The following is a 57,671-nucleotide window of genomic DNA, read 5'->3' as shown; positions in this document are numbered from 1 at the left end:
CTGGAATGTCCGGAAAAGCATCGGGGCCATCGGACTCGGTGAAGCGATAGGGCTCGTCGGGCAGCACCGCGATATCCACCCCCTCCGTCAGCTCCGCCTCGGTAAGCCGGGGATAGCGGGCCGCGCGATCGGCATGCACCAGTCGTAGGCCGAGGCGGCGGGCGAGATCGCCGGTGAAGGTGTCCCGGCCGACCACCATCCACGGGTTGCGCCAGATCGGGATGACGGCGGTGCGTTCCGTCGCGGGTGGTGCTGGAGCCCACGCGGATTCGGCCGCGACGAGCCAAGGCGGGACACCGGCTCCGAGCGCCTCCGTGCAGAGCCGAGCGAGCGAGACCATGGCCTCCTCGACAGTTTCGATCCTGGTGACCCACACCGGGATGCCCGCCGCGCGGAGGCGTTCGACGTCGATGCGGCGGTTCTCCTCCTTGTTGCACAGCACCAGGTCGGGGGCCAGCTCGATGATGCGTCGTACGTTCGGGTTCTTGGTGCCGCGGACGCGTTCGACGTCCAGTTCGGCTGGGTGGGTGCACCACTGTGTTGCCGCGACAAGGACTTCCGGGCAGGTCAGCGCAACGGTCTCGGTCAGCGAAGGAACCAGAGACACCACCCGGCGCGGGGGTGTGCGAATGTCCACGGGTGTGCCGAGGTCGTCGCACGGTGTCCCCTTCCACCCGGGCGGATCACGATCGGTCATGCCATCACCCGCCCGGCCGGCTCACGCAGGTCATCCGGCGGCACCGCGGGCAACATGGCACCCACTCCGAGCGCCGGCAGAGCGAGACTCTGCGCGCTCTGCCAGGCGTCGGTGCATCCCATTCGGTCTGAAGCGTTACTGCTGTAGGACGGACAGAGCGTTGCCCGCGGGGTCGGTGAACCAGGCGATCAAGGGACCGCCTCCGCGGTGAATGCCTTTCTCGTCCTGTTCGGCGAATTCGTAACGTTCGAAGCGCACATTGCGGCGGATGAGCTCGTCGACGGCCGCCTCGATGTCTGGGACCGGAAAGTTCAATATCGTGAATGTCGCCGGGCTGTGGTCCGGTTTCGGGTACACCAGCACCGTGCCCCCGCCGCCGAGGTGCAGGTGAAGCATCCCGTTCTCCTCGGAGACCCGCATTCCCAACGTCTCCGCGTAGAACGCCCTGGCCGCCTCGATATCGTCCACCGAGAACCCACTGAACGCCCTGCTGTCAGCAAACATCACTTGCCCGTCTCGGTCATCGCAGCCCGGTGCTGCGGGCTCAGTTGAATGAGTTGAACATAGTTTCCATCAGGGTCGATCGCAGTCGCGAACAGACTGCCGTCGCGGTCGTCGAGCTCGGCCAGCCACCGCCCGCCAAGGTCATCGATGCGACCCGCTACCGCCCGGGCATCGTCCACATCGACGTTCAGGACCACTCGCCCCGGCTCCGGGTTCGAGCCCCCGACGTCGTCCCGGCTGTCGATCAGCACAGAGAAGCCACCGAAGTCCAAGACATCGTAGCCGGGCTCGCCGGGCGTGCGGTCGACCTTCAGCGCGAATACCGCGGCATACCAGTCACGCAGGCGGGTCGGGTCGGTGCTGGACAACAACAGGCTGCCGATTGTGGGCGTAGTCATATCGGAAGGACGACACGAGACCGACAAACTCATCGGTGCGGCTGGTACCGAGCCGACTCCGTACGACTGGAACAGCACCCGAATGGGACAGGCCGAGCAAACAGACCGTCGGCCTTCCGTTCACTCGCCGGCAGATGCGGACCTACGGCCGAACATCCGATCAGCGGCATTACCGCGCGGAGCTACTGACCCGACGTGCGCTCACCGTCGTCGAGCGCGCGGCCGCACTGCGTCAATTGTTTCCGTCGAGGACCTCGCGCAGAGTCCGGGCGAAGGCCTCGGGCTGGCCCGCGTACCCGAACTCGCCGCCGAGGAAGCCGCCGTGGTGGCTCGGGAACACGGTCACCTGCTGACCGAGCAGCGCAGCGGCGGCCACCGACGTGCGTCCGGTGAACGTGCCCTGGGACTCCTCGCCCACGGCGATCACAACACGGGTCGGCGCCGCGGCCAGCGCGGCGACGTCCGGGCGATAGCTGCTGACCGCCCAGGACCGGTCGGAGAGCAGCGGGTCGTCCCGTGAACCGTCGTCCTCGGCCGGCATCCCGAACAGGGCGGGATCCGCCGCGGGCTGGGCAAAGTAGTCGTCGGTGAACTCACCTTGCCATGAGGTCATCGCGATGAAGGCCGCCATGCCGGCACCGGACCCCTTGGCCTCGTATGCTTCACGAACGCCGGCGCGGGCGCGCTCGGCAGCCGCGGCGTCGGGGAGCACCGGAATGAGCGGCGGCTCGTGTGCCACCAGCGTGGTCACGTCGTTCGGGTAGGCCGCCACGAGCGCGAGCGCGGTGACCGCGCCGCCGCTGCTGGCGAACATCTCGACCGGGCCAACGCCGAGCGCCGCGATAACGGCATGCACATCGTCGGCCTGGACCGTCGGCGAATGGTCGACCCGGCCGTCTTTGCGGATGCTGCGGCCGAGGCCGCGCGGGTCGTAGGTGACCACGGTGCGATCGGGGAAATACGACGCCAACGCGCCGAAGCCGCTGGCATCCATGGGCTGGGCGATCATGAACAGCGGTGGGCGTCCCTCAGCGGGCAGCAGGCCGTGGACGTCGTAGGCGATGTCGACCTGGGCGGTCTCGAGCATGTGTGTCGTCATGTCACTGTCGACGTCTGCCGGGCCGAGAACTCATCGGACCCTATGCTCAGCAGCAGATTCGAGTCATTCACAACGGCGCTTGAAGATCCGGCGGGCTGGGCCGAGTCAGGATGCGGTTGGGTCGTCGAAGTAGTGGCCGATGATCTGGCACCCGTGCGGATAGCGTGCTCCATTTGATCGCGTCGCATCAGCCCGCGAGGTTCAGTACATCGGCGCGCTCGTCTTGCGGGAGCAGCCCACCCATCGGGGAAACCTCGCTTCTAGACATCGGAGGCAGGCAGACCGGGATAATCGCTGAGGTGAGTGCAGAGGTCGTGAGCTTGGTTGTTGCTCTCGCAATCCGAGCAGGTCAGGGAAGACCGAAGGCCAGCAGGACATTGCCCGGCATCCCGGTGGTGATCTGTCGGCCGTAACCGGAATTGGTGAACAGCATCCCGTTCGCGACGACGGCGCCATGGCCGTTGATACCGCCGCCGACGCCTGGCACCCCGTTCACGGTGTGGAAGTGCCGTGCCGTGTTGTATTCCCAGACGATGGCACCGGTCTCGGCGGAGAAGGCGCGCATCTTGCCGTCCAGACTGCCCTCGTAGACCAGGCCGGGTGTCGACGAGACGGCGTTAGGCATGGCGAGCTGGCACAGCGGAAGCATTGGTATCGGCGGTGGATCGAACAGGCAACCATGGGCGGGATTCGGCGTGCTCCAGATGACCTCGCCGGTCGCCGGGTGCAACGCGAAAAGTGTGCCCGGCGTGCCCTGATAAGTGGCAACGTACAGGCGGTGGCCGTCATAGCTGGCACCCCACTGGATACCTTGCAGCGACTCCGAGCCCGGGATGGGCAGCACCGGTACCGGCGTGTTCAATCTGGTCTGCCAGACGATCTCGCCGGTGGCGGCGTCGAGCAGGTGGTAGACACCGCTCTTCTGCCCCGCGCCGACGACCAAGCGGTCACCTATCTCGAAAATGTTCGGCTGCGAACCGAAGTCGAAATCGTGGCCGGGATCGGGGCAGTTGCCACCCGGCGGCGGGTACGCGCAGCGGCCGTTCCAGGGGGCTTCCCCGGGAGTCATCCGGCGGACCCACCGGGCGGTTCCGGTGTCGATGTCCAGCGCGCCAATCGCTTCCGCACCCTCGGGATAACCGGTGTAGGGGTTGCCCGCGGTGTAGTACAGCGTGCGCGACTCCGGGTGGATCGTGGGTGACGACCAGACCGGCGCACCGCTGGGGGCAAACGGCGGCGACCCAGTGGGGGTCGGCTCTGGTGGCGGGATCGTGTAGTGCTGCCATTGCACGTTGCCGGTCACGGCGTCGAGCGCCACAACACTTCCCCGGAAGGTGCAACACGGGTAGAGGTCGCTGGTGGCGGTACCCAGCTCTTGACTGGACACACCGACATAGACCTGACCGTCGAACACGAGGGGCGAACCGGTGATGATCGCGTAACGATGGTTGTCCAGTTGGCGGACCCAGCGCTGGGCACCGGTCTGTGCATCGAGGGCCCACATTCTGGCCGAGTTGTCGCCGAAGTAGACCGTTCCATCGACGACCGCAGGCCCGTTGCGCAGCCCGTACGTCGGGAGGTTTCCGCCGAGGGGTGTCTCGGCTTGGAACGACCACCGGGTCGCACCGGTGTACGCGTCCAGCGCATAAAACGTCCCGTTGCGGCCACCGACGTAAACGGTTCCGTCCACGACCGCCGGCTGGCTGGAAGCGGCGATCGAGTCGGGGAACGCGAACGCCCACTTCAGCTGCAACGAGGACACTGTGGCCGGCGTGAGGGCGGTCTCGTGTGGATTATGCCGGGAACCGGCAAGGTCGAACTGCCACATCGGCCAATCACCGTCGTTGCCAACATGTTTCGCGGCGCTCCCGACGCTGGAGTTCGGCAATAGCAGGACAGCCGCGGCCATAAGGATCGGTAAACGCAGGAATGATATCTTCCGCAGTCCGAACGCCCAAGCCGCGAGAATCATTGCCAGAGTCTTTCGTTCATGGTGATGAAAGCTAAGTTTCCCGCTCCTGAGGCCGGGGAATTTCGAATTGTCGAAAATGTTATCTGCATCCGGGAAGTTCGGGCCGCCGGTGGGGTGTCGTGGGCCAGTCGCGTCGGTCGAGAACAGCTGCGCGCAAGGGGTATCCGCGTGCGCGCTCGCAGCCCGTCCCTGATTGGCCCAATCAACGCCAGAGTCGGCTACGACGCCATCGCCACGATCACCACTACCGCTTCAGCACGCATTGGGAGCTATCAATCAGGCGGAGGCAGATCGGTTGCCGTCATTGGTCCACTCGGCGAACGACACTTCACCCACGACCTGAGGTTCGACCCAGACGCTCGGCGCGACCCAGGGGTGGGGTTGCGGGGGCGATGCGGAGGGCGCCTTGGTTGAGGTCGAGCATTAGCGCCCCGGGGGTTGTTTGCAGCTGGCTGCGTAACTGGTCGGGTATGTAGTCCATGGTGGCAATCCGGTTGCGGTAGTTGAGGAAACTGTGGCATCCGATGGCCTTGACTCCTGCCCGGCGGACGCTGGTAACAGCGTCAGTCAATGTCCACAAAGCGTTTTCGGCGGGCTGGATGATGTCGATAGCGTCGAGATGTCGTGACCGGATTCGTTCAGGGAAGAACTTCGCTGCGAAGTGGCGGTAGAGCACATACTCCGAAGCACCGGTCCATTTGGCATGTTCTATCGTCACCAGGAATGCCTCCCAGAACGGTCGCTCGTGCTGATCCTCGACTCGACGCATCAGGTCCGCAAGGACTTGTCTGTCGAACACCATGTGATGCTGCATCCCGCTGTAGGGGTCGACCGGCCGCCACCCGGCAAGCAGCCGGCTCGCTGCGGTGATCGCGGAGTGGCGGGCGGGGATCGCGTGCTGGCGGGTGTCGAGGCGCCATTGCAGCGGATAGCCGAGTGCCAGATACGATCTGCCATCGTCTTCGACGAACACGACATCGTCGACGAGCGCGTAGTCCGCGTCGAGCACCAGGAGGTGCTGGACCGTACTCGGCAGGATGCGGAAGCAGTTCAGTTTGATCAGCTGCTGGAAATACCAGGACGAATTGTGGTGATCGCCGCCCGCTGTGCACAGGGTCGCCTCGATGGCGGCCGGTGTCGGCGAGACCGCTTCCTCATCGATCCACTGCACCACGTGCTCGGTCCGCACCTGTGCGCGGAGTCGCGCGGACCCGACGATATTCACCGATCGGATCGGATTACGGCAGTGTGCCCTCAGCCCGGTGATACAGGCGTCGAGGCTGGGTAGGTCCTTGGCTGCTACCGGGATCATGACGTCGATTGCCGGTAGGCGCGCAGTTTCGGTGGCCACGTTCATACTCCCCGTAGGCTGATCGTCGCCGGTAACCATAGCCAGGGTTCGTGGAATTGCTGATGCTGCCGAACTGTCACGTCGTACAAGCGCCTGGCGACCGCGACGACCCGATCCGGAGGGTCGGGAGGCCAGGCCCGGCGTCTATCCACCGCAGCCGATTTGACGGGCTACTTGCGTCGGCACGCCGTTGCGGTTCACGCAATCGAGAGCGGAGCCGACATCGATCACACGCCAGTGCAAGTGCCCGTCCTGCTCGACATAGTGAAACAGGTACATGCTCGGCTGGGTTCACCGTCCGGCACGCTCCGTGCCGTGTACTGGGACTCCGGGCCTGTGATGTGCATCGTGGCCCGCATGTGAGTGCATTGCGAGATGCGAGCAAGACACCCGGCGAATCGTGTTCACGCGATGTCTGAGCTGATTGGCCTACTCAGGTCCCGTAGTGCGTCGTCGTATTGGTTGCGGTCGAACCGGAATGGACTGAATGCGCCATAGTCGCGTGTTGGGCGATAGGGCTGTTCGAAGCGATCCCAGATCACAAGGTCGTCGGTGACAGTGATCTCGGCCAGGAGTGGCCAGCAGCCCCACTCACCGCATTCACACACGAGCACGGGTGTCTTCGATCCCGTTGCCATGGTGGACCTTCCGTGGAAGTGGTCGTCCATCCGCAGGGACCGAGAGTGCGCCGGGATGAGGCCGCCGTATGCCCCACCCGCGGGCTGCATACCTGCGTCGAGCTCGAATCTGTCGATCAGATCGGTGAGTGGCACACCGTCGATACCTGGGATGACCCGGTCACGTCGCACGATCGGAAGGATTCCGGCGAGGAGCCAGCGGCGTGGGCGGGGGAACTGGACTTGTATGTCGAACTGAATCTTATTGATGGCCATAGTGAAATCCGGTCTCGCCGGTGGATCGGTGCGTGGCTGCGGCTTCGTGCAGCTCGTCGATGACGATGCGGGCGGGGTAGTAGTCGTGCGGGTATCGGTTTCGGTAGTAGTAGCAGTGCCAGTAGCTGGCGACACGTTGGCTGGTCAGGTGGAGGAACTCGGGGTTGGTGGCGGCGAACCGTCCGTAAGCCTCGTGCTGGGCAGGGTCGACTGTGACCACATTGGGGAGTCCCTGCTGGATGTCGATGACGATCTCGATCACGTATTCGCCGACAAGCTTGACGACGAAGGGGACGATCCACGGGTCGGCGGCATCGATGATGTGGTTGAGGTGGCGCTGGCGGACGTAGCCGTTCCAATGGCGGCTGTAGAGGCAGTGCAGGATCTTGGTCTGAGTCGGAGACAGCTGGGCTGAGATGTCGCTGGCTGGTTCGGGGTTGCACAGGCGGTACGGGAGGGTGAGGTGCTCGCCTTGTACCCAGACGGAGCAGCCGTTCCGAATCAGCGGCAAGCGGTCTGGTGGCAGGGTCTGCGCGACGACACGCACGTCGGCGGCGAGGGCTCCCGGGAATGCGGCGAGAAGCACGAGTTCGAGCGCGGTGTCCATGCGTCCGATGAGTGCGGTCAGGTCGGCGCGGAGTTGGTCGTCGGGTTCGATCGCGGCAGCAGCGGTTACCCAGCCGCGGACGTCGGCCGGTAGGTCGTTGCCGAACCGTGTTTCCACTGCCGTCAAGCCTGCGCGGCGCAGTGGTAAGGCGTAGCCGCTCAGCGCGGCGCGCATCAACGGCAAGGCGGTGTTCCGCGCGCCGCGGGCTATCTTCGACACCACCATCTCGAGGATGTGGTCAGCGGCGAACCCATGTCCCCGGCGTTGACCGCTAGGTCCTGGTCCACAAGCGATTTCATCCAGTGGCAGCAGTTGCTGCGCGAGGTCGGCCAGGGTGGCGATGGCGATGCCGTCGTCGGGTGACCTCATCGGACCATTCGGTGCGCGCGAGCAGCGCCGAGTAATTCCTAGCCAGACGGGCGACCTCGTCGGATGGCCAATCCAGTTCCGGGGGTGGATCTTTCAGCAACCTCGCGATGGTTTGCACGCTACGGATGTGGGTGATGGTCGGAGTCGTGGTCGCGAGCAACTCGGCGAATCGAACCAGCACCGGTAGCGCATCGGAGTAGTGCCGAGGCCACGGTCCTGGGCCGCGCAAGGCGCTGAGGCTGAGTACGTGAACAAGAAGAGTGGTCTGGTCATCGGTATTGTCGGAAACCAGCCACTTGCCGGGGATCACCGGCAGGGGCGCACGGCGCCCTTTCCATAAGAGAAGATCACTGCGCCACCATATACGGGCACCCGCTCCGCCTGCAATATCCGCTCGAACAGGTGCAGACTCGCCTAGCCTGGTGATTCGATCTGACTCGACAGGCCCTTACTTTCGAACGAACGCGCACTCAACTCGGCTACTTAAGACTGGTGTCAGGGCTTGATCCCGGCCAGGATCGAGTTCCAGGTGCTCGGTGGGAGGCTCCCTAATCGGCTGCCCCCGGTCTTGTTTTGGTGTGGCTCGCTAATGGCTTGCCTCCCACCGGGTGCCGTGCAGGGAGTGCTGGCCGCGTGCTTCTGGCCGGTGCCGTCCCAGGGCACGGCAACGTCGCGGCGTCTACCGCCAGGAGTTGATCCACCCGAGTGCGCGTTCGGCCGCGGGTTTGTAGGTGTCCGGAACGGCGGGTAAGCGTTCAGCGATCACAGCCGGGGCGACAAGCCCCGCATCGAGCAGTGCGGCCACGAAGTTCTGGTCCTTCTCGCGGAAGGCGCACAGCTTCGCCACGCACAGATCTTCCTTGTCCAGGCACCAACCGGTGAACTGGGGCTTGCCTGACGGTGCGGCCGTATTGGCGTTCTGTACCTTGACAAGTCGGCTTCGCCACCCGTCCGGCAGTGCGGAGGTCGTCATGTCGACACCGTCGATGCTGTAACCATGCAGGTCCTCGAACGGTGAGAACTCGCCGGCCACACCTTCGATGAGGTCCGCCAGTCGCGCGGTCTCGGCGTTGTCGTCTGCGATCGGGAGGATATCGACCTCCAGCGACATCGTGGCATCCGCGGGAAGCCGGGCTTCGTCGAAGGTGCCGAGGATCGATTGGGAACCGACCACGATCACCTCGGGTCGGTTGATGATCTGGCACGCCGTGCGGATAGCGTGCTCCATTTGATCGCGTCGCATCAGCCCGCGAGGCCCAGTACATCGGCGCGCTCGTCTTGCGGGAGCAGCCCACCCATCGGGGAAACCTCGCGCATCTCGATCGAATCGCGGTCGAGACCGGTGAGGACACGGTGGAGTCCTAGCACGTCACGGTGCTCGATCAGCGACTGCCAGCGATCGAGATTGCGCACATGCGGCTGGCCGGACACCCCATCACGAAGCCGCTGCAGATTGCGCTCGATGCGTGGCAGCCACAACTCGAGGCGCGATCGGGTCACGTGCATCGAAAGTCGGCTGTGCAACTGCCATGAGCGGCGCTCGGAGCGGGTCAACTCGGGGACGACGGGGCGCCGCACGACCTCGAGGCGGTAACCCATGCAGGACAGCAACCGATCGAGCTGCTCATCGCTGAGATTCAGCTTGCCGGACAGGGCCTGGCTGATACTGGACTGGCGGACGCCACTCACCCGCGACAGCTGGGACTGGGTGGTGCCCGTTTTGCGCATCACCTCGCGCAGCACATCACTCCGGCTAGACATAGCCCAATTATAGCGTGCGACGCTATAGACGGGCTTCCACTTCTCGACCTCCTCCGTTCCCCGCGTCGTCCGACCCGCCCAGCCACCCTGGACAAACGTCCCGGAATCGGGATTACCGGAGTGCGCCGTGCTGCGCTTCGTCACCCAACCACCGCAGCGCCTCGAGCAAGAATTGCCCAAGTGTCGTCCCCGCACACACGCGGGAATCATCCGAGCGCCCGTACTCGCCGCAGCCACGGGTCTTGCTCCCAGCCGGGCAGCGGCTTCAACTCCACCGCCGTCGCCGACCAGGCTGTGGCGCTGCGCGCAAAGGCGGTCTGGTTCCAGCTGGGCGTCATAGACGAGGCCGCCTACGACAGGACTCGTGAGGCTGGACCGCTGATGGTGATAAACCGCTCCCCGGGACGGGAGATCCCCCGGCTGGGGCTAGGCTGATCGTCCACGCTTGACCCCAATACCGTTCAGTTAAGGGTTTTGAATGGTGATCCGAGGTTCGTAGGTGGGTTGTGGCCATAGGCGTGGTGAGAGCGTTTGGCTGCCCATTTGAGGACTGTGCGTTTGACCACTCGCGGGTTGGCACGGGGTTTGCGTGCGGGGTTCAGGCGTTGCAGGAGTTTCCCGATGCCGCGTTGCCATAGCACGGTGGCGGCGTCACGGTCATGAGGGGGAAATGCGCTGTGCGACAGTGATCTTCGGCTGATTCGCAGGGCTGCTACGAAAGGATAGCCGGTCCGAGTCGTGCCCGGATTGGGTGGCAGCGGGTGCGGATCGCGTAGTGGCAGCACAGATGCCCCAGATTTCTTGTTGAACCAGCTCAGGAGATTTCGAGCGCAGCACCGCGCGTGGCCCGCGCTGGTGGGATTTGAGTTCGTCGAAGGTGTTCTCAATTTCCCAGCGCTGCGAATACGCCGTCGCCAGGACTGTCGCGTCGGCCTGTTGCGGGTCCAGGATCGTGGTCAGGAGTCGGTGACGGCGGATGCGCTGACGCTCGATATCGGTCATCGACCGGCTCAGATACGACCCATCCGGAAGCTGCTGCACCACATGCAGTTTCAATCCTGACTGCACCCGCCACGACAGGTCGGCGCCGGTGGCGGCGGCTTCACGCTAGAACTCGTGGCTGAAGAACCCGCGGTCGGCGGTGACAAGCATCCCCGGCTCCAGCGTTGCCAGCAGCGGACGGGCCAGGTCGCGTTCGTCATTGGTGACCGCGCCGATCTCGGCGTCGTTGCCAGGAGTGTCGGGCACGTCGAACTGCACCCCGTCCACAGCCATCACTCGCAGCCCGGCCAGCCACGCTCCCGGCGTGCCCTGCCCTGCCCTGCCAACGGCATGGCGATCCGCCGATACAACTCCCGCACCGGTTCTTCTCCCAGGCGGGCGCGTGCCTTGCACAGCGCCGGCGAGGTCGGCACATGCCAGCCATCGTCCCACGAACGCAGCAACCGCAGCCCGTCAACAAGTTTGCGCATCACCTCCTCGTAGGCGTCATCGAAGAACAACGTCATCGCCAACACGAAATACACAACCACCCGCGCCCGGAGCAGCCGCCGGCGCTTCTCCACCCTGCCGGTCGCGACAAGCACCTCGTCGACCAGATCCCGGCTCACCACCCGCGTGAGCACGCCCAACCCGATCCGATCCGTCAGCCGCCCTGCCACCACCTGCGCCACGAACCGGCACCATGCCAGGAAACCAGCTGCTGCACAGCAACTCTCGCGACAGGACCGGACACCACCGCGTCATACCATTCGACCGGCGCAAACACCGTAAATTAATGGCATTTGCACCAAACGCGGGGCGATTCAACTTTGAGAAGCTGACATCCGACCCTCATCTGTCGACTGTGCGGCGCTATGCCCTAGCTGTCGGCGCGAAGATCACTCATCAAGTGGAGCCGGTTGAGCTGCATCCCTTCCTTCGATCGGAGCCGCCCGACGACGAAGCCAACCTGGACGTAACCGTGGCGTGGTCAGATGCGGTCGATGCAGTCGATTGGGGTGTCTCACGTGCGGCAAGGCTCCATCACGTAACCATGGGCAGTGGCCAGAGCGTTCAGGTGGCGGCGGGTGCTACGCGTGGGATGGCCACTGCAACTGCCGTGATCGAGGTTGGTGCTGAGTGAAGCTGACCTTGTGGACGGCGGATTCCGCCCAACCTGATCCCTCTGGCAAGGCGCACGCACTTGGTCTTGGCTGGAGTGTGACAACCACTCCGACTCCTCCAATGGCGTTGGTGGTGTTTGTCGATATCGGGACCGACGAAGAGATCCGTGAAGAGTACTCCCTCAAGGTTCTCCTGGTCGATGACGAGAAGAATCCGGTGAAGCTTGGGCCCGAAGAGAAGCTTGTTCGTTTTCGTGCGCCACTGCAGATGGATAGAGCTCGGGCGCGAGAAGTCAAGGTAGAAGCCGAGCCCGAGTACTCGGCACGAGTTGTTGCCGTCGTGAACATCGCAAACGCGATGCTGCTGAGCCGGGTCGTTATCACTGGATGGTCGGGGTCGAGGGTACGGACGCGGCTGATGTTGCGAGGTTCTTCGTCAAACGCACAGACTCGGATGAAGCCTTAGACACCAGGGCGGTCCCACTCGACGCGTGAGAGAGTCCACCATCGAAATCCGCTGTGATGGGCCCTTGGTTGACGCCTGACCGTCCTGTTCGGCACGGCCGCCGGGAAGAGTCCGGGCCGATCCTCGACTGCCCTCGGGCTTCGTGAGTGGCCCGGCCTTACACGGCATTGCGGTAGGGCAACGGTGCCGTGGCGCTGATCCAGATGCGTCGGAGGAGGAGTTGCTGGTCCCCTTGACCGCAGCGGCCACCACCCCGACAAGAAACACCTTCAGGCGGCACATCTGATGGCGCTCACTGAACTTCCCCACTGACGCTCACCGAAATTCCCCATTTGTCCCGTGTGGCTCCGCCGTGAAGGGCGGGCCTCCTTCGATGCTGGTGGTTACCACACCTGACCGAAGGGGCTCCGAAGGGCCACAACCCCTTCATTATTCGCACAGCACCACGATCTTCTGCCTGACCTACCTCACGCAGCCTCCCGTGTTCGTGGCACACCTTTTTCAGGAACGCAATGTCCTTGTCCTGCTCGATAACTCGCTTCCGCAACAGCAGCAACTCCGCCCTCTCGGCCGGGCTCAACGGCTGCTCACCGTGGACCGCGGCCGCGTCTATCCGGCGGCGTTCATCCTTGACCCATTTCGCGAGCAGGCCCTCGTGCAAACCCAACTCGCGGGTGACCTCGGCGATCGTGCGACCGGAATCGATCACCCGATGCGCCGCCTCGACCCGGTACTCGGCCGTGAACGACCGGCGCTTCCGAGACGATGACATGTCGGACATCCTTCCAGCAGGAACGTGATCCCGCTAATCGGCGTCCACTGGCTTCGAGGGAACCCAGCCGACGGCACGACGGAGCCCTATAGGCGTGAACTTGTCGGACCTGGCCGATAGGTTACGATGCACGGCCCGTATGCGCGTCGGTGCGGCATGTGTACGGCTTTTCTGTCCCGGGCGCTGACTTGATGAGAAGGTGGACTTGATCGACTCCATGACCCCTGCTGCCACCCATGAGCAGAAGATGCTGACCGAGACCGACGCTGGCCCGTTGGTGCATCACCTCGACGAGGGCTACCTCATCGACTTCCTCACCAACGAGCCGGTGAAGGACAACGGTAGAGAGCGGGTGCGGCAGCGGATCTTGCGGGTGCTCTTCCACGAGTATCAGATCGCCCCGGAAAATATGGCGCGCGATTTTCCGGTCAAGGTCGGTTTGGACAGCAGGACCAGAAACAAGAAGATTGATATCGCCGTCTTCGCTCCCGGCACCGAACACACTGAGGCCAACCTGCGCCGTGTGGTCGTGTGCAAGCAGGAGCCCAAGCGCGGCAAGAACGTCGTCAAGCTGCGTGATCTGGACCAGATGAAGTCCGAACAGGCCGAGCTCGAGGCGCTGTTGGGCGCCGAGGACTTCCCCGAGCGGCGCCACGGCATGTGGACCGACAATCTCGACTTCTTCTTCATCGAGAAAGAATCGGGCCGTTTCGGTGCCACCTACCATCAGCGCGCCGACTGGCCGCTGGCCGACGGCACCGTCGGCTCCGGTCAGGTCGCTTCCGCACAGCAGTTGCGTCGTGCCGAGCCGGAGATGCTCAAGGTCACGTTCCAGCGCTGCCACAACTACATTCATGGCAACGAGGGCATGCCGAAGGACGCCGCGTTCTGGCAGTTCCTCTACCTGCTTTTCGCGAAGATGTACGACGAGCGCGCCGCGCGCGACGGCAGCCCCCGGCGCTTCTACACAACGATGACAGAGCCGTACGACGAGCCCGGCCGGGCCGCGATCCGGGCTCGGATCCTCGACCTCTTCGAGGATGTCAAGCAGCAGTACGCCGCCTCTGGGCTCTTTCGCGACCGCGACGAGATCACTCTCTCGGATCGGGCGTTGGCCTTCATTGTCAGCGAGCTGGCGTCCTATGACCTTGGCCGCACCGATATCGATGCCAAGGGACTGGCCTACCAGGAGTTGGTCGGTACGAATCTGCGCGGCGACCGCGGGCAGTACTTCACCCCGCGCCGCGCAGTGAAGCTGATGATCGAGATTCTCGACCCAAAGGAAGACGAGACCGTCCTCGACCCCACGTGCGGCACCGGCGGTTTCCTTCACGCCACCCTGACCCACCTGCACCACAAGATGCAGGACGAGGACGGGACCCTTGGGCTCCCAGACTCGCCCGAACAGAGCGAGCGCTACCGTGACCGGCTGCGCGCCTACGCCGACCGGCACCTCTTCGGCGCCGACTTCGACCCGTTCTTGGTCCGGGCTACGTCAATGAACATCATGACCCTGGCCGACACCCCCGGCAACGTCTTCCACATGGATTCGCTCGCTTTCCCACGGGGACATCTCTCCGGTGTCGCGGAGGCAAGTAAACGGATCCCGCTGGCGAAGGGCAACGCTCCGGGCGTGGTCGACGTGCTGCTGACCAACCCGCCGTTCGGTGCCGATATTCCGGTCAGCGACGAGTCGGTGCTCGGTGACTTCCGCGAAGGCGTGGCGAAGTCGTGGTCGCGCGACAAGGAGACCGGCGAACTGCGTGAGAGCGCGAACCTTCCGGGCTCTCTGGCTCCGGAACAGCTGTTCGTGCAGCGGGCAATCGAGTGGGTCAAGCCCGGCGGGCGGATCGGCATCGTTCTGCCGAACGGCATCCTCTCCAATCCGGGCCCGGCCGACGAGGGCATCCGCCGCTACATCCTGCGGGAGTGCTGGGTCCTGGCCAGCATCGAGCTGCCGGTGGAGGCATTCATCTTCGATGCCAACGTCAACATCCTCACAACGCTGCTCTTCCTCAAACGCAAGACCGACGAAGAGAAGACCGCCGAAGAACTCGGCGACGTGATCTCCTACCCGGTCTTCATGGCAGTCGCGGAGAAGGTCGGCGTCGATCGCCGCGGCAACGATCTCCACAAGCGCGCGCCCAACGGGGACGTCATCACGGAGACCTTCGAAGAGACCGAATACATCACCATCTCCAGCATCCCCCGCACCCGCGTGGTGAAGCGCAGCCGCCCAGTCATCGATAACGACCTGCCGCTAATCGCGAAGAAGTACCGGGAGTTCCGCGCGCACCACCCGATCCCCGGCTTCGACCCGCGCGCCGGTAAGGGAGTCGGAGAGTGAAGGTCACAAGCCTCGACAATCCGGTCAAAGTCGATTGGTTCTTCGAGCAGGGGTGTCGTCTGGACCCGGCTCCGTACCTTTCCGGTGCGCTGGAAGCCCGCAAGCGGCTCGAGGCGCTGCCGAACACGATACGACTCGACAGCGTGACCGCCGGGCACGACGGTGGGATCTTCAACGGCCCGAAGTTCAGCCGGATCTACCTGAACGACCCCGAGCACAGCGTCCCGTTCCTCGGCAGCACCGATATGCTCGAGGCCGACTTCAGCTACCTGCCACGCTTGAGCAAGGGCATTGCTACGAAACTCTCCTATCTCGAGGTCCAGCCGGGGATGTCGCTGATCTCCTGCTCGGGCACCATCGGCCGCATGGCATACGTCCGGCCCGATATGGCCGGATTCTGGTCCTCGCAGCATGTCATCAAGGTGCAGGCCGATCCACACAAGATCCTGTCGGGCTACCTGTATACCTTCCTGCGCAGTCGATTCGGGATCCCGATGATTGTCTCTTCGGCGTACGGCGCGATCATCCAGCACATCGAGCCGCACCATCTCGCCGACCTCCCGGTGCCCCGCTTCGACGCCGGTGCGGAGCAACGCATCCACGACCTCGTCGAGGAAGCTGCTCATCTCCGCGCCGCCTTCCAGGCCGGTCTGAACGCCGCCACCGAGGACTTCTTCCGCAGTGTCGGCTTGCCCGACCTCATCGACCACCGCTGGCACGAACAGGGACCAGACTTGGGGTTCGTCGTCAGCGGCGTCCCTTCGTACACCTTCCGCGCGCTGAACTTCTCGCCGCGCGCTGAGCTTCTGATCCAAAAGCTGAATTCGGTCGAGCACCGCAGTCTTGGACAGATCTGTGGGGACGGTGTACTCAGCCGTGGCATTCGATTCAAGCGGATCGATGCCGACGAGGAGCACGGCGTCCCGCTGATCGGCCAGCGCCAGGCATTCTGGTCACGTCCGGAAGGGCGGCTCATAAGCCGGAGAGCCCTGCCCGCAGAGGTTTTCGCGAACGACGAAGCCATCATGATGGCCGCCCGAGGCACACTTGGCGAACATGAGGTCTATTGCCGCTCGATCATGGTGACTGGAGCATGGCTGAAGAACGCTTACTCGGAGGACTTTCTGCGGATTGAAAGCGGTGACGAGGAGGTCCCGGGTGCGTATATCTTTGCTTTTCTCAGGTCTGAGGTGGCCTTCCGCATTTTCCGGTCACTCAGTACCGGTGGCAAACAGCAGGACATCCACGATGGATTGCGTCGCCAAGTTCCGATCCCGATTGCTCCGGCCGACGATCGTGAGCGTATTGCGGAGACAGTTCGTCGGGCATTTCGCGACCGTTACCGCGCGGATGTGCTAGAAGATGAAGCGCTGGACTTGTTGACGAAAGCGGTTGAGGGGGCGGAGGTCTGATGGCACGGATCGTTCGGATCGGTGAGCCTGCGAACGATCCCGAGCGGCGAGTCATCGCCTACTTGCGCGATCATGGGCCCGACGAGTGGACGGTCCTGCACAACTTCGAGGTGTCCGACGCCCGCGGCAATCTGTTCGAGGTCGACCTTGCCGTAGTGACCGGACACATGGTCTACGTCATCGACGTCAAGGGCACCTTCGGCCGTATCGATGTTCATGGCAGCAGGTGGATGCCAGCCGGGCGCCCGCCGTTTCACAGTCCGTTGCCGAAGCTGCGGGAGAATGCCAAGCGTGTCAAGGCTCTGCTGGAGCAGCACTATCCAGCGCTGACTCGGGTATTCGTGGGCGCAGTCGTTGTGCTTCCGATGAAGGACGCGCGGCTGATCGATCACAACTCCCCGCAGCGGGATGCGGAGGCGACAGTCAACCTTCAGCATCTGATCGCGCTGCTCTCCGACGCCTCCCGAGTGCCTACCGGAGCTTACGCCGTCGATGCCGATATCAGCCGCCACCACAGCAAGATCGTCGAAGCGATCGAAGGGGTGGGCACCGCGCCGTCGGGGCCGCTCCTGTTCGGTAACTGGCAGGTGCTGGATACCCTCAGCGAAACTCAGCACGCCCCCGGCGTCGACGTCGTCGCCGAATACCGTGCCAAGAACGCCAACACCGTTCAAGGCTCCGGCACTGTTCGCCTGGTGGTGCGTCAAGCGGATCTGTACGCCGAGGCCAAGGAGCGGGAAAAGCAGCAGAAGCAGATCGGCGTCGCGTACGAGGCTCTCGGTAAGCTGCCCGCTCATTCCGCTATCGTCGGCGTGCGCGACTTCTTCCCCGATGCCGAGGACCGCGGTTATGTGACGGTTTACGACGATGTACCGGGTTCCGCGTTGCGGATGCATTTGGGGATGGACTCGGCCGAGCCGCTGACCTTCGATCGCAAGTTGCGCATCTTGCAGCAGGTGCTCGACGGGATGGCGCTCATCCAGACCCGTCGGCTCGTCCACCGCGCCTTGAGCCCGGCCACGATCTTGCTCACCAACGACGGACGAGCGATGATCACCGGCTTCGACTACGCCAAGACAGCCCAGCAGCGGGCGCATACCGTCCTGCACGAGGCCCACGCCAGGGCCGACATCGCATACCTGGCTCCCGAGGCGATCGAGAGTCCGGCGAAGATGGGCGCGGAGTCGGATATCTACGCCGTCGGCGTGATCGGATTCGAACTCTTCACCGGGCGCCAGCCGTTCAACTCGATGACCAACCAGGTTCGGGCGCGGGGAGTGCTGCCCGAGCGGGATCTGGTGCAGGCCGATGTGCCGCCACAGCTGCGACATTGGCTGACCCTGCTCTGCGCCACGAATCCAGAAGATCGGCCCGATGCCAAGGAGGCTTTGCGCCGGCTGCAGTTGGCGATCGGGGAGGTACGCCGCCCGAAACGACGCGTCGGAAGCGGTGACGACGGGAATTCTCAGGACTTGCCGTCGAACGCTGTCCGTGAGGCCGACGAGGATCGGCGGCGCGACCCGGAATTCTGGCGGCACCTGGAGCGCGACTACCTCCTGGGCACGAAGTACCTGGTGAAGTCACGGCTGGGCAAACCAGGGGCTTCCGGCGTCGCCTACCGGGTCTATGACTCGATGCGGAATATCGACCGGGTGGTGAAGCTGATACTCAGCGACCCCGCGAATCCGCAGGAGCAGGCTCGCCGTGAGGGCAAGGTCATGGACCGGCTGCGCAGCTCCAGCCACCCTAACGTGGTCGAGATGCTCGACGTCGACCAACTGCCGCCGCCGTATTCGCACCCCTATCTGGTTTTTGAGTACGTCGAAGGCAAGGACCTCGGCGAGGTCATCCGCAGCGGCACGCTGACCGTGTCGGACGTGCTCGGCATCGGTCGTGATGTGGCGGCGGGGCTGGCGCACATTCACTCGCTGGATGTGTGGCACTGCGATATCAAGCCGGGCAACCTGCTGTGGACCGAGGACGGTGTCCGGATCCTCGACTTCGGCATCGCCAAGACCCCCGAGTCCACCCAGGGCCATACCTCCAATACGCCCAGGTACACCCCGCCCGATATCGACCAGGTACCCGCGACGGGCGCCGGTTTTGTCGACCGGGATCTCTATGCGCTCGGCGTGACCCTGTACGAGGCGCTGACCGGCGCGTACCCCTGGCCCGCGAGCACACCACCCCCGGGAATACCGGCCGAAGACCCGCGCACCCGGTTCACGCTGCCGGAGGAGGTACCGGCGAAGCTGGTCAAGACCATCCTGAGGGCGATTGCCCCCGAGCGCGGTGAACGGTTCACCAGCGCCGAGGAGTTTCTCGCAGCGCTCCAAGGGGCCGACGAACCGCCGAAGACAGGCACGGCTGTCGTTTCGGTTCGGGTGAGGAGCGGCGTGGCGGCATCGGTAACTGTGCGCAAGGGATCGGAGCCAGCGACTTCGGGGGAAAACCCGTTCGTTGCCCACCTACAGACCTTCTACAGTCAGAGCCGGCGCAGCAATCGCGGGACCCGCGGGATGGACGCGCACGACTATCGGGTCTACGTACCGACCGCTCTCGACATGGCTCTCGCTCCGGCCGTGTTGAACGGAGCACACGCACTGGTGATCGTCACGGGCAACGCCGGGGACGGTAAGACCGCCTTCCTGGAGCGGCTCACGGCGAACGCTCGGGCCGAGGGCGCGGTCTTCACCGCGGAGCGGCCCAATGGCGCCGAGTTCGAACTGGGCGGTCGTCGTTTCCGCACCAACTTCGACGGCAGCCAGGACGAAGAGGGCATCGCCAGCGACGAGGTCCTCACCGAGTTCTTCACGCCTTTCGAAGGCACCGACGAAATCGGCGCCTTGGACGGCGAGACGCGGTTGATCGCAGTCAACGAGGGCCGCCTGGTCGACTTCCTGTCCCACCACAGCCAGCGGTTCGCGGCGCTCGCCGCAGCGGTCGAGCAAGGGCTTCGTGGCGAGCAGAGTCCGGGTGCGGTCGCCGTGATCAACCTCAACCTCCGGGACGTCACCGTGCGGCCCGCGGACGGTCTCGGCGGAGGTGATGACAGCGACTCCATCCTGGAGCGGATGCTGATTCAGACCAGCACCCCGGACTTCTGGGAAGCCTGTACAGGATGCGCCCTCATCGACTCCTGCTATGCCCGGCGCAATGCGGCGACCATTGCCAACCCGGTGATCGGCCCGCAGGTTCGTGACCGCCTGCGCCGTATCTACGAGATCGCCCAGTTGCGGGGACGGCTGCACATCACTCTCCGGGATCTGCGTTCCGCGCTCGCCTACTCGATCACCTCGGGACGCGATTGCGGCGAAATCCACGAGCTCTACAACGGGTCGGACCGTGCCAAGATTCTGGAAGCGCACTATTTCAACGCTTACCGCGGAGGCGCGGCCGAGGTCGAGCGGGACCGGCTGCTCGTGCAGTTGCGTGAGGTCGATGTCGCCGCGGTGCCGCAGCCAGTACTGGACCGGCGATTGGCGGCCGAAGGGTTGTTGGAACACCAACTGATCACTCCGGGAGACCGGCGCAACCCCGATCGCGCCCTGCTCGATGAGGTCTACGCCGAGATCAACGAGGATCCTGCGAACACAGCGGCAACAACCGACTATGTGGCTGCGGCTCGGCGCTTGATGTACTTCGAGATGCGCGATCCCGATGTGGCGACGAAGATGCTGCCGTACGCCTCGGCCCGGAGCTTCCTGGAGCATCTCGACCGGACTAAGCCCCAGGTCGAGGACGTCTTGCGAGCGTTGAACCGCAACGAGGGAGTGATCTCGCCCGATATCGCCGACGGCGGGCTGGTGATCCGGGTCCGTGACGTCGTCGGCGGCACAGTGCGCAGTCTTCGCCGCTTTCCCAAAGACGGCTTCGCTGTGGGACGGGTCGGCACCGACGCGCACCGGTACCTGGAGACCAGGCCGAGCGCGCTGCGGCTGACCTACACCGACCGGAGTCGTGCTGGGGCCGCGCCGGCGGAACTGCGCATCGGGCTGGACCTGTTCGAACTGCTCGAGCGGTTCCGGCGCGGCTATCAGGCAAGCGTCGACGACAACCAGGGGTATGCGCTGGCCCTGACCGTTTTCAAGAACCAGCTCGCGGCTGTGCCGTATCAAGACGTGCTGCTCACGGTAGATGGTGCGTTGATGCACACCGTGCGCCGAACCGGCGACGGCGTCCTGCACCTGGTCTCGCAGACCGCGGCCATACCGGAGACCGAGGAGTCGGAATGGCGCTAGATAGCAAGGATCGGGCTTTCCGGTGCGACTCGATCAGCCGGATCGACTACAAGACCCTCACGATGGACCGGGTCCTCACCGCGTTCCTCGCCCGGTTGTGGCACGACGGGGTGCCGAGCCGGATGAGCCGGGCGGTCGACCTCACCGTCGAGGACTACCTCTCGCTCCTGCTGGATCCGGATGCGCCGTTCGAGGGGTTCGCCGACAACGAGGACATCAGTCGGCGGTGGATTGGCACGCACTTGCTCGATTTGGTCAGTCGAGGTCGGGTCATCGAGGCGGTCGCCGGGCCGCGGCCACTGCACGGCTTCGCCTACCGGTTGCGCAATAGCCGCCACTCCCGCCCCTATGGCGCGGACGAGCAGCTCTACGAGATGCTGGCGGTCAAGCCGCTAGCGGTTCGGAGGCTCAAAGATTTCTTCTTCTCCGATATCGGGGCCGACGGGAAAGTGATCCCGGGACCCGATATCGACGTGGAGTCGCAGGCGCTGCTGAGCATGGTGTCGATGACCGAGAAGAAGGCCCAGGACCGGCCCGACGGCTCCACGCGCAAGCCGCTGGTGCCATTGTGCAAGCAGCCAGCCGAGTCCATGGCCGATGATGTGCTCCGGCTGTTGCTGCACCGCGACTTCATGCCGCGCACTGTGCTGGTCGAGCACCTCAAGGTCTTGCTCTCCTTCCATCTCGCGCTCTATCACCTGCGAATGATCAAATTGGTCCCGGCTGCCGTGCGCACCGATGCCGTGGATTCGTCCTGCACTCGCGGCCACCGGCCCGGGGAGTGCTGCCCGTATGCGGTGAATCTGTTCGTCGATGTGGTCGGGGTCGATAACGGTGCCCCCGCGCCGTACGCGGCCAAGAGCGCCGAGATCTGGTACGGCAGGCTGCCGCAGTTCGTCCGTGGCACCTTTGCCGTCCAGAAACTGGTCGATTTCGCCGGAGACCTGGCCAAACATGGGAAGCTGCCCAAAGCAGGAGGTCGGAACGACCTGTCGGCGGTTGAAGCGATTGCACTGTTGGCGGACAAGCACAAGAAGGACCGCGAGGCGTTCTTCGACATGCGAGTGCGCCGTATCCTCGACGATGAAGAGGAGCCGCTCGCGCCGGAATTGCAGACAATCGTGGATCTCGGCCTGAGCCGCTTCGAGACCTACCTGGAGCTGATCATGCACTACCGCGGTGCGTTCCAGCGGAAGTATCTGGTCGAATGTCTGGACTCGCTCCTGATGAAGAATCGTCCTGGCCAGATGGTTGCTCAGCCGAAAGCCGCCGTACGCCGGTTCGTGCTCGACTCGCGGCTGCTGGAGGTGCTCTTACAGGTAGCGCTCGTGGAGCAGGACGAGACCGGGCGGATGCGGACCCGGCCGCGGCGCGTCGATGAGGTCCTGGACCTGCTCCGGGACCGGTACGGGCTGCACATCGACCGACTGCCGAGCGAGGACGGTTTCGCCGGCGCCGACGTGCCGGACCAGGCGGCGTTGCGAGCGAACTCCGCGGCGTTCATCGACCGGCTCCGGGAGATCGGCTACTACCGCGACTTGTCCGACGCGTACCTGACCCAGACCATTACACCGCGCTTCACCATCCGTGCCGACAGCCACGGGGCGGAGAGGAGCTCACGATGACCGCGACGATGGTCGGGCTGGTCGAGCCCGCGCCCGCTGATGTACGCAGTGCGTTGGAGGAAGTCCTGGTACCACGCCTGCTGGGTCTGCTCACCGCCCGGCAAGCTGGTCACTGCATGCGGGTCACCGAACTCGAAACCGACCTTGCGTTTCGCCTGGTCCAACGGCTCCGGACGGCTACGCTGCCGGGTACCGTGGTGTGTCTGCTGGCAGCCGATGAGCAGGTCCGCGAGGGCACCACCGGATCCTTGGTGAGCAGCACCAAGTTGGTCGAGCTGCGGAACCGCCCGATCGAGGAGACAACCGGCCCCCTGCTGGTCTTCGTGCCACCGGGCTTGCGAGCCAGCGCCGAGGATTCCTTCGGGGTGGCCACATTCGAAGAGGTCGCCCTCGGCGACGCCTATCGGATGCTGCGCGAGGAGCTGCTGGCCAAGGTGCCGGCCGCCCTGCGCGACGGCATCGACCGTCTGCGCGAGACCCTCGCGCAGAAGAACGACGGCCGTGGCAATGACCGTGCCTGGGCCCACTACCTGCTGACCATCGCGGCCAATGACTACGAGCCCGATGCCGCCGGTGCGGCCGTCTACCAATTCGGGCTGGTGCCCGACCTCGGCTTATTCGCCTCGGGCGCCGATGTGGCAAGTCGTATCGGCCACAACCGAACACACGTCGACGAGCTCGGTCGCATCGAACTCGACGAGCGCCAACGTGTGATCGGCCTTGGGCTGTCCGACTCCACTTTCATTGCGAAGCTCGCCGGCTTCGCCGGGCGGATCGGGCTGGAGGATCGCAATGCGTGGACCCGACGGGTCATCACCGATCGGGAGAACCGGGAGCTCACTTTCGACAAGTGGCCGGCGCCCCGCAGTCGCGAAGTCTCCGTCGGCATCGATGTACACACCCTCGACCTGCCCAGGGTCGGCGACCACGCCGAACACCTTGAGCGGTATCCCGCGCTCAAGTCCCTGGCCGGCCAGCCCTATCTGATCACCGGTACCAACGGCACGAAGAACCTGGCCGCCAAGTTCAAGGTCGACACCCCACTGACCCCGACCGACGGACTGCTCAAACTCAGAGCCGAGATCGTGTCCGAGGACGGCGGCCCCACCGGGCGCGCGGTGTCGGTCGCTGCCGGAGCGAAGCCGAAGAGCGACTACAAGGCGACCGTACGGAACTTGCACAAGGCCGACCTCGACGAAGGCTGGCATGTTCTGTCGGTCACTCCGGTCGCCGATGCCGACCGCCCGGTCGTGGTGAAGTCGGGAACCGGCCGGAGCGAGGCGTTCTTCGTGGTCCGTGCCGACGAGGACGAAGAGCCGCCGGAAAACAAGGCGACCCGATACGAGAGCGTGCTGCACGCGGTGGAACACGCCGCGTTCGCCCGGTGTGTCGATGGCAAGTCGGCGCGTGATCTGAAGCCGGGAGAGACCGCCTGGTCGACACCAGCCAAGGGCAGCCTCCATGTCGCCGCCAGTGTGCGCATCGAAGGCGCCGGCAATATCGAAGTCCGTCTCTCGGAGCGGTTGACCGACATCGAACGCAAGACTCTGCTGGCACCGGCTGAAATCGGGCTGTGGCAGTTACCCATCAACCAGGACGGCTCCCTGCCCGAGCCGCGGCGCGACGAGACCGAGTGGGTGTCCGGACTCGGGCCGGAGGCTGAGCGCGCATTCGGGGCAATGCTCTCGACCCGCAGCCGGCTTTTCGCCGATGTGCTCGGCGTCGTCGGCGACGACCACCCGGGTGAGGTCGTCGAGACAGCCGATCTGGCCGCTATGCGTACCCAGATCACCGAGTACGCCGCCGCTTTCCAGCAGACGATGAACGCTCAGTCGACGTATGTGCAACACGCTGACTCAGCACAGAAGGCAACGGCACTGCGCGCGCTGGCGGGGCTGCAGCAACTCGATGCGGTCGCGATCACCTACATCGACGGCCTGGGAGCACTGCACCGGCTGCTCCTGGTGGGGCCGACGCATCCGCTGCGGCTGCTGTGGCTTTCGGAGTGGGCCGCACTCGGCGCACAGTGGCGCGCCGATCTGAACGGCCGGACGAAGGAGTCCGCGGTGAATGCTCGGACGTCGTTCTTCGAGCGGCTGGACTCACTCGGCTTCCCTTTCGCGGTGCCGCGTCAGGATGGTCGGCTACTGGCCACCGCCGACAACCTGACGTCGTTCTGGGCAGCGTACGCTCCCAGCGGCGTCGAGGACTCCCACGGGCTCGTCGGCAAGATCGCCGACGCGCTCGGCATACCGGCCCCCGCGCGGGGGACTGTCGCCGACTCGACCAGTGGGATTGTTGCCGACCGGGTCGAGCGTTATGTGCGCCAGCACCCTTATGTCCGAACGCTCGTCATCAACATCGTCAACCCGGGCGAGGCCGCCCTGATCGTCGAGGTTCTGCTCGAGCTCCAACGACGGCCCGACACCAAGCACCTCAACTATGACCTGCGTCTGTGCACCGACCAGACCGAGATGCCGGGAATCGGCGACGAGCTGGCCGAGCTCACCCGCTTGGACAGCCGGTTCAACAGTGCCGAGGCCGAAGCGTTCGGGGCACGGCAAGCACGCGGCGTGCCGAAGCTGGCCTACTCGGTGCGCTCGCTGAGCGAGTTCGCGGACAACCCGGAAGAGTTCGAGGCACACCTGACCATCCTTATTGATGCCTTCGCCGGAGAAGAGCACGACACCACCCGGATGCACCAGGTCGAACAGGCGCCGGCGCAGGGACTCGTCCAGCAGGCGACCACTCTGTTCCACATCGATGACGAGGGCGCCGGGGTCACCTGGCGCAAGACGCCGCTGTTCGCGTCGGCCGTCCGCGGGACCGGGGATGCCGGAGAGCTCCTGGTCGGGCTTCCCCGTGACCTGGCGCTCTCGGCCGCGGCCGTCGCGACCAAAGCCTTCGACCGCGTGCCCACGACGACCCTTACCCTCGATGCCGTGCAGCGCTCGCTGCTGCACCAGGCACACGACACCAGCGACTGGGTCATCATCATCGACCGGACTCTCGGTCTCGAGTACTTCGACCGCGCCGACGACCGCGGATCAAATGACTACGTCATCGATTACGTCGCCGGCCGAACAGGACTCGGTCGCCAGGTGCTGGTCAGCTCGCGGAAAGTTGATGAACTGCGAAGCCTGCTCGCCCCGGTCGTCGGTGACCACGGTATCAAGGTCGACGACCGGCATCTGCAGACCTTCTTCGAACAGCTCCGGTTGTTGTCGGGAAGCTTGGCGTTCAAACTGGCGTCTGCTGCACGCAACCAGCGTTCCGAAGTGCTCGGGCTCGCGCTGGCGCGCATCTATCTGGAAGGGCAGCGCGTGCTCGGCGACCAGATCGTCGTGCCGCTCGACTCCCACCACGAGCTGTATGCCGAGACCCGTCGCGCGGCGTCCGCGGCCCGGTCGTTGCGACGTACGGACCTTGCCTTGTTCAGCTTCGACGCGCACAGCCGGACGATCACCTGCCGGCTGATCGAGGTCAAGGCATACTCGACCATCCCCGACCCCGCCGCGTACGAGCGGTTGCAGGAGCAGATCAGCGAACAGATCGCCACCTCTGAGAAAGTGCTCAGGGAACAGTTCGATCCTGGTCTCACCGATCCCGATCGTGTGGACAGAACGGTGAAGAACCTGGAACTGGTTGCCCTCCTACGCTTCTACCTGGAGCGGGCCGAGCGCTATCGAATGGTCGACCGCTCGGTCGGGAGCCATGCCCGGCGACTGATGGAAACACTCGACGACGGGTTCACCCTGAAGTTCGAGCGCGCGGGGCTCGTCTTCGACTTGTCCGGTAGCAGCAGCGATCCGGAGGAGATCGGCGGGGTCGAATTCCATCACATCGGGCGCGACGAGATCGACGAACTGCTCGGGTCCGTGCCGACCGAGCCGAACCGGCCGGGCGATGCGACCGAACCCCACTCGATAACGATCCCGGCGCTGACCCGCACTCGCCGTACCGACGCGGCCTTCCGGGCACCGACCCTCGAACCCCTGGTAGAAGACGAACCCGAGCCGCCGACCTCCTCGCCGATCGCCCCGCCCGCCGCGGAACCGTCCGTGCAAACCGGCTATTCCGCTGCGGAGCCGGCTGTGTTCCAGGCCAAGGAGGCCGAGCCGCAGTATCGGTCCGAGCCGTCGCCGGAACCTCAACCCGTGGGCGCCGAGGAGGGCGAGGTGGACCCGTCAGACGTTGACAACGCCGACACGCCCGCTGCGGTCGATCGAGTACCGCCAGCACCTGACATCCTTGTCGGTGTCGCAGACGACACGCCACAATGGGCGTTGTTGGGTGACGTGCCCGGGGGCCGCAAGACTGCGCTCGACCTCAACGAGACACATACACTCAGCCTGTTCGGCGTCCAGGGAGGAGGGAAGAGCTATACCCTCGGCTCCATTATCGAAGGAGCCACCCTTCCCGCTCCGGGGATCAACCACCTGCCACACCCGCTCGCGACAATCGTCTTCCACTACAGCAGCACTCAGGACTACGCCCCCGAATTCACCTCGATGATCGTCGCCAACGATCACGACGGCCAGATTGGTCGGCTGCGGGAGCGTTACGGTGCCGAACCGGCTGGGCTGGAGGATGTCCTGCTGCTCACCCCCACCGATCAGCTCGAGGCGCGCCGACGCGAGTTTCCAGGCATCGATGTCCAGCCGCTGCTTTTCGGGTCGGGCGAACTGCAGATCAACCACTGGAGGTTCCTGCTCGGCGCTGTCGGAAACCAGTCGATGTACCTCCGCCAGCTCACTCAAATATTCCGGACTCACCGCTCCGATCTGAGCCTTGACACGATCCGAAACGCGGTCGCCTCCTCGGCCATGGCCGATAATATGAAAGACCTTGTCCGGCAGCGCCTCGACCTTGCCGAGCCCTACATCGATGACTCCGTGCATATCTCCGATTACGTACGCCCTGGACGACTCATCATCGTCGACCTCCGCGACGAGCTCATCGAGAAGGACGAGAGCCTGGGTCTCTTCGTCGTGCTCATGCAACTTTTCGCCCAGGCCACCGATGACGGCGGGCACTTCAATAAGCTGGTCGTCTTCGACGAGGCCCACAAGTACATCGGCAGCCCAGAACTTGTCGATGTGCTTGTCGAGTCCGTCCGCGAGATGCGCCACAAAGGGATGAGCATCCTTGTGGCCAGCCAGGATCCGTCGTCGGTGCCCACGTCGCTCATCGAGCTCTCCGATGTCGTCATCATGCACAAGATGACCTCGCCCGCCTGGCTGAAGCACATCCAGAAGGCCAACGCCGCGCTCAAAACTCTCCGACCGGAACAGCTTGCCAGCCTCCGGCCCGGCGAGGCGTACCTGTGGGCGGGGAAGGCGACTGACCGGTCGTTGACCCATGGCGCGGTCCGTGTCGCCCTTCGCCCGCGCGTGACTCGACATGGTGGCGCCACAAGGACAGCGCATGGGTGAGTGACGAACCGAATGCGGGGGGATTCAGGTTGACCATCACCTTCGCAACTGACGACACCGAGGCCCAACAAAATCCTACGAAAAGCTATCGAGGAAGGCGACCTCCACGCATTCCTTGCCGGCCCCGCTGCGGCCGATCTTGAACCAACGGGCCTCGGACAGATCAACGTTCACGCTCGCAATCCCTTGCTACTTGCGATTGAACTCGCCATCGACTACGCCAGCGGTGAAGGCTTCCCACTCACCGGGGGTGAAGACAAGGGCCGGGCCGGTCGGGTTCTTGCTGTCACGGACCCCGACCATGCCCGCGCCAAGGAACGCGACCTCGACACAATCTTTGGTAGCCGAACTGCGTGTACTCTTCCGCCACACCGCGTCGGATAGGTCAACGTCGTACTTATCGGTCACGCGGCGTACTCCCTTGCTACCTGTCGAATCAGGTTCCTACTTGCTGTTTCATCCAGCGCGGCGCGCCGGATGACTGCATGTGCCTCATGGTAACGCGCTACGTCCTCCGGCTTCTCCAGGTATAGGTCTCCGGTGAAGCTCTCCAGATAGACCACTGGCGGTTCGATCGGCTTGCCCTTGTTGTCGGTTCCGAAATCGAGGATGGTGAATGGTCCCAGCGGATCACCGAGTGGGATACCAGCGGCAAACGGAAGCACCCGGATGGACACATTCGGCAACGTGGACATGTCGGCGAGATGCCGCAACTGTGCGGTCATCACCTTTCGCCCGCCGACGAGCCGCTGCAATGCGCACTCCAACAGGACAACATCCAAATGGGCGGGCTGGCTCTTGCGGGTGATCAACGCCTGCCGCTTCAGTTTGAGTTGTACGCGCCGGTTGATCTCGTCACTGGTCTCATCGGGCAGAGCCGAGCGCAGCAACGTCAGCCTGTAGTCCGGAGTTTGCAGCAATCCCAAGATCACATCTGGCGCATACGAAGTCAGCTGGTGCGCAGAGGCTTCCAATCCCATGTACACGTCGAAGTTAGCGGGTATCAGGTTCCCGTATTCGTGGTACCAGGACTTGATGGCCGCCTGCTGTGCTAGCCCCATGAGTGCGGTCGTCTTCGTTTCGTCGGCGTCGTAGATGCTGCACAGCTCTCGGATGTCAAGCAGCCGAATCCGCTCGGCCTGGCCGGTCTCCAGCCGCTGCAACGTGCTCGCCCCTCGTTCGATCCGTCTCGCTGCCTCCGGGATCGTCATCCCGGTCTGCGTCCTCAGATCGCGCAAATACCGACCCAACTGCCGTCGTGGAAGCGTGCTTCCCGTTTCTGACATGTCATAGCCCCCAATTTTGGTTTTTGTCTGCACCAGTTTTTGCATGAACCATCTCATGCCGACGGTTTCTATTCTGCTGTTTTGCAACAACTTACATGGATAATCCAAAACTGTGCCAGTCGTTTAGCTCGACCTGATGCTCTGGTTGCGCGTCCGGTAGGGAGCCCGCCCGATTCCCCCCTCGGCTCCTGTCCCTAGCACTCGCGGATACCGCCAGGGGCCGGGCGCACCTCAGCCACCTACGCGATCAGAGGTCTAACCTGATGGACCACATACCTTTTGGCGGTACACCGTTGACGCGATGCCACTTCTACCGGCGCGTGTGCGACCTGCCTGCCGTCATCGACCCGCCGCATCTGGGTCGCATCGTCATGCCCGCTACTCATGTGTGGGCCATGATGATGCCCGCGCATCTGGGGCAGGCGGTGAAGATCGAAATGCAAAACCAGGAAACCGATCTCGGCCCGATCCTGTCCCATCCCCGCTCGGTCCGATGGACCTATCTCATCCGGCCGGACCTGCCCGACGAGGACAGCCTGTTCGCCGAGCTGTTCCGGCTCAACGTCTCGGTCGTCCGCGAGGGCGGCACCATCGCATTACCGTCACCCACCGACCAGCGCGTGGAATTCCGGCGCTGGGTCGACCCGCCCCGGTGCATGTACCGGCCTTCAGGCGCCGTGGTGCTCAACGCGATCCGCGCATGCTTCGGCCCGGGAAAGCACCGGGCGGTGACCCATGGGTGACTGCGACTGCGGACCGTGGATCAAGTGGTCGCACTGCGGATTCGGAAAGTTCGACCTGCGCACCAACGCATTAACCGAGGTCGCCTGTCCGTCACGGCATTGCGCGACATGGGTTCGGTTGGTCGACGGCAAGCTCACCGAGCACGAGCGAACGATCGGTGGACGCTGCCCGTGGATCGGTGTTCGCGTGGTCGACGACCGCGTCGACCCGCTCACCGCACCGAACAGAATTATCGACACCGAGGCAGCCGGATGGGATAGCGAGCAGTGACAGGCGCCGCCGCTTCCCCGCGCCCCGAAGAACCGGACGTGCACCTCAGCATTTCCCTGTACGGCGCACGATTCGATTTCGCCGCGTGCCTGACCGCCGCCCTGCTCTTTATCCAAGACCACCAGGCCCGTCACCACGCCGACGCCGTCGACGTACTCCACAGCGACACAACCGAATTGCCGCGTCTACCATGCGAGCGCTTGTTTCTCGATCCGTGAAGGAGACTCGTGCTCGGTGTAGTCCGGGCTGCCGATATCTTGAACGCCTTCGGGCGCGCCACCTCATGCCGATCGGTGCGCCAGTACACGATTCGCGCCAGCTCGGCGTCGGGTCGGAACCGAACCCGCGTACCACCGCCGTTCACGAAACCCGATGGAACCGGGGCCGGGTCTGGCGCGTCATATAGTAGCGACGGGGATTACCGACGCCAGGAGAGATATGCACACCGCTGACGTCCTACGCACCACGCTCGGCGGCCTCGCTGTGCTGGCACTGGCCACCGGCTGCGGGTCGAGTGTGGATGGGACAGCAACCACAACGGCGAAGTCCACGGACGATATCCAGGTCTTCAACCCCTGCACACAGCTCAGCGACGACGTGTTGCGCCGGATGGGGCTGGACCCCGCCACCAAATACGTCACAACAGATCCGCCCGAAGGGCCCGCTTCGTGGCGCGTATGCGGTTGGTACCCGCCCGAGCACAAGTACAAAGTCGATGTCATGTCGACCAGTCACACCCTCGCCGAGACCCGAGCGAACAGCAAGGTAACCATCCTTCGGGAGGTGACGATCGGCTCCCGCAATGGAGTAATCAGCCAGGACAAATCCGACACCCAAGGCGACAGTTGCTATGTGAGTTTCCCTGCTGAGCAGGGCATGTTCGAGATTGCCGTTGGCTGGGAGAGCAGGGCCCAAAAGCCCGATCTGTGTGAGTTGGCCGTAAAACACGCCAAGGATCTCGAGCCCAACCTGCCGAAGTAAGGCGGCGCAACCGACAGCAATCTCAGATTCGTGTGAGGGGAGACGCAATGGCGGATGACATGCAGGGCGAGATGCGGCGCTGGCAACAACTCAAACAGAAGGCCGAATCAGGCGAGTTCCGCGTGGAGGAAGGGATCGGCGAGGCATTGCGCAGGCGCTGCGAAACGTTCCTCGGGAAGCTCATGTCTATGAAGACCCAGGCGCAACGTCTCGATCGTCTCTCGGGCTACGGCGACCTCCCATCAGCGCAGACCCTGCAAGCGAAGTTCGAGAAGAAGGCCGCCGGCGGCGATTCACACGACCCCAACGACTCCGCCGTCGCCCGCCTCCAACAGCACATCGAGGTAGTCCAGCTGATGCACGACACCTACGCCGCCGCGATCGGCAAACTGCAGGCCACCGACGGAGCAGCAGGCAGCCGGATGAGCACTCTCACCGAGAAGGTGCGCTGATGGTCAACCCACTCGACGTTGCCAAAGCTGTTGTCACGGCAGTCGCGGGTCCTGTACCTGTAGCGATCTTCGACGCGCGCACCCAGTCGAATCAGAACAACGACCGGGACTCCAATCTCCGCAAGGACGCCGATGATTACTGGAAGAGCGACCGGCAGATCATCGACAACGAGTGGGGTGTGCTGGACCCGCGGCACCACCAGCCCGCACCCAACAAGATCCTCTCCCCTGAAGCGTTCGAAACCTGGACGCACCAACAGATTTGGGAGGCACTCAATGGTCACGACGGCGTCAAAGGGGTCGAGCAGGCCGATATCAATAGCGGCGCCGACGGCTGGCGGCGCCTGACCGAGCAGGCCACCAACGCGATCAATGCCTTCCGCACCGGCGTCGACCAGGACATCGCGACGTTGTGGGCCGGGCGCGCCGCCAATTCCGCGATGAAGGCCACCCGCGGCTATTCGGATGAATTCCAGAAGCTGGCGGTGAGTTTCCAGATGGTCGCGAACGGCATCGACCTCATGCAGGGCTACCTCGATCAGGCCAAACGGTCCGTGCCGCCGCCGGAGCAGGTGGACGGCTTCGGCGAGTTCATGGGGCACATACCGGGCAACGGTGTGCTGAAGCTGTCCAAGCACCGGGCCGATGAAGCCGCCGCGCACGCGCAGGAAGTGATGACCACGGTCTATCGGCCTGGCGTGTTGAAGGTCGACGGGCGGACACCGCTGTTGCCCGAACCGTTCAATCCGGTCGACCGGACCGGCGAGCAACCCGCGCCAGCACCCGGCCCCAACAGCAACGGCCCGAACCCCGGTGGTGTCCCGTCCAGTGGCAAGCCGGACAGCGCCAATGGCGAGCAACCGGGCAGCCCGAACAGCATTGATCCGCAGAACACCAGCCCCCAGAACACGAACCCGCAGAACACCGACCCGCTCAACACGAGTCCGGCGAACACTACGCCGCAGAACGCGACTCCCGACCCGAAGCTGCCCAAGAACTACCTGGATGACCCGCTCGGCCGTCCCGGAACGCCAGGCCCCGGCTCGCCCGGCGCTCCGGGTTTCCTCGGCACGCCGAGTCCTGGTAAGAGCATCCCCGGTGGCAGGCCGCCCAGCCGGCCCGGTCCCGGTGCGCCAGGGTCCAGAGCGGGCAACCCGCAGGCCGGTAGACCCGGCATGTCCAGCATGCCCGGCATGGGTGCGCCCGCCGGCCGCGGGAAGGGAGACGACAACGAGGAGCACAAGACACCGGACTACCTGATCCAGGACCGGACCACGGAGCTACTCGGCGTACAGCCGCGCGTGCTACCACCAGGTGGGGTCATCGGCGAATGAGCGAAAACCGTTGGCGGCTGGACGGCTTCGCGTTCACCATCGCGATGTCGGCGATGGGCCGCGACCGCCTGCCGTACCCATTGAGCTACCACCCGGAGTTCACGGAGCACCGCGACGACTACGAACGGCTGCGCGGGCGCACGGCACAGCGGCTGCAACCGATATTCGACGAACGGTTCCATCGGGCGCTGACCACGCTGCTGGAACCACGGTTGCGGATCGAGGTCCACGGCTTCTACGGGCCGGAGCTGTCGCAGGTGGTGCGGATTCACGCCGGTCTGACTGATCGGGTCGCCACGGTGGCGCAGCAACTGCCCGGCCCCGACCGCGCGCACGGCCGCGATGTGATCATCACCCAGTGCAGCGCGGACATGGTGGTCGCGGAGGTCGCGGCGAAACTCCCGCACTGCCGAGGCGGAAGCCATTATCCGTTCTCCACGCGGCGGTCCGACCTGAACCAGCCGGTGTACGCGCGCCACCCGACCAAGCTGTCACCCATCGAGGAAATACAGCGGTTCGTCCGGCGCCCCCGCAGCAGCACCGGCGAGATCACCGTCTATCCGGGAGCCGCCTTCGACGCCCGGCCCACCGACGACGGCCGTGCCTTCATCTGGATGGACTACGCCGGAGACGGCCGCTATCTCCTGTTCAACCACAACCGGGAAGACTCGAGCTTCAGCCCCGGCCCCGCCGACGAACTGATGCGACAACTGCAGACCCGGATCGACGCCATCAACCACACCTACGCCCGGTAACGCGCCCGCTCCGCCACTCGGCGCTGTGGTGTGCGAATGTCCACGGAGGTTGCGGGGTCATCGCGGGGTTTCGCCGCCGACCACGCAAGATAGGTTCGGGCAGCAAGACCCGCGTGGTCAGAAATTCTGTGGTCAGGGCGGTGATCGCTCAGGCACACTGCCGGGCGTGGCTGTTTCGGAGAAGGCTACGCGGGCACCGGGTCAGGCCCGGGCGACCGGGCTGAGTTTGGTCTCATGGGTGCTGTTCGCAAGTTCCGGCCCGCTGGCCGCAGCAGTGATGGCTGCGGGCTGGTCTCCGGCTGCGGTGACCTCGGTGCGGATCGTGTCGGCCGCAGTACTGCTGGTGCCGGTAGTTGCGGTGCTGCGGCCGCAGGCCCTGCGATTCGGCCGCGCCGACCTTTGGCTGCTGTTCGCTTACGGTCTGCTCGGCGTCGCCGGGGTGCAACTGTTGTTCTTCGTGGCCGTAGCCCGGGTTCCGGTCGGGGTGGCGATGGTGCTGGTCAACGTGGCGCCCGCGCTGGTCGCGTTATGGGTGCGGGTGGTGCGGGGCACCCGGCTGCCCGGACCGGCATGGGTGGGTATCGGGATGGCCTTGGGCGGATCGGCTCTGGTCACGCAGATGTGGCAGGGCGCCGGGCTGGACCGACTCGGCGTTGCCGCCGGGCTCGGTGCGGCGATCTGCTCGGCAGGGTACTTCCTGCTCGGCGAACACGGTGTGGGCAGGCACGACTCGTTTGGGCTGACCGCGGCGGGGCTGGCGATCGGCGCGGTGATGGTGGCGGCGGTCGTCCCGCCATGGACGCTGCCTGCGGGCCTGCTCACTAACGCTGCGGTACTGGGCGGTCTGCGGGCTCCTGTGTGGCTGGTGCTGCTGGTGCTGGCGGTGGCCGGCACCGTGCTGCCTTATCTGACGGGGCTGCGGGCGCTGCGGGATCTACCCGCGGTCCTAGCCAGCGTGCTGGCCCTTGTCGAACCGCTGGTCGCCGCTGTGCTGGCCTGGCTGCTGCTCGGCCAGGCGATCGGGCCGACGCAACTGGCCGGGGCGGCGATACTGCTCACCGGCGCGGTGCTGGTGCAACTGACCCCGGCCCCCGGCTCGCTGAAACACAATACCTAGCACCATATTCGAGTTATGCGACGGACCTGCTGAGACAGCGTTCCGCCAGATTCACGCCCACCGCGGCCGCCACGCCGTCTGCTTGGGCACTGCCCGAAGTTCGGCGTAAGGGCAGCGGCTGGGCAACCTTCGGGCAGTTCCGTGCCGGTTTCCGCTGCGTGAGAATGAGAACGGTACTCGGCATCGGGAAGTCCCGGTCCCCAATGCTTTGCCGGACTCGATCCCGCCCCGAAAGTCCGGTGGCAGCCGACAGCCCCGATGCCGAGTGCCAACCAATCCGCTCAGCGGTCGAACAGGCGATAGGCCGCGGTGAGTGCGCGGTGGCCCGCTGCGGCGGTCGACTCGTCGGCAGCGGTCATCCGCAACGCTTTACGCAATAGCATCGGATCCAAATCCTCTGGGGCCGGGCAGAATTCGACTTTCGGTAGGTCAGGCAGAACGGCCTGGTCGCCGTACGGGTCAGCGGAATCGGCGGACTGCTCGTCGCGCTCGATACCACCGATCAGCATGTCCAGGTCGAGGCCGCGCAGAGTGAGGATCTCGCGCGGACGTTCGTCCAGCCGCTCAGCAAGCAGATAGCAGACTGCGGCGACATGCTTACACGGCCAGCCCGGGTCCGGGCAGGTGCAGCTGAAGTCCAGTTCCGCCGCTGTCGTCGGCAACAGCAACGGTCCGAGACCGGTCGGCAGCGCGCCCGACGCGATCTCGGCGAGCATGCCCGGCGACGACCGGATGGTCTCGATGATCAACTCCAGCTCGTCTTCGCGCAGTGGACGGACGGTGAACACCGCGGTGAACGGGCGTGGTTGGCTACCTTGCACTTCCGCGGTCACGGCACCGGGCTCGATGTGATAGCTGACCACTTGGCCGGAGCGCGCGTAATTGCGGCCGCGCGCCAACCGCCCCGGCTCTGCCATCTGCTCCACCGATTCGATCAGAGCCTTGCCCCACCAGGAGCGCCCGAACGCGCCCCGACGACTGCGCGCTTCGACCCCGCCGCGCACCGGCAGTTTCTTGCCGTACTCGCTGTAATCGATGAACGGACTCATTCGCCCACCGCCGCAGCGCCGAGGGCGAACAGGTCACGCAGTTCGGCGGTGCTCAGCTCGGTGATCCAATTCTCCCCCACACCCACGGCCAGATCGGCGAGTTGCCGCTTGCCAGTGATCATTTCGTCGATCCGCTCCTCGATGGTGTCGACGCAGACCAACTTGCGCACCTGGACGTTGCGCTGTTGCCCGATCCGATAGGCGCGATCGGTGGCCTGGTTCTCCACCGCGGGATTCCACCAGCGGTCCAGATGGACGACATGGTTGGCGGCGGTGAGGTTGAGGCCGGTACCACCGGCCTTCAGCGACAGCAGCATCAGCGGCGGACCATCCGCCTGCTGGAACCGGGTGACCATGCCGTCGCGCTTCTTCTTCGGCACGCCGCCATGCAGGAACGGGATCTCGGTGCCGAACCGCTCGGCCAGATAGGGCGCGATGAACGCACCGAACTCACGAAATTGAGTGAACAGCAACGCTTTCTCACCATCGGCGAGTACCGCGTCCAGTACGTCCTCGACGAGAGCGAGTTTGCCGGAGCGGTGCGCGCCGCGGTGCAGCACTCCCGAACCGTCGCCGAGGAAATGCGCCGGATGGTTGCACACCTGTTTGAGTCTGGTGAGCGCGGCGAGGACGGCGCCTTTGCGGGCCATTCCCTTCGCATCCCTGAGTTTGGTCAGCATGTCGTCGACGACCGCCTGATAGAGCGCGGCCTGCTCGACGGTGAGGTTGGCCCGCACCGTCATCTCCAGCTTCTCCGGCAGATCGCTGATCACCGCCGGATCGGTCTTCACCCGGCGCAGCACGAACGGCTGGGTGAGCCAGCGCAGACGACTGATCGCGTTCTGGTCGCGCTCGCGCTCGATGGGCACCGCGAAACGCGCTCGAAACGACTGCGGGCTGCCGAGCACCTTGGGCATCGCGAAATCCATGATCGAGCGCAGCTCTTCCAGCCGATTCTCCACCGGAGTCCCGGTGAGCGCCAGCCGGTGCCGCGCGGGCACCGCCCGCGCCGCCCGCGCCTGGCGCGTTCCCGCGTTCTTGATGTGTTGTGCCTCGTCCAGGACGATCCGCGCCCACTGTTGCCTGCCGAACTCGTCGACGTCGCGGGCGAGCAGCGCGTAGGTCGTGATCACCAGATCGGCGGCGGCGACCGTCTCATCGAGTGCGACGCCCATCCGCCGTCCCGCACCGTGGTGCACCCACACCCGCAGATCAGGCGCGAACCGCTCCGCCTCGCGTTGCCAGTTGCCGACCACCGACATGGGACACACCAGCAACGTCGGACCCGCCTGCTCGCCCGCCGCACCACCTGGCGCGCATCGACCACCGCGCGTCGCATCTTCCGCGGCCACGACGCCATCGGAATCCGACCGCGCCTCCCGTTCGTGCAGCAACAGGGCGAGCACCTGAACGGTCTTGCCGAGACCCATGTCGTCGGCCAGGATCGCGCCGAGACCCATCCGGCTCATGGTGGCCAGCCAGGCCAGGCCGCGTGCCTGGTAAGGCCGCAGATCGGCCTTCAATCCGATCGGCGGGGCGACCGGCTCCGGCTCGCGGGTATGGTCGAGCAGGTCCGCGGCCCAGCCCGAGGCGGTGACTTCCGCGATCGGCACCTGTTCCACGCGCCCGCCCGCGATCTCGCCGAGCATGTCGGCGAAGGTGACCGGGGAATCGTCGGTGTGCGCGGCGACATAGCGGGCCGCCGCGGCGAGCACCTTGTGGTCGGCCTGCACCCATTCGCCACGCAACTGGACCAGATCGGATTTGCTCCGCACGAGTCGTTCCATCTCGGCGGTGGTCAGCACCGTGTCGCCGAGTGCGAGTTCCCAGCGGTAGGAGACGAGGCCACGCATCCCGACGGTGCTCTCGGCAGCGGGCACCGCGCTGTCCACCCGCAGCCGCATGGACGGTTCCGCGATGCTCCACGCGCGTGGGAGCAGCAGCCGGACACCCGCGGCGTGCAGCGCGTGCGCGCCGTGCGCGACCAAGTCCGCGACCACCTCGGTCGGTAGCAGCAGATCCATGCTGCGCGGATCGCTTGGCAGATCACGCAGCCGCGGATAGGCTCGCTGCGCCTCACCGAGCTTCTCCACCGCGATCCGGACCAGGTTCGGATCACCGTGCAGCAGAACGGATTCGGGTGCCGCACCATCGATGCGCAGGCACACCTCCAGTCGCCAGAGCGCCACCGACTCGTCGACGGCGCCGAGTTCGCCGTCCGGTTCGAGCAGTCGTAGTACCAGGTCCGGTTCGTCACCGGTCAGACTGGCCCGCCACCGTTCCAGCACCTCGGCCAACTGGTAGCTGCCGCCCTCCACGGGAACGTCGGCGGACAGGGCGGCCAGCAACGGATGCGCCGAATCGGGCAGATCGATCAGCGCTCGCGCGATCGGGTCGGTGAGTTCGGTGACCATGTCTTCGAGCAGCGCGGCGGGGCGGCCGGCCACACGCAGCGCCTGCGGCATGGCCACGGCCAGTTCGGCCAGCCAGGCACGCTGCCTTTCGCCGCCGACCAACCGCCAGCGCGCCCACCACTGCCCGTCCTCTCTCCGTAGTTCCGGTACGACGCGCCCGGCGCGCACCCAGCGTTCGACACCCCGCGCGACGTGCGCGAGGAAGCGCAGGTCTCCCGACACCACCTCGGTCGGCAGCCGCTGCCGTAGCGCCACGGCGGCCGCGGCCGGCGCCAGAGCATGTGCCCGTACCCGCTCGGTCGCGGTTCCCCGCGGTCCGGTGATCAGTACGTCGGCCGTGTGTCGGAACTTCGATGCACGCAGCACGGCGCCCAGCGGGTCGGGCAGCGCCGTGACCGGTGAATCGGGCCACAACAGCAATCCGGAGCCCGGCGACCACAGACCGTGCAGCATGCGCCCATCCAATCAAACGCGTCCGACACGGTGACCGGGCCGTCTTCCTGGATTTCTGGGCGTTCGCGGAACATACTGGAATATCCGCTGGTCATCGCAGACGAAGTCCTAGCTTGGTGGCAGTCCTAGCTTGGTGTCAACGGAAGCGGGAGGAAGCAGCATGACGATTCTGCTCCAGGTACTCGAGCAGAGCTTCACGCCGACGACCCCGTGGGAGCGGCGCAAATTCACCTTCGTACACGCCGACAAGATCGTCGGCATGCGCCTCGACGGGCAGTCCGGTGTGTGGCTGGACCTCTCGCGGCCCGGTGAATCCCAGCGTCTGGCTCGAACCATCGATCCGCGTGAAGCGATCACGTTCCTGCTCACCACCTTCGCCAAGATCGCCGAGTGCGAGGAGCGCGGCGGCTCATGGGTGATCGGGCACGACGGACAGAACACCGGCTCGATCTCGGCCACCCGGTTCCCACCTCGCACGAGCGAGGTCGCCGACGACGACCTTTTGGCCCGCGCCTGGTTGTGAGATCGGCCGCTCCCGTTCTCGGGTCTTCCGCGTGTCGGCCGCCGGCGAGATGCACCGAGTTGATGTTCGTCACCGACAACGCGAGGACCGCCGGCCGAACGCTGGCCGGATCAGTTGCCGGAAGCGACCGGCCGCTTCGGGTCGTTCGACCACTGTGACCACGAACCGGGATACAGGGCGGCCTCGATGCCCACTGTGGCCAGCGCCGCGATCTGGTGCGCGGCAGTCACTCCAGACCCGCAATACACCGCGACCGGCCCCGACCCGTATCCGGCAAAGCGGTCACGCAACTCTGCCACGCCGCGGAACCGTCCCGCGTCGTCGAGGTTTTCGGCGGTCGGAGCGCTGAGCGCACCAGGGATATGTCCGGCGCGCGGATCGATCGGCTCCACCTCACCGCGGAAGCGCTCGCCCGCCCTGGCGTCGAGCAGCACCCCGTCCCAGCGAGCAGCGGCGTCCGCGTCGATCACCGGCAGATGACCGGGGCTCAATTCGACATCGCCCGGTCGAGGGTCCGGTTCGGCGCCGGTCGCGATCGTGCCGCCCGCACCGACCCACCCGGGCAGCCCACCGTCGAGGATGCGCACATCGGCGATACCCGCCCAGCGCAGCAACCACCAGGCGCGGGCGGCGGCCATGCCGCCGGTGGCGTCGTAGACCACCACCGGATCATCGGCGCACACGCCCCAGCTGCGCGCGCATTTCTCCAGTTGGGTGACGTCCGGCAGCGGGTGCCTGCCGCGCGCGGGTGACGGCGGCGCGGAAAGCTCGGTTTCCAGATCGACGAACACCGCGCCGGGAATGTGGCCGGCGAGGTAGTGTTGCGGGCCATCCGGATCGCCCAGCGCCCAGCGGACATCCAGCAGACGAAATCGCTTGTCCGCCAACACTTCCCGAAGCTTCTCCGGTGAGATCAGTACCGCGTTCAACTCAGCTCCTCATCCCGAATCGCGTGTTCGCGCACCGACGCCCTCACCCTACGCATCCGAACACGGCGATGTCGCGGTACTTCGATGTACCATCGGGCACCACGTCACGACACCCGGATCGCGACGACGTAAGTAGGGCCAGTTTCCCGGCACTGGCTGGCGACACAACCGTGTGACCAGGGCAATATCCGGCGGATGTCGAACGTTTCCGCGACTCGAGCCCCCGCCACCACCGCGAGCGGACCCCAACCCGCCGCGCCGAGGGTCGGGTTGGTCCAGCCGATCAGCGCCGGGGCGGTCGCGGCTCTGGTGGGATTCACCAGCTCGTTCGCGGTGGTGTTGACCGGGCTGACCGCGGTCGGGGCAGACGCGAGGCAGGCCGCGTCGGGACTGCTCGCGCTGTGCGCCACCCAGGCGATCGGCATGATGCTGCTCAGTTACCGGTATCGGATGCCGATCACGCTGGCCTGGTCCACGCCGGGCGCGGCACTGCTCGCGAGCACCGGCGCCGTGGCGGGTGGGTGGCCCGCGGCGATCGGCGCCTTCCTGCTCACCGGCGTGTTGATCGTGATCACCGGGCTGTGGCAGCGGCTCGGCGACCTCGTCGCGGCGATCCCGGTGGAGATCGCGCAAGCCATGCTGGCCGGCGTGTTGCTGCCGCTGTGCCTAGCGCCGGTGCGGGCGGTGCAGACCAGTCCGGCGGTGGTGGTGCCGGTGATCCTCGTCTGGCTCGCGCTACAGCGGTATGCCGCACGCTGGGCCGTGATCGCGGCGTTCGTCACCGCGGCGGTCGGCGCGGGCATCAGTATCGTGGTGCAGCACCGGCCGCTGAACGTCGGCGCCATGGTCCCCGCAGTGGAACTGACACTGCCGCACTGGAATTGGCAGACGATGCTCGGCGTCGCGTTCCCGCTGTACATCGTCACCATGGCGTCGCAGAACATCCCAGGCACCGCCGTGCTGAAGTCGTTCGACTACCAGGTGCCCTGGCGCGCCGCGATGACCGTCACCGGACTCGGCACCCTCCTGGGCGCACCGGCGGGCGGGCACACCATCAACCTCGCGGCGATCAGCGCCGCGCTCTCGGCCGCGCCCGCCGCGCATCCGGACCCGAAGCGGCGCTGGATCGCGGCATTCACGGTCGGCGTCACCTATCTGCTGCTCGCACTGGGCTCAGCCGCCCTCGTCACACTGGTCGCGACCGCTCCGGCAGGCACCCTGGAAACCGTCGCCGGCCTCGCTCTGCTGGCCACCCTCGGCGCGGCGCTCAGCGGTGCCCTGCGCTCCGCCGAGCACCGGGAAGCGAGCGTCGTCACCTTCGCGATCGCAGCGTCCAGCGTCGGTTTCGCCGGAATCGGCGCCGCCTTCTGGGCTCTGCTCGCCGGTCTGGTGGTGCGCAAGGTACTGCGTCAGACCGTCTGAACTCTTGGTCCCGGGGCGTCTCAGGGCACACCGCCCCGGGCGCGGTGCGGTTAGCCAGGCAAGGCGGCTTGGAAGCGGCGCATGCCGTCGATCCAGCGGTCGTAGTCCGAGCCTTTGTGGCGGTACATCTTCAGCACCTCGGGGTGCGGGAGAATCAGGAAGTGCTCGTCGGCGATGCCGGCCAGCACGACCTCGGCGACTTCCTGCGGGGACAATACCGAGCCCGCGGTGGTCACTGCCTTCACCGCGAGTTCGGCTTCCGCCGCGTCCTCGCGGGGAGCGAATCCGGTGCGCAACAGCTGCGTATCCACCCCCATGGGGCAGACGCAACTCACGCGCACTCCCTGATCGCCGTAGGTGACCGAGAGCCATTCGGCGAAACCGACGGCCGCGTGCTTGGACACCGCGTACGGCGCCGAGCCGATCTGGGTGAGCAGACCCGCTGCCGAGGCGGTGGCGACGAAGTAGCCGCTCGCGCGTTCCGTCCAGCCGGGCACCAACAGCCGCGCCGCGCGGACATGGGCCATGACGTTGACCTCGAGCGTGGCCAGCCACTGCTGATCGGTGCTGGTCAGACCGACGCCGCCGCCGATGCCCGCGTTCGCGAAATAGAGGTCCACCGGGCCGAATTCGGCCTCGGCACGCTCGATCAGTTCGCGGATCACCCGCTCGTCGGCCACATCGCCACCGACCGCGACCGCGGCCGGCCCGAGCGATTCGGCAACACCCGTGACCGCACCGACGTCGAGATCGCCGAGCACCACGCGCGCCCCACCGGCGACTAGCCGACGCGCCAGCGCCGCGCCGATCCCCGCACCGGCCCCCGTGACGATCGCGACTTTCCCCGAAATCTCCATTCCCGCACCCTAGCGGGGTGTCATCGTCGGACCGCCGTGAACTGGCCGACCACATCGGACTGCCACGGGTGCGCGATCGCAGCGGTCGGCGCGACGGGAGGTCGCCCGTTCACCAGCAAGCAGCTCGCCGATCAGTCGTCCTAGTGGGTGGTCCAGGCGGGGCCCCGATCGACCAGCACCGGGTGCGCCGGCGACTGCCGGACGGCTGGCTTCTAGAACCTCGATCGCCCTGGGTCACCGGTACGTTCAGCTGGAATTCGCCAGCCGATGCAGCAACGGAGCCGTGCGCGGCCCGACCAGTTCGCGCATCACCAGCGCCATGTTGGTCCGCTCCACACCGGGGATCTTCAGGATCTGCCCGGCGATCCGATACAGGTCGTCGGCGTCCCGCGCGACCACCCGCACGGTGAGATCGGTGAGCCCGGTCATCCCGCACACCTCGGTCACCTCGGGCACCTCGGCGAGTTCGTTCACCACCGCATCCAATTGATGCTGGTCGACGACGACCGCCACGAATGCCGACAGCGGATAGCCAAGGGCGCGCGGCCGCACCCGGCGCTCGAAATTCCCGAGTACCCCGCCGGCCTCCCAGCGCGACAACCTGGCCTGCACCGTATTGCGAGACAACCCCAGCCGCGCGGCGAGTTCGACACCCGTCGCCCTGGGATTGGCGACCAGTTCCAGCAACAGCCTGGCGTCGGTGGCGTCCAGCGTCACGTCGACGCTTTCTCTGGTCATACAACGCAGTATGACATCGCTGCTCGGGTCGGAATTGAGCATTCTGCTCATTCGAGTATTGACCGCTTGCGCAGTTCGCAGTCCGGGGGATGCTGTGAGGTAGAGCACGCCGACGCCTGCAGCATCAGTGGTGAGGAGGCGGTAACCATGCCAGGCAAGCCCGACTACCCGGTGCAGTTGGTGCAACCAGACGGTCGCCGCGTGCTGGATCCCGAGCACGCGGCGCTGGTCGCCGACGTCGGCCCCGAACAACTGCGCGGGATGTACGAAGACATGGTGGTCACCCGGCGGATCGACACCGAGGCCACCGCGCTCCAGCGGCAGGGCCAACTCGGCCTGTGGGCGCCGCTGCGCGGGCAGGAGGCCGCCCAGGTCGGTTCGGCGCGTGCGCTGCATCCCGACGACTACGTGTTCTGCAGCTACCGCGAGGCCGCCGTCGCCTACTGCCGCGGCGTGCGTCCCACCGATCTCACCCGGCTGTGGCGCGGCGTCGCGCATTCCTGCTGGGATCCGGACGCGGTGAACATGACCAACCCGAACATCGTCGTCGGCTCCCAAGGCCTGCACGCGACGGGCTACGCCTTCGCCGCGCACCTGGACGGCGCCGAGCTCGCGACCATCGCCTATTTCGGCGACGGCGCCAGCAGTGAGGGCGACATCGCCGAGGCGCTCGGCTTCGCCGCGAGCTGGAGCGCGTCGGTGGTGTTCTTCTGCCAAAACAACCATTGGGCGATCAGCGCCCCGGTGCGCGTGCAGAGTGCGACCCCGATCGCGCGGCGCGCCTACGGCTACGGCATGCCCGGTGTGCAGGTCGATGGCAACGATCTGCTCGCCGTGCTCGCCGTGACCAGGCAAGCGGTGACCAGGGCGCGCTCCGGCGGCGGCCCCTCGTTCATCGAGGCCATCACCTACCGGATGGGCCCGCACACCACCGCGGACGATCCCACCCGCTACCGCTCGGCCGCCGAAACCGAACAGTGGGCGCGACGTGATCCGATCGACCGGGTCCGCAGGCTGCTGGAGCGCGAGGGCCACTGGGACGACGCGTTCGAGCGCCGGGTCACCGAGCACGCCGACGCGGTCGCCGGCCAAGTGCGCACGGCGACCATCGACCTGCCCGACCCCACACCCGCGGAGCTGTTCGACCACGTCTACGCCACCGCTCATCCGCTTATCGCCGACGAGCGAAAGGAGTACACGGAGTACCTGACCGGCGATCCGGGCGAAATCTCCGCGCCACCGGAAGGAGTCCCGTCATGATCACCACCTTCGCCGCCGCGCTGAACACCGGGTTACGCCGCGCGCTGGAGGACGACCCGAAGGTCGTGCTGATGGGCGAGGACATCGGCCGCCTCGGCGGAGTGTTCCGCGTCACCGACACACTGCAAAAGGACTTCGGTGACAACCGCGTCGTGGACACCCCGCTGGCCGAGTCCGGCATTGTCGGGACGGCGTTCGGCATGGCGCTGCGCGGCTACCGACCCGTGTGCGAGATCCAGTTCGACGGTTTCGTCTATCCGGCGTTCGACCAGATCGTGTCGCATGTGGCCAAGATCCACTACCGCACCCGGGGAAAAGTGCACGCTCCCATCACGATTCGCATCCCCTTCGGCGGCGGCATCGGGTCGGTAGAGCACCACTCCGAGTCACCCGAGGCCTATTTCGCGCACACCGCGGGGCTGCGCGTGGCGACCCCGAGCAACCCAGCGGACGCGTATTCGATGATTCGCCAGGCGATCGCGCTGGACGATCCGGTGATCTTCTTCGAGCCGAAGCGCCGGTACTGGGACAAGGACGACGTCGACTTCGGCGCACTCGACCGCGGCGAAGCGCTGCCGCTGGACCGCGCCAGAGTATGCGCCATCGGTACCGACGTGACCGTCGCGGCCTATGGCGGCACCGTGGCCACCGCGCTGTCGGCAGCGAGAATCGCCGCGCAGGAGGGGCATTCGCTCGAGGTGATCGACCTGCGCAGCCTGTCGCCGATGGATTTCGACACGATCGAGGAGTCGGTCGCCAAGACCGGACGGCTGATCGTCACGCACGAGGCGCCGGTGTTCGCCGGACTCGGCGCCGAGATCGCGGCGCGGATCACCGAGCGCTGTTTCTACCACTTGGAGGCGCCGGTCCTGCGCGTCGGCGGCTTCGACATCCCTTATCCCCCAGCTAAGCTCGAGAAGCATCACCTGCCCGACCCCGACCGCATTCTCGCCGCGGTCGACCGTTCGCTCGCCGCCTGATGCTGGGAAAGGTGCCCACGTGGAAGATCGCCAGGACGCCCCGGGGACCGTAGTGGAATTCACGCTGCCGGATCTCGGGGAAGGTCTCACCGACGCCGAGTTGGTGTCCTGGGCCGTGGTCGTCGGCGACACGGTGGAACTGAACCAAACCATCGCGGAGGTGGAGACGGCAAAAGCGGTGGTGTCGCTGCCGTGCCCGTTCGCGGGCCGGGTAGCCGAGTTGCTGGCGCAGCCGGGCGATACCGTCCTGGTCGGCGCGCCCCTGATCCGGGTGGAGTTGGAACAGGCCGGGCCAGACGCCAGCACCACCGACGAGGCCGGGCGCACCTCGGTCTTGGTGGGCTACGGCCCCAGCGGGGAGGCGGCATCCCAGCGGCGCGGGCGGGCCGTCGCCACACAGGATGTTTCGCGCCCGGGCGAATCCCACGGCGACGACACCCCCGCACCCGCCCTTGGCCCCTCGGACGAGCTGGACCACACAGTGCAACGCCCCAGAATCGAGACGACTCGGGCGGCGGCCACCCCCGCCGCACGGAAGCTGGCGCGCGAACTCGGCATCGACCTATGGTTCGTCGCGGGGTCGGGTCCGGGTGGCGCGGTCACCGTCGACGACGTCCGCGGCGCCGTGCCCGTCTCCCAGCCGCGACAGCTCGAGCAGCCCGCACCACCCGCCGTCACCGGCCCGGACACCGGTGCCGTCCGGGCGACCGCGCGCGAGATCCGCACCCCGATCGGCGGGATCCGCAAGCGCATCGCTGCCGCCATGTCGGCGAGCGCCCGCACCATCCCGCAGGCCGGCGCCTTCGTCACCCTCGACTGCACCGCGTCGATGGAGCTGCTCGACCACCTGCGCAGCACCAGATCCTTCTCGGGCCTGACCCTCACGCCGCTGCCGTTGGTAGCCAAGGCGGTGTTGGCCGCCCTCGCCGAGTTCCCCGGCATGAACAGCTTCTGGGACGAAGCGAATCAGGAGATCGCCACCAAGCACTACGTGAACCTGGGCATCGCGGTGGCCACCGACCGTGGACTGCTCGTACCGAACGTCAAAGAGGCGCAGACCCTGAGCCTGCGTGACCTCACTCGCGAGATCAGTTGGCTGGCCGACATCGCCCGAGCAGGCACCGCCGCGCCCACCGACCTGCGCGGGGGCACATTCACCCTCACCAACGTCGGGGTGTTCGGCGTGGACGCCGGGATGCCGCTGGTCAATCCCGGCGAGGCGGCGATCCTGTGCCTCGGCTCGATCCGCAAACGGCCCTGGGTCTTCCGGGACGAACTCGCGGTCCGCTGGGTGACCACCCTCGGCGTCAGCTTCGACCACCGGGCGATCGACGGTGAACTGGCCGGCCGCTTCCTCGCCACCACCGCCGGGCTGTTGGAAGACCCGCTCACCCTGCTCAGCCGGGTCTGACTGCCGCGACGCCCCGCCGGTTTCGACGGACCGCGCACCGTGGCGGGTTCACTCCGTGACCAGTGCAACCGCGGCGGCGCGGATGACCTCCGGGATCTCAACCGGTTTGCGGGTCTCGGCGTCCACGTAGACGTGCACGAACGTGCCGGTGGCGACCAGTTCCAGCGCACCATCGGCCTCGCGGAAGATCGCCAGATCGTAGGTGATGCTGGCGCGGCCGAGTCGGGCGATGCGCAAGCCGACCCGCAACTGGTCGGGGAAGCTGATCGAGCCGAGATACTGGCAGGAGGTCTGCGCGACCACGCCGAGCGCGGACAGCGCACGGATGTCGGTGCCGGTGGCATGCATCAGCCACGCGTTGACCGCGGTGTCGAAGTACGAGTAGTACGTCACGTTGTTCACGTGGCCGTAGTGGTCGTTGTCGGCCCACCGGGTCGGCATCGGCCAGAGCACCGGATACTGCTGCGTCACCTGGCTGACGATAGCTCGGCGGCCCCGGCGCTCTGGCGGTGGTCGCGCGGGGAGACGCCGAAGTGGCGTTTGAACGCCGCGCTCAGCGCGAAGGCGCTGCCATAGCCGACCTTGCGCGCGATGGTCTCGATGGTGGCGTCGGACTCGTGTAGCAGATCGGCGGCCAGCGCCAAGCGCCATTCGGTGAGGAATGCCATCGGCGGTTCACCGACCAGATCAGTGAATCGGCGAGCCAATGCGGCCCGCGACACCCCGACCGCGGCGGCCAAGCCCGCTACCGTCCACCCGTGCGCCGGATTGTGCTGCAACAGTCGTAGCGCCTTGCCGACCAGCGGGTCGCCGTAGGCGTGGTACCAGGCCGGCGCATCGTTGCGGGCGAACCAGGTACGCAGCGCCGCGATCAGCACCAGATCGAGCAGCCTGTCCAGTACCGCCCCCTGAGCGGGTTCATCCCTGGTCGCCTCGACGACCAGGATATCGAGCACCCTGGTGTCGAAATCTCCGCGCCGCAACACGATGACCGGCGGTAGCGCGCGCAGCAGCCGCTGGCTGGCCGCGCCCGCGGACTCGTAGGTCCCGGTGATCATCATGCTCGCGCCACGGGGATCGGTTCCCCACTGCCGAACACCGAGACTGAGTGTTTCACACAGTATTTCGCCGTCCGGCGTCTTCGTCACCTGGCCGGGATGGATGACGATCTGCGGTTCGGTGGTCGGGTCGTCGGCCACGGTGTACGGATCCGGCCCGCGAAAGATCGCGACATCGCCCGCGTTCAGCTGCCGAGGCGCGCCGGTACCGGTGCGAATCCACGCACCGCCGCGAATCATCGACAGCACCGTCAGCGGCGCCTCGTCCTGGATACGCAACGACCATGGCGGATTCAGCAGCGAACACATCAGGAACGCGCCGCGGGCCCGGGGACCTTCGAGCAGGCTGGCAAGCGCATCCACGCGCCAAACAGTAGACGACGGCGGATGATCATGGTCCGCTGCACACTGTGACGTCGCGCCGAGACCACCGACGGTGTCCTCGAGCCACTCGGCCGGGAACCACAGATGTCACCGACTGCGCGACCGAGACGGCTACTGCCGAAATCTGGAATGTCCGCACCAGTCGATGCGTTGTTATGGGAAAAGTAAGCCCTACCCGCGGACACGGCGCTCAACGGCGAGCGCGACGTAGCTGCACCAGGCCAACGTTGCCCTGGACCGGCTCCGGACCGGTTCCGTGGGTGGGCCGAGCACACCATCCCGTCGCTCGGCGTTGAGCCCGACGGTGGATAGGTCGACACGCGCCGCGCGGGCGGCGGTGTCGAGGGTGTTCGCGTCGAACGGTTTCTTGTTCGCCATCTGGGTGCGCACGCGCGTCGCGAAGTCGACGCTGGGAAACTCAACCAACTTCTGACGGCGGATGCCGGCACTATCGACATCTGGCGCGGTCCGCTCACCGGCCGGTTCGGTAGCCGGGCACCGGGATGCACCGAGTCGGTCACGATTCTCGGGCTCGGCTCGAAATACCCGCAAGCACGCAGTGATGTCCCGCCCACCGATCGGTGGGCGGGACGTCACTGCGAAGCGGGTGACGTTACAACGCTTTCAGTTCCTCGGTGACCGCGCTGACGGACTTCTTGGCGTCACCGAAGAGCATCGAGGTGTGGTCGGCGTAGAACAGCGGGTTGTCGATACCGGCGAAGCCGGAGTTCATCGAGCGTTTGAGCACGATGACGCTCCTGGCCTGGTCGACGTTGAGCACCGGCATTCCGTAGATAGGGCTGCTGGCGTCTTCCCTGGCGGCCGGATTGGTGACGTCGTTGGCGCCGATCACCAGGGCGACATCGGTACGGGAGAATTCGCCGTTGATGTCGTCCATTTCCTTGAGCGCGTCGTAGGAGACCTCGGCCTCGGCCAGCAGCACGTTCATGTGACCCGGCATCCGGCCCGCGACCGGATGGATGGCGTATTTGACCTCGACGCCCTTGGCCTCGAGCAGTGTGGCCATTTCTTTGACCGCGTGCTGCGCCTGGGCGACGGCCATGCCGTAGCCGGGTACCACGATGACCTGATTGGCGTACGCCATCTGGATCGCGGCGTCCGCCGCCGTGGTCGCCTTGGCCTGCTTCTGCTCACCACCGCTCACACCGGGAGCCGCGCCGCCACCACCGAACCCACCCGCCACGATCGCGGGAATGGACCGGTTCATCGCCTTGGCCATCAGGTTGGTCAGGATGGTGCCGGACGCGCCGACGATCATCCCCGCCACGATCATGGCGGTATTGTTCAACGCCAGACCGGCAGCCGCGGCCGACAACCCGGTCAGCGCGTTGAGTAGCGAGATCACCACGGGCATGTCGGCGCCACCGATCGGAAGCACGACCATCAGGCCCAGCACACCGGCCAAGGCGAGCACCGCGATCATCCACAGCTGGGACACGCCGTCACCGGTCGCGCCGATCCCGATAACCACGGCCGCGGCGATGGCTCCCAGCAGCAGTAGCAGGTTCAACGGTTGCTGTAGTTTGCCGAGACCGATCGGGCGACCGGGCAGGATCTCCTGCAACTTGCCGAACGCGATCAGCGAACCCCAGAACGACACCGAGCCGATGATCGCGGCGAAGAGCGAACCGATCACGATGTGCACGGTCGGCTCTTCCTCGAAGTGCGAAAAGCCCGCACTGTTGAGAAATTCCGACCAGGCGATCAACGCGACGGTGCCACCACCGACGCCGTTGAATGCGGCCACCAGCTGCGGCATCGCGGTCATCTTGGTGAACTTCGCAGGCGGGATACCCAAAGCGATACCGACGACCAAGCCCGCGATGATCAGGATCCAGTTGCCGGTGTGCCGGATCGAAATCAGCGTCGCGAACACCGCGACCACCATGCCCGCGGCGGCGATCAGATTGCCGCGCACGGCGGTCTTCGGACCGGTCAGGCCCATCAGTCCATAGATGAACATGCCGAAGGCCACAATGTAGAGACCGTTGACCAGATAGGTCACATTGTCGAAGGTACGCATCAGTTCTCGACCTTCTCGGCAGTGTGCTTCTTGGTTTTGAACATGCCGAGCATGCGGTCGGTGACCACGAAACCACCGATGACGTTCAGGGTCCCGAATACGACGGCGACGAACAGGATGATCTGCGTCAGAATCGACGGGTTTTGCACGTTGCCGAACGTCACCAGCGCGCCGAGCACGACGATGCCGTGAATGGCATTGGTGCCCGACATCAGCGGGGTGTGCAAGGTGTTGGGCACCTTCGAGATCACAGCGAACCCGACGAATCCGGATAGCACCAGGATCGCGATGTTCGCCAGCAGTTCGGTGTACATCAGGCTTCTCCCTCGGTGTCGGCCGGTTCACTCGGCAAGCCTCGCGCGGTGTCCGCCGGTTCACTCGGCAAGCCTCGCGCGGTGTCCGCCGGTTCACTCGGCAAGCCTCGCGCGGTGTCCGCCGGTTCACTCGGCAAGCCTCGCTCACGGGTGACGCAGGAGTCGGCGAGCACTTGATCGCTGAAGTCGGGCGCGAGTTTGCCGTCGACCAGCATCAGCTCCAGCAGTGCGGCGATGTTCTTCGAGTAGAGCTCGCTGGCGTGCTCGGGCATGGTGGCGGGCAGATTCAGTGGCGACGCGATCGTCACCTCGTGGCGAATTACGGTCTCGCCCGGCTCGGTGAGTTCACAGTTGCCGCCGGTCTCCCCGGCCAGGTCGACGATCACGCTGCCGGGCCGCATACCCTCCACCGCCGCGGCCGTCACCAGGCGCGGCGCGGGACGACCGGGCACCAGCGCGGTGGTGATCACCACGTCGAAGCCTTTGATCGCGTCCTCTAGCGCCTGCTGCTGCTGGGCCTTCTCCTCCTCGGTGAGTTCGCGGGCATACCCGCCCTCACCCGCGGCATCGATGCCGAGATCCAGCCACTGCGCACCCACCGAACGCACCTGATCAGCGACCTCGGGACGCACGTCGTATCCGGTGGTCCGCCCGCCGAGTCGCTTGGCCGTGGCCAACGCCTGTAGACCAGCGACACCCACACCGAGCACCAGCACGGTGGCCGGCTTCACCGTGCCCGCCGCGGTGGTGAGCATCGGAAAGAACCGCGTCGACTCGGAGGCGGCCAGCAACACGGCCTTGTACCCGGCCACATTGGCCTGCGAGGACAGCGCGTCCATCACCTGCGCACGCGAGATACGCGGGATCGCCTCCACCGCGAAGGCCCGCACCCCGGCGGATTTCAGCGCACCGATCTGGTTGTCCGCGTTGCGCGGCGCGAGGAACCCGATCAAGGTCTGCCCGGACGACAGTTTCGCCACCTCGCCGTCAGTCGGCGCGGCCACCTTCACCACCACTTCGGCCGACCACGGATCACCGATCGTCGCGCCCGCCTCGACGTAGGCGCTGTCCGGGATCAGCGCACCCTGTCCGGCTCCGGACTCCACAACCACCTCGACGCCCTGCTTCACCAGGCTCGGAATGATCTTCGGCACCAATGCGACACGTCGTTCGCCCGCGTTGGACTCGCGAACGACTCCGACACGCGGGCCACGCGACGACGGATCGCCCACGCTCTGCGTTGTCTCCACTTGTCAGACTTCCTTCTCGTGCTGAACTTCAGGCAGCGGGTAGCCGGCCAGGCGATATTACTTCAGAGTAAGTTCTCCCAATCCTCGCCACTGTACCGGCTCGCGGTGAGCGTAGCCGAGATGCCCGTCACGCCCGGCAGCCGAATTGTCCGGATACGGCGGGCGCCCCGAGTTGTCGCGGACCGTGTCGCGGCCTCCTGAGCTGTGGTTTGTTCGTCCCACACGGTTCCGATGATGGTCGCCACAGCTGAACGCGACAAGGCCGAACGCAGAAGTTCCGCCGCCGCGTCGGAGGTTCACGCAGGTCGGACCAGCGGGCGCGGCATCTGCCAGTGACCGGCGTCATGCCTGATCACGCGCCCGGGGTGTTCCGTTCTGCACAGCGGCCGTAGGGTCCAGCATGTGAACGACTGCGTCTTCTGCCGGATCGCGGCAGGCGATGCCCCGGCGGTGAAGGTCTACGAGGACGACGCGCTGTGCGCGTTCCTCGACATCCGACCCATCGTCCGCGGGCACACGCTGGTGATCCCCAAGCGGCACGCCGCCGCGCTGGCGGATCTCGACGCCGAACTGGGCGCACATGTCTTCCGGGCCGGACATCGACTCGCCCTGGCCATCCAGCGCAGCAGCCTCGCGGCCGACGGCGCCAATCTGGTACTCAACGACGGCACCGCGGCCTTCCAAACCGTCCCGCACGTTCACCTGCACGTGATCCCCCGCAGACACCGCGACACACTGCGCGTCGCCCTGGGATTCCTGCTGCGGCGCCCGCACGACCCCATCGCCACCGCCGCCGCCATCCGAGGCGGAATCGCCGCACTGGACAACGAGGACAACCCGGGCGCAGGCCCGCACGAAGGAGCCGACGAATGATCGAGGCGCTGGACCGGACCGAGCAAATCGACCTGCTGACACAGCAGTGGGACGCGATCGAAACGCTGATCGCCGGACTCGACGAGCAGCGCTGGCGCACGCCGTCGCCGCTGCCCGGCTGGACCGTGTTCGACATCGTCGCCCACATCATCGGCACCGAATCGTGGCTGCTCGGCGAACGCCCGCCCGCCCACGACCCGACCAGGGCCAAAGCCGACGTGCGCGCACTCGCGCATGTCCGCAACGACACCGCGGTGCTGAACGAGATCTGGGTGGACCGGCTGCGCCCGCTGCCCGGCGCCCGGCTGGCCGAACTCTACCGTGACGTCATCGACCGCAGGCGTACCGCGCTCGCCGCGATGGACGACACCGAATGGAACAAGGAAACCGTGTCCCCGATCGGTCAGGTGAGCTACGGCCGGTTCATGCGGGTACGACTGTTCGACTGCTGGATGCACGAACTCGACATCGCCGACGCACTCGACCTCCAGGTCGAGGAGGGCGGCCCGCGCGGCGACTTGGCCTTCGCCGAATTCGCGAGCAGCATCCCGCGCGTAGTGGTCAAGAAGGGCGAAGCGCCGGACGGCGCGCGGATCACATTCGCGCTGACCGGTCCGCTGGCCAGGGCACTGCACATCCAGGTGACGGGACGGGCGAGCTACGTGGATTCGTTCGACGAACCCGCCACGGTCGAAATCAGCATGACCTCCGGACTCTTCGTCCGGCTCGGCTGCGGGCGGACCACCATCGAGGAGCACCTCGACAAGATCACCATCGATGGTGACGTCGAACTCGGGCGGCGACTGACCCGTCATCTGGCCTTCACGATCTGAACACAGATGCGACTGTTTCTGTCCAGCTACCGTTTCGGGGCGCACTACGACCGGCTGGTCGCGCTCGCGGGCGCGCCGAGCCGTGTCGCGGTGATCGGCAACGCCTGCGACGCCTGGCCTGCGATGCGGGCTTCGGCCATCACCAGCGATCTGGTGCCGCTGCGCACACTCGGCTACACCCCCGAGGAACTCGACCTGCGCGACTATGTCGGCCGCACTGCGGATCTGGAACGCCGACTGACCGAATACCCACTCGTCTGGGTACGCGGCGGGAACACCTTCGTGTTGCGCGCCCAATTCGCACGCAGCGGAGCGGATCTGGCGTTGGCGAGGCTGCTCGCCGATGATGCGCTGGTCTATGCGGGATACAGCGCTGGCGCGTGCGTCCTCACACCCGATCTGCGCGGCCTCGACGCAGTTGACGATCCCGCCGAGGTCGAGCCCACCTGCGGCATCGAACCACGTTGGGACGGAATCGGTCTGGTCCAGCAGCGGATCGTGCCGCACATCGACTCCGCGACCGATCCGGCCGGTGTGGGCAATCGGCTGGCCGCACGGTACCGGGCCGAGGGCATCGATCACTGGGCACTCACCGACGACGACGCGATCGTCGTCGACGGCACGCACATCGAGGAGTTGATCGGTCCGGTGTCGCGGTGAACTCCAGCAGATCACGGACGCTGTCATCGCGGTAGCGCTCGGCGGGCGACACCGCGATCAATCGTGCGTCACCGGACCGGCGATTCCGGGGCTGGAACCGCACGTCGCGTCCGGTGTGAATTCCGGCTCCCGCTCGGCCACGCGACCACGGAAGACCACCCAGCGCAGCGCGCTGTAGAGGAAGACGGCCTCGCAGGCTCCCGCCAGCAGTCTGGACAGGTGGTACTCCACGCCGAGCGCGGCCAGCCCGCCCCCGACGCCTAGAAGGAACGCGAAGTAGTTGATCGCGATGACCACCAGGTACTTCGCGGCCTGCCGGCCGACCGGGGCGTGCGAGTGGAAGTTGAGGATGCGGTTCAGCACGAAACTCACGGTGAACGCGCACACGTACGCCATGGTCACCGCGAGCCAGATCGGCAGCCCGCACCCGCCACGAAAGAGGGTGAGCAGCGCCAGATCGACGCCGAAGGTGCCGCTGTTGATCAGCGCGAAGCCCAGGAAGGTCGGGGGAACGAGACGACGCAGCCCGAAGGGCAGGTGCGCCACGACTGTCTCGCACCAGCGAGCGAACCGATCAGCGATCGGGTCGATGCTTCGCGGCTCGTCCACGCGGCCAGCGTGCCAGTGCCAGGTGTCCGTCAGATGAGCGGCCGGAGACCGGACGGTGCTGAGCCGATCCACGCCCGGCGGCGCGCACCCCACAGCGTGACCCCGATCCGCCACCGCGCTGGCTCGCCCGTCATCGGCGTTCACCAAGAACACACTCGACGGCCGGCCACACCATCGAGGCGAATGACGGCGAATCCCATGAGGTGTGCCCGGCCGGCCACGCGCCACACGCCACACGCGGAGGCGAACAGCCTCGTCGAAAATCGGGCGCGGAAGGCTACCGTGAAGGTCGTGGACCTGCATGACCTCATCGACAGCCTGCCCGACGGCGCGGTGCTCACCGACCCCGACCTGCTCGCGGGCTACCGGCAGGATTGGGCACGCGACCCGGACGCGGGCACACCGTTCGCGGTGGTGCGCGCCACCGGCACCGCGGACGTCGCCGCCACCGTGCGCTGGGCCGCGGCGAACCGAGTACCCGTTGTTCCGCGCGGCGCCGGGTCCGGACTGTCCGGCGGCGCGACCGCGGTCGACGGCGGAATCGTGCTCAGCACCGAGCGAATGCGCGCGATCACGGTGGATCCGGTCACCCGGACCGCGGTGGCACAGCCAGGGCTGCTCAACGCGGAGGTCAAGCGAGCGGCTGCCGACCACGGACTGTGGTATCCACCGGACCCCTCGTCGTTCGAGATCTGCTCCATCGGCGGTAACGCCGCGACCAACGCGGGCGGCCTTTGCTGCGTGAAGTACGGCGTGACCACCGATTACGTACTCGGTATGGAGGTGGTCCTCGCCGACGGGACCGTTGTGCGGCTGGGCGGGGCCCGCCTCAAGGATTCCGCGGGATTATCGCTGACCAAGCTGTTCGTCGGCAGCGAAGGCACCCTCGGCATCATCACCGAGTTGACCTTGCGCCTGCTACCCACCCAGCCCACGCAGAGCACCGTCGTCGCCACCTTCGGCACGCTCACCGCGGCCACCGAGGCGATTTTGGCGATCACCGGCGAACTGCGGCCATCGATGCTCGAGTTCATGGATACGGTGTCGATCAATGCCGTCGAGAACGAGATGCGGATGGGATTGGACCGGGCTGCCGCGGCATTACTGGTCGCACGCTCGGACGCGCCGGGCGAATTCGCCAGACGCGAGGCCGAGATCATGGTGGCGGCGTGTGAGAAGGCAGGTGCGACCGAGGTATTCCACACCGAAGACCCAGAGGAAGGCGAAGCCTTCACCGCAGCGCGGCGTTTCGCGATTCCCGCGGTGGAGAAGTTGGGCACGCTACTGCTCGAGGATGTCGGTGTGCCGCTGCCCCGGCTCGGCGATCTGGTGACCGGCATCGCCGCGATCGCCGAACGCCACGCGGTGACGGTGTCGGTGATCGCGCACGCCGGCGACGGCAACACCCACCCGCTGATCGTGCACGACCCGTCCGACGCGGACATGACCGTGCGAGCGCATCGTGCATTCGGCGAGATCATGGACCTGACCATCGCGCTCGGTGGCACCATCACTGGCGAGCACGGCGTCGGGCGATTGAAGAAGGCCTGGCTGCCCGATCAACTCGGCCCCGACGTCATGGCCTTGACCCGACGCATCAAGGACGCACTCGACCCGAACGGCATCCTCAACCCCGGCGCGATCCTGTGACCGGCGACACGGAACATTCCCTTCCGACAAGGAGTTCTACTCGATCATGACGACCAGGCTCGAGCACAACGAGGCCGACACCCGTTTCGAGATCTACATCGACGACACGCTCGCCGGCTATGCCGACTACGCCGAACGCGAGGACCCGAAGGTTCGCGATTTCCACCACACCATGACCTTCCCCGAGTTCCGTGGCCGCGGCGTGGCCGCCCAGGTCGTCGAATACGCCCTCGCCGACTCCCGCAAGGCGGGCTATTCGATCATCCCCACCTGCTGGTACGTCGAGAAGTACGTCACCGAACACCGCGAATACGCCGATTTGGTGGCCTAGCCGCGCTCTCGAACAGGTAACGATCGCACCGGGCTCGGGTGCAGAACGCGAAGGCCCGTGTGCCCTTGTATCCCGCGTGTCGCCGATTTGGTGCCTGATGCCGAAATAGTCATCCATCTGCGTTTACCTCTCAGGTTCGGTCCGCGGTGCTGCCTGATTTCGGGGCGTCGGACGGCTCGGCGCAGGCCTGACTCAGCCGTCCGAGCGGAAAAAAATTGAACGGTGCCGACATCAGCGACGTTTAACCTGGTTGAGACCCCGAGGTGGGAGGTGACCATGTTGACTCGCACATGGATTCGATGGGCGCTACTGCATGGGCTGCCGCGGTCCTATCTCCGATTGTCGGCACGCCTGGGCGATCCGCTCGGGCAGATCGCCTTCGGTCAGGATGGCCTGCTCGGCTCGTCGCCGTACATCGAGCAGATCCGGCAGCGGGGCCGAATGCCCAAGATGTCGGGCGTGTATGTGACCACCGACCACGAAGCGTGCCGACTCATTCTGCGAGACCGTCGCTTCAGCGTGGTCGCACCGAACCATCGAACTCTGCCGAAGCCGATTCGCTGGGTGATGACCAAGACGGATCCGGGACTGCCCAACCTGGCGGAACCGCCGTCGATGTTGGTGACCGATCCGCCG

At 65.8% G+C, this 57,671-nt stretch carries 53 protein-coding genes and 4 pseudogenes (1 of these 57 running past the window's edge); 27 read left to right on the top strand and 30 right to left on the bottom strand.

Translation table 11 applies throughout. From position 1 onward, the window contains the following. The 13 genes and pseudogenes from AB0C34_RS26060 to AB0C34_RS26000 all read right to left on the bottom strand — a co-directional run. Positions 1-697 carry the 5' portion of a helical backbone metal receptor gene (locus AB0C34_RS26060; protein ID WP_357078164.1) on the bottom strand. The gene continues 116 nt to the left of window position 1, outside the view, so 697 of the gene's 813 nt are visible here — the first part of the coding sequence; it begins with the start codon at positions 695-697; its stop codon lies beyond the left edge, outside the window. Beyond that, entirely contained in the window at positions 694-819 is a 126-nt protein-coding gene (locus tag AB0C34_RS26055) for a hypothetical protein (RefSeq protein ID WP_357078161.1), read from the bottom strand. The genes AB0C34_RS26060 and AB0C34_RS26055 overlap by 4 nt, the downstream gene beginning before the upstream one ends. A 13-nt stretch (positions 820-832) precedes the next feature. Further along, on the bottom strand, positions 833-1,201 hold the full coding sequence (locus AB0C34_RS26050) for a VOC family protein (protein WP_357078158.1): 369 nt from the start codon (positions 1,199-1,201) through the stop codon (positions 833-835). After that, complete coding sequence (locus AB0C34_RS26045) at positions 1,201-1,599, bottom strand: VOC family protein (protein WP_357078155.1); 399 nt, start codon at positions 1,597-1,599, stop codon at positions 1,201-1,203. Before AB0C34_RS26045 ends, AB0C34_RS26050 begins: the two co-directional genes overlap by 1 nt. A gap of 232 nt (positions 1,600-1,831) precedes the next feature. Next, positions 1,832-2,698 (bottom strand): alpha/beta hydrolase, encoded by an 867-nt coding sequence (locus tag AB0C34_RS26040; protein ID WP_357078152.1) that lies wholly within the window; start codon positions 2,696-2,698, stop codon positions 1,832-1,834. 349 nt (positions 2,699-3,047) lie between these two features. After that, positions 3,048-4,670 (bottom strand): PQQ-binding-like beta-propeller repeat protein, encoded by a 1,623-nt coding sequence (locus AB0C34_RS26035; protein WP_357078149.1) that lies wholly within the window; start codon positions 4,668-4,670, stop codon positions 3,048-3,050. A 276-nt stretch (positions 4,671-4,946) separates the two neighbouring features. After that, positions 4,947-5,024: pseudogene (locus AB0C34_RS26030) on the bottom strand (hypothetical protein); the annotation flags it as partial. Next, entirely contained in the window at positions 4,999-5,982 is a 984-nt protein-coding gene (locus AB0C34_RS26025; RefSeq protein WP_357078325.1) for a DUF6492 family protein, read from the bottom strand. The gene AB0C34_RS26025 and the pseudogene AB0C34_RS26030, both read right to left, overlap by 26 nt. Positions 5,983-6,425: 443 nt before the next feature. After that, positions 6,426-6,914, bottom strand: coding sequence for a hypothetical protein (locus tag AB0C34_RS26020; RefSeq protein WP_357078148.1), 489 nt, complete (start codon positions 6,912-6,914; stop codon positions 6,426-6,428). Beyond that, positions 6,901-7,890: a hypothetical protein gene (locus tag AB0C34_RS26015; protein ID WP_357078145.1), complete on the bottom strand. Its 990-nt coding sequence runs from the start codon at positions 7,888-7,890 to the stop codon at positions 6,901-6,903. The genes AB0C34_RS26020 and AB0C34_RS26015 overlap by 14 nt, the downstream gene beginning before the upstream one ends. A 679-nt stretch (positions 7,891-8,569) precedes the next feature. Then, positions 8,570-9,118, bottom strand: a complete 549-nt coding sequence (locus AB0C34_RS26010) for a DUF6036 family nucleotidyltransferase (protein WP_357078142.1) — start codon at positions 9,116-9,118, stop codon at positions 8,570-8,572. Between the two features lie 14 nt (positions 9,119-9,132). Next, complete coding sequence (locus AB0C34_RS26005; RefSeq protein ID WP_357078139.1) at positions 9,133-9,651, bottom strand: helix-turn-helix transcriptional regulator; 519 nt, start codon at positions 9,649-9,651, stop codon at positions 9,133-9,135. A gap of 206 nt (positions 9,652-9,857) precedes the next feature. Then, entirely contained in the window at positions 9,858-9,989 is a 132-nt protein-coding gene (locus tag AB0C34_RS26000) for a hypothetical protein (protein ID WP_357078337.1), read from the bottom strand. On the opposite strand from AB0C34_RS26000, the pseudogene AB0C34_RS25995 reads away from it, so the two are divergent. Next, positions 9,934-10,086: pseudogene (locus tag AB0C34_RS25995) on the top strand (CoA-binding protein); the annotation flags it as partial. The gene AB0C34_RS26000 and the pseudogene AB0C34_RS25995 sit on opposite strands and share 56 nt — an antisense overlap. Positions 10,087-10,308: 222 nt before the next feature. On the opposite strand, the pseudogene AB0C34_RS25990 reads toward AB0C34_RS25995, so the two are convergent. Next, positions 10,309-11,342, bottom strand: a pseudogene (locus AB0C34_RS25990) (IS4 family transposase). An 86-nt stretch (positions 11,343-11,428) separates the two neighbouring features. Between AB0C34_RS25990 and AB0C34_RS25985 the strand changes: the two are divergent. Beyond that, positions 11,429-11,776 (top strand): hypothetical protein, encoded by a 348-nt coding sequence (locus AB0C34_RS25985; RefSeq protein ID WP_357078138.1) that lies wholly within the window; start codon positions 11,429-11,431, stop codon positions 11,774-11,776. Further along, positions 11,773-12,222, top strand: a complete 450-nt coding sequence (locus tag AB0C34_RS25980; protein WP_357078135.1) for a hypothetical protein — start codon at positions 11,773-11,775, stop codon at positions 12,220-12,222. The genes AB0C34_RS25985 and AB0C34_RS25980 overlap by 4 nt, the downstream gene beginning before the upstream one ends. 292 nt (positions 12,223-12,514) lie before the next feature. Here the strand turns inward: AB0C34_RS25980 and AB0C34_RS25975 are convergent, their stop codons facing one another. Continuing rightward, entirely contained in the window at positions 12,515-12,994 is a 480-nt protein-coding gene (locus AB0C34_RS25975) for a transposase (RefSeq protein ID WP_357078132.1), read from the bottom strand. 199 nt (positions 12,995-13,193) lie between these two features. Between AB0C34_RS25975 and AB0C34_RS25970 the strand changes: the two genes are divergently transcribed. From AB0C34_RS25970 to AB0C34_RS25950, 5 genes are read left to right on the top strand one after another with little or no spacing between them, the layout of a single operon-like run. Continuing rightward, the gene (locus AB0C34_RS25970) at positions 13,194-15,341 is read left to right on the top strand and encodes an N-6 DNA methylase (RefSeq protein WP_357078129.1); all 2,148 of its coding nucleotides are present in this window, start codon (positions 13,194-13,196) and stop codon (positions 15,339-15,341) included. Further along, positions 15,338-16,753, top strand: a complete 1,416-nt coding sequence (locus AB0C34_RS25965; protein WP_357078126.1) for a hypothetical protein — start codon at positions 15,338-15,340, stop codon at positions 16,751-16,753. Before AB0C34_RS25970 ends, AB0C34_RS25965 begins: the two co-directional genes overlap by 4 nt. Next, the gene (locus AB0C34_RS25960; RefSeq protein ID WP_357078123.1) at positions 16,753-20,994 is read left to right on the top strand and encodes a protein kinase; all 4,242 of its coding nucleotides are present in this window, start codon (positions 16,753-16,755) and stop codon (positions 20,992-20,994) included. Before AB0C34_RS25965 ends, AB0C34_RS25960 begins: the two co-directional genes overlap by 1 nt. Beyond that, positions 20,985-22,619: a hypothetical protein gene (locus AB0C34_RS25955; protein WP_357078121.1), complete on the top strand. Its 1,635-nt coding sequence runs from the start codon at positions 20,985-20,987 to the stop codon at positions 22,617-22,619. Before AB0C34_RS25960 ends, AB0C34_RS25955 begins: the two co-directional genes overlap by 10 nt. Then, positions 22,616-28,054: a hypothetical protein gene (locus tag AB0C34_RS25950; protein WP_357078118.1), complete on the top strand. Its 5,439-nt coding sequence runs from the start codon at positions 22,616-22,618 to the stop codon at positions 28,052-28,054. The genes AB0C34_RS25955 and AB0C34_RS25950 overlap by 4 nt, the downstream gene beginning before the upstream one ends. A gap of 75 nt (positions 28,055-28,129) precedes the next feature. Here the strand turns inward: AB0C34_RS25950 and AB0C34_RS25945 are convergent, their stop codons facing one another. Genes AB0C34_RS25945 through AB0C34_RS25935 form a run of 3 tightly spaced genes read right to left on the bottom strand, consistent with a single transcriptional unit; the run spans position 28,130 to position 29,385 of the window. Continuing rightward, on the bottom strand, positions 28,130-28,228 hold the full coding sequence (locus tag AB0C34_RS25945) for a DUF397 domain-containing protein (RefSeq protein WP_357078115.1): 99 nt from the start codon (positions 28,226-28,228) through the stop codon (positions 28,130-28,132). A gap of 15 nt (positions 28,229-28,243) precedes the next feature. After that, the gene (locus AB0C34_RS25940) at positions 28,244-28,462 is read right to left on the bottom strand and encodes a DUF397 domain-containing protein (protein WP_357078112.1); all 219 of its coding nucleotides are present in this window, start codon (positions 28,460-28,462) and stop codon (positions 28,244-28,246) included. Beyond that, positions 28,459-29,385, bottom strand: coding sequence for a helix-turn-helix transcriptional regulator (locus AB0C34_RS25935; RefSeq protein WP_357078109.1), 927 nt, complete (start codon positions 29,383-29,385; stop codon positions 28,459-28,461). The genes AB0C34_RS25940 and AB0C34_RS25935 overlap by 4 nt, the downstream gene beginning before the upstream one ends. Positions 29,386-29,735: 350 nt before the next feature. Here AB0C34_RS25935 and AB0C34_RS25930 point away from each other — a divergent pair, with 350 nt between their 5' ends. The 8 genes from AB0C34_RS25930 (at position 29,736) to AB0C34_RS25895 (ending at position 34,993) form a co-directional block, all read left to right on the top strand. After that, entirely contained in the window at positions 29,736-30,083 is a 348-nt protein-coding gene (locus tag AB0C34_RS25930) for a DNA-directed RNA polymerase subunit beta (protein WP_357078106.1), read from the top strand. After that, positions 30,076-30,354, top strand: coding sequence for a hypothetical protein (locus tag AB0C34_RS25925; RefSeq protein WP_357078103.1), 279 nt, complete (start codon positions 30,076-30,078; stop codon positions 30,352-30,354). Before AB0C34_RS25930 ends, AB0C34_RS25925 begins: the two co-directional genes overlap by 8 nt. After that, positions 30,351-30,572, top strand: coding sequence for a hypothetical protein (locus tag AB0C34_RS25920; protein WP_357078101.1), 222 nt, complete (start codon positions 30,351-30,353; stop codon positions 30,570-30,572). Before AB0C34_RS25925 ends, AB0C34_RS25920 begins: the two co-directional genes overlap by 4 nt. 220 nt (positions 30,573-30,792) lie before the next feature. Beyond that, a complete protein-coding gene (locus AB0C34_RS25915) occupies positions 30,793-31,335 on the top strand; it encodes a DUF3558 domain-containing protein (RefSeq protein ID WP_357078098.1) in 543 nt (180 codons plus the stop codon). Between the two features lie 47 nt (positions 31,336-31,382). Continuing rightward, positions 31,383-31,787 carry a hypothetical protein gene (locus AB0C34_RS25910; RefSeq protein ID WP_357078095.1) on the top strand — a complete coding sequence of 135 codons (405 nt, stop codon included), beginning with the start codon at positions 31,383-31,385 and terminating at the stop codon, positions 31,785-31,787. After that, on the top strand, positions 31,787-33,121 hold the full coding sequence (locus tag AB0C34_RS25905; RefSeq protein ID WP_357078092.1) for a hypothetical protein: 1,335 nt from the start codon (positions 31,787-31,789) through the stop codon (positions 33,119-33,121). Before AB0C34_RS25910 ends, AB0C34_RS25905 begins: the two co-directional genes overlap by 1 nt. Beyond that, entirely contained in the window at positions 33,118-33,876 is a 759-nt protein-coding gene (locus tag AB0C34_RS25900; protein ID WP_357078089.1) for an ESX secretion-associated protein EspG, read from the top strand. The genes AB0C34_RS25905 and AB0C34_RS25900 overlap by 4 nt, the downstream gene beginning before the upstream one ends. Positions 33,877-34,042: 166 nt before the next feature. Then, positions 34,043-34,993 (top strand): EamA family transporter, encoded by a 951-nt coding sequence (locus AB0C34_RS25895; RefSeq protein WP_357078086.1) that lies wholly within the window; start codon positions 34,043-34,045, stop codon positions 34,991-34,993. A 281-nt stretch (positions 34,994-35,274) separates the two neighbouring features. On the opposite strand, the gene AB0C34_RS25890 is transcribed toward AB0C34_RS25895, so the two are convergent. Then, positions 35,275-36,042 (bottom strand): SWIM zinc finger family protein, encoded by a 768-nt coding sequence (locus AB0C34_RS25890; RefSeq protein WP_357078083.1) that lies wholly within the window; start codon positions 36,040-36,042, stop codon positions 35,275-35,277. Continuing rightward, the gene (locus AB0C34_RS25885) at positions 36,039-38,909 is read right to left on the bottom strand and encodes a DEAD/DEAH box helicase (RefSeq protein ID WP_357078081.1); all 2,871 of its coding nucleotides are present in this window, start codon (positions 38,907-38,909) and stop codon (positions 36,039-36,041) included. The genes AB0C34_RS25890 and AB0C34_RS25885 overlap by 4 nt, the downstream gene beginning before the upstream one ends. A 160-nt stretch (positions 38,910-39,069) precedes the next feature. Here AB0C34_RS25885 and AB0C34_RS25880 point away from each other — a divergent pair, with 160 nt between their 5' ends. Beyond that, on the top strand, positions 39,070-39,432 hold the full coding sequence (locus AB0C34_RS25880) for a hypothetical protein (protein WP_357078078.1): 363 nt from the start codon (positions 39,070-39,072) through the stop codon (positions 39,430-39,432). Positions 39,433-39,542: 110 nt separating this feature from the next. Here the strand turns inward: AB0C34_RS25880 and AB0C34_RS25875 are convergent, their stop codons facing one another. Then, positions 39,543-40,349: a sulfurtransferase gene (locus tag AB0C34_RS25875; protein WP_357078322.1), complete on the bottom strand. Its 807-nt coding sequence runs from the start codon at positions 40,347-40,349 to the stop codon at positions 39,543-39,545. 207 nt (positions 40,350-40,556) lie between these two features. On the opposite strand from AB0C34_RS25875, the gene AB0C34_RS25870 reads away from it, so the two are divergent. Next, positions 40,557-41,783 (top strand): benzoate/H(+) symporter BenE family transporter, encoded by a 1,227-nt coding sequence (locus AB0C34_RS25870; protein WP_357078075.1) that lies wholly within the window; start codon positions 40,557-40,559, stop codon positions 41,781-41,783. A gap of 50 nt (positions 41,784-41,833) precedes the next feature. On the opposite strand, the gene AB0C34_RS25865 is transcribed toward AB0C34_RS25870, so the two are convergent. Both AB0C34_RS25865 and AB0C34_RS25860 read right to left on the bottom strand, forming a co-directional pair. Next, positions 41,834-42,640: an SDR family oxidoreductase gene (locus AB0C34_RS25865; RefSeq protein WP_357078072.1), complete on the bottom strand. Its 807-nt coding sequence runs from the start codon at positions 42,638-42,640 to the stop codon at positions 41,834-41,836. Positions 42,641-42,886: 246 nt separating this feature from the next. Next, positions 42,887-43,378, bottom strand: coding sequence for an Lrp/AsnC family transcriptional regulator (locus AB0C34_RS25860; protein WP_357078069.1), 492 nt, complete (start codon positions 43,376-43,378; stop codon positions 42,887-42,889). 147 nt (positions 43,379-43,525) lie between these two features. On the opposite strand from AB0C34_RS25860, the gene pdhA reads away from it, so the two are divergent. Genes pdhA through AB0C34_RS25845 form a run of 3 tightly spaced genes read left to right on the top strand, consistent with a single transcriptional unit; the run spans position 43,526 to position 47,029 of the window. Then, on the top strand, positions 43,526-44,638 hold the full coding sequence (pdhA, locus tag AB0C34_RS25855) for a pyruvate dehydrogenase (acetyl-transferring) E1 component subunit alpha (protein ID WP_357078066.1): 1,113 nt from the start codon (positions 43,526-43,528) through the stop codon (positions 44,636-44,638). Further along, positions 44,635-45,618 (top strand): alpha-ketoacid dehydrogenase subunit beta, encoded by a 984-nt coding sequence (locus AB0C34_RS25850; RefSeq protein WP_357078063.1) that lies wholly within the window; start codon positions 44,635-44,637, stop codon positions 45,616-45,618. The genes pdhA and AB0C34_RS25850 overlap by 4 nt, the downstream gene beginning before the upstream one ends. A 19-nt stretch (positions 45,619-45,637) precedes the next feature. After that, positions 45,638-47,029: a dihydrolipoamide acetyltransferase family protein gene (locus tag AB0C34_RS25845; RefSeq protein ID WP_357078060.1), complete on the top strand. Its 1,392-nt coding sequence runs from the start codon at positions 45,638-45,640 to the stop codon at positions 47,027-47,029. 48 nt (positions 47,030-47,077) lie between these two features. Here the strand turns inward: AB0C34_RS25845 and AB0C34_RS25840 are convergent, their stop codons facing one another. The 6 genes from AB0C34_RS25840 to AB0C34_RS25815 form a co-directional block, all read right to left on the bottom strand. Beyond that, complete coding sequence (locus AB0C34_RS25840) at positions 47,078-47,470, bottom strand: thioesterase family protein (protein WP_357078319.1); 393 nt, start codon at positions 47,468-47,470, stop codon at positions 47,078-47,080. A gap of 26 nt (positions 47,471-47,496) precedes the next feature. Next, entirely contained in the window at positions 47,497-48,450 is a 954-nt protein-coding gene (locus AB0C34_RS25835) for an AraC family transcriptional regulator (RefSeq protein ID WP_357078057.1), read from the bottom strand. 192 nt (positions 48,451-48,642) lie between these two features. Next, positions 48,643-48,897 carry a hypothetical protein gene (locus AB0C34_RS25830; RefSeq protein ID WP_357078054.1) on the bottom strand — a complete coding sequence of 85 codons (255 nt, stop codon included), beginning with the start codon at positions 48,895-48,897 and terminating at the stop codon, positions 48,643-48,645. 187 nt (positions 48,898-49,084) lie between these two features. Continuing rightward, entirely contained in the window at positions 49,085-50,515 is a 1,431-nt protein-coding gene (locus AB0C34_RS25825) for an NAD(P)(+) transhydrogenase (Re/Si-specific) subunit beta (protein ID WP_357078051.1), read from the bottom strand. After that, the gene (locus AB0C34_RS25820; protein ID WP_357078048.1) at positions 50,515-50,829 is read right to left on the bottom strand and encodes an NAD(P) transhydrogenase subunit alpha; all 315 of its coding nucleotides are present in this window, start codon (positions 50,827-50,829) and stop codon (positions 50,515-50,517) included. Before AB0C34_RS25820 ends, AB0C34_RS25825 begins: the two co-directional genes overlap by 1 nt. Continuing rightward, the gene (locus AB0C34_RS25815; protein ID WP_357078045.1) at positions 50,829-52,079 is read right to left on the bottom strand and encodes a Re/Si-specific NAD(P)(+) transhydrogenase subunit alpha; all 1,251 of its coding nucleotides are present in this window, start codon (positions 52,077-52,079) and stop codon (positions 50,829-50,831) included. Before AB0C34_RS25815 ends, AB0C34_RS25820 begins: the two co-directional genes overlap by 1 nt. Positions 52,080-52,481: 402 nt before the next feature. Here AB0C34_RS25815 and AB0C34_RS25810 point away from each other — a divergent pair, with 402 nt between their 5' ends. The 3 genes from AB0C34_RS25810 to AB0C34_RS25800 are packed head-to-tail and all read left to right on the top strand — an operon-like array spanning position 52,482 to position 54,445. Then, positions 52,482-52,952, top strand: coding sequence for an HIT domain-containing protein (locus tag AB0C34_RS25810; RefSeq protein WP_357078042.1), 471 nt, complete (start codon positions 52,482-52,484; stop codon positions 52,950-52,952). Then, positions 52,949-53,785 (top strand): maleylpyruvate isomerase family mycothiol-dependent enzyme, encoded by an 837-nt coding sequence (locus tag AB0C34_RS25805; RefSeq protein WP_357078039.1) that lies wholly within the window; start codon positions 52,949-52,951, stop codon positions 53,783-53,785. The genes AB0C34_RS25810 and AB0C34_RS25805 overlap by 4 nt, the downstream gene beginning before the upstream one ends. A 6-nt stretch (positions 53,786-53,791) precedes the next feature. Then, a complete protein-coding gene (locus AB0C34_RS25800; RefSeq protein WP_357078036.1) occupies positions 53,792-54,445 on the top strand; it encodes a Type 1 glutamine amidotransferase-like domain-containing protein in 654 nt (217 codons plus the stop codon). A gap of 57 nt (positions 54,446-54,502) precedes the next feature. Here the strand turns inward: AB0C34_RS25800 and AB0C34_RS25795 are convergent, their stop codons facing one another. Next, entirely contained in the window at positions 54,503-55,054 is a 552-nt protein-coding gene (locus tag AB0C34_RS25795) for a GtrA family protein (RefSeq protein WP_357078034.1), read from the bottom strand. Positions 55,055-55,345: 291 nt separating this feature from the next. Between AB0C34_RS25795 and AB0C34_RS25790 the strand changes: the two genes are divergently transcribed. The 3 genes and pseudogenes from AB0C34_RS25790 to AB0C34_RS25780 form a co-directional block, all read left to right on the top strand. Then, positions 55,346-56,704, top strand: a complete 1,359-nt coding sequence (locus AB0C34_RS25790) for an FAD-linked oxidase C-terminal domain-containing protein (protein WP_357078031.1) — start codon at positions 55,346-55,348, stop codon at positions 56,702-56,704. A 46-nt stretch (positions 56,705-56,750) separates the two neighbouring features. Then, on the top strand, positions 56,751-57,035 hold the full coding sequence (locus tag AB0C34_RS25785) for a GNAT family N-acetyltransferase (RefSeq protein ID WP_357078028.1): 285 nt from the start codon (positions 56,751-56,753) through the stop codon (positions 57,033-57,035). 276 nt (positions 57,036-57,311) lie between these two features. After that, a pseudogene (locus tag AB0C34_RS25780) lies at positions 57,312-57,671 on the top strand (cytochrome P450); the annotation flags it as partial.

Origin of the sequence: Nocardia sp. NPDC049220 (genome assembly GCF_040647855.1) — a bacterium.
Lineage (GTDB): Bacteria > Actinomycetota > Actinomycetes > Mycobacteriales > Mycobacteriaceae > Nocardia.
This window is presented reverse-complemented; position numbering and strand designations above follow the sequence as displayed.

Coding starts and splice junctions, on each gene's coding strand:
- AB0C34_RS26055 (WP_357078161.1), bottom strand. CDS start 819: ATGGGATGCACCGACGCCTGGCAGAGCGCGCAGAGTCTCGCTCTGCCG.
- AB0C34_RS26050 (WP_357078158.1), bottom strand. CDS start 1,201: ATGTTTGCTGACAGCAGGGCGTTCAGTGGGTTCTCGGTGGACGATATC.
- AB0C34_RS26045 (WP_357078155.1), bottom strand. CDS start 1,599: ATGACTACGCCCACAATCGGCAGCCTGTTGTTGTCCAGCACCGACCCG.
- AB0C34_RS26040 (WP_357078152.1), bottom strand. CDS start 2,698: ATGACGACACACATGCTCGAGACCGCCCAGGTCGACATCGCCTACGAC.
- AB0C34_RS26035 (WP_357078149.1), bottom strand. CDS start 4,670: ATGATTCTCGCGGCTTGGGCGTTCGGACTGCGGAAGATATCATTCCTG.
- AB0C34_RS26025 (WP_357078325.1), bottom strand. CDS start 5,982: ATGATCCCGGTAGCAGCCAAGGACCTACCCAGCCTCGACGCCTGTATC.
- AB0C34_RS26020 (WP_357078148.1), bottom strand. CDS start 6,914: ATGGCCATCAATAAGATTCAGTTCGACATACAAGTCCAGTTCCCCCGC.
- AB0C34_RS26015 (WP_357078145.1), bottom strand. CDS start 7,890: ATGAGGTCACCCGACGACGGCATCGCCATCGCCACCCTGGCCGACCTC.
- AB0C34_RS26010 (WP_357078142.1), bottom strand. CDS start 9,118: ATGGAGCACGCTATCCGCACGGCGTGCCAGATCATCAACCGACCCGAG.
- AB0C34_RS26005 (WP_357078139.1), bottom strand. CDS start 9,651: ATGTCTAGCCGGAGTGATGTGCTGCGCGAGGTGATGCGCAAAACGGGC.
- AB0C34_RS26000 (WP_357078337.1), bottom strand. CDS start 9,989: ATGACGCCCAGCTGGAACCAGACCGCCTTTGCGCGCAGCGCCACAGCC.
- AB0C34_RS25985 (WP_357078138.1), top strand. CDS start 11,429: ATGGCATTTGCACCAAACGCGGGGCGATTCAACTTTGAGAAGCTGACA.
- AB0C34_RS25975 (WP_357078132.1), bottom strand. CDS start 12,994: ATGTCATCGTCTCGGAAGCGCCGGTCGTTCACGGCCGAGTACCGGGTC.
- AB0C34_RS25960 (WP_357078123.1), top strand. CDS start 16,753: ATGGCACGGATCGTTCGGATCGGTGAGCCTGCGAACGATCCCGAGCGG.
- AB0C34_RS25955 (WP_357078121.1), top strand. CDS start 20,985: ATGGCGCTAGATAGCAAGGATCGGGCTTTCCGGTGCGACTCGATCAGC.
- AB0C34_RS25950 (WP_357078118.1), top strand. CDS start 22,616: ATGACCGCGACGATGGTCGGGCTGGTCGAGCCCGCGCCCGCTGATGTA.
- AB0C34_RS25935 (WP_357078109.1), bottom strand. CDS start 29,385: ATGCAAAAACTGGTGCAGACAAAAACCAAAATTGGGGGCTATGACATG.
- AB0C34_RS25930 (WP_357078106.1), top strand. CDS start 29,736: ATGATGATGCCCGCGCATCTGGGGCAGGCGGTGAAGATCGAAATGCAA.
- AB0C34_RS25925 (WP_357078103.1), top strand. CDS start 30,076: ATGGGTGACTGCGACTGCGGACCGTGGATCAAGTGGTCGCACTGCGGA.
- AB0C34_RS25915 (WP_357078098.1), top strand. CDS start 30,793: ATGCACACCGCTGACGTCCTACGCACCACGCTCGGCGGCCTCGCTGTG.
- AB0C34_RS25910 (WP_357078095.1), top strand. CDS start 31,383: ATGGCGGATGACATGCAGGGCGAGATGCGGCGCTGGCAACAACTCAAA.
- AB0C34_RS25905 (WP_357078092.1), top strand. CDS start 31,787: ATGGTCAACCCACTCGACGTTGCCAAAGCTGTTGTCACGGCAGTCGCG.
- AB0C34_RS25900 (WP_357078089.1), top strand. CDS start 33,118: ATGAGCGAAAACCGTTGGCGGCTGGACGGCTTCGCGTTCACCATCGCG.
- AB0C34_RS25890 (WP_357078083.1), bottom strand. CDS start 36,042: ATGAGTCCGTTCATCGATTACAGCGAGTACGGCAAGAAACTGCCGGTG.
- AB0C34_RS25885 (WP_357078081.1), bottom strand. CDS start 38,909: ATGCTGCACGGTCTGTGGTCGCCGGGCTCCGGATTGCTGTTGTGGCCC.
- AB0C34_RS25880 (WP_357078078.1), top strand. CDS start 39,070: ATGACGATTCTGCTCCAGGTACTCGAGCAGAGCTTCACGCCGACGACC.
- AB0C34_RS25870 (WP_357078075.1), top strand. CDS start 40,557: ATGTCGAACGTTTCCGCGACTCGAGCCCCCGCCACCACCGCGAGCGGA.
- AB0C34_RS25865 (WP_357078072.1), bottom strand. CDS start 42,640: ATGGAGATTTCGGGGAAAGTCGCGATCGTCACGGGGGCCGGTGCGGGG.
- AB0C34_RS25860 (WP_357078069.1), bottom strand. CDS start 43,378: ATGACCAGAGAAAGCGTCGACGTGACGCTGGACGCCACCGACGCCAGG.
- pdhA (WP_357078066.1), top strand. CDS start 43,526: ATGCCAGGCAAGCCCGACTACCCGGTGCAGTTGGTGCAACCAGACGGT.
- AB0C34_RS25850 (WP_357078063.1), top strand. CDS start 44,635: ATGATCACCACCTTCGCCGCCGCGCTGAACACCGGGTTACGCCGCGCG.
- AB0C34_RS25840 (WP_357078319.1), bottom strand. CDS start 47,470: ATGCCGACCCGGTGGGCCGACAACGACCACTACGGCCACGTGAACAAC.
- AB0C34_RS25825 (WP_357078051.1), bottom strand. CDS start 50,515: ATGCGTACCTTCGACAATGTGACCTATCTGGTCAACGGTCTCTACATT.
- AB0C34_RS25820 (WP_357078048.1), bottom strand. CDS start 50,829: ATGTACACCGAACTGCTGGCGAACATCGCGATCCTGGTGCTATCCGGA.
- AB0C34_RS25805 (WP_357078039.1), top strand. CDS start 52,949: ATGATCGAGGCGCTGGACCGGACCGAGCAAATCGACCTGCTGACACAG.
- AB0C34_RS25800 (WP_357078036.1), top strand. CDS start 53,792: ATGCGACTGTTTCTGTCCAGCTACCGTTTCGGGGCGCACTACGACCGG.
- AB0C34_RS25785 (WP_357078028.1), top strand. CDS start 56,751: ATGACGACCAGGCTCGAGCACAACGAGGCCGACACCCGTTTCGAGATC.